The following is a 57,671-nucleotide window of genomic DNA, read 5'->3' on the forward strand; positions in this document are numbered from 1 at the left end:
GCATGCGGGGGGATGCCACGGGGTGGGCGCAACTGCTGAGGTCATCAGGTCGTGTCCAGTTCCGGGTGTCGCGACGGAAGGTCGGCCTCGTGGCCCTCGGCGGGGCCTGTCTGACGCTCGCCTCCGGCGCCATGTTCGTGTCGAAGCTGGGTGGCCCCGACGTGGGCGGCCTCGTCGTGGCGGGCTTCGCCTTCGTGTTCTTCGGCCTGTGCAGTGCCGTGGGCCTGCTGGCCCTCGTGCGGGGCGGCACCGCCTTCGCGGTCACGACCGAGGGGGTCGAGGCGGACCCCGCCCAGCCGGGTCGAGCAATCCCGTGGGACCAGGTCGTCACGGTCGAGGTGGTCCGCCAGGGGCGCGAGCGCATCGTCCAGCTGGGCCTCACCGACGGTGAGTTCGAGCGCCAGGCGGACGCCAACGCCATGAGCCGTGCGCTCTCCGGCGTCAGCGAACGCATCACCGGTGGTCCCGCGGCCTGGCTCCCGCGGACCACCGCCGCCGACCCGGAGGAGCTGGCGCAGTGGCTCCGGGAGGAGGCCGGCCACCGCAGCCGAGCCCTAGGCTGACCCCATGCACAGTCCGCTGTTCGACCAGGCGAACCTCGAGGTCCAGGCGCAGCAGCGCTTCGCCCTCCAGAACCCCCAGATGCTGCGCGTCCACCTCGGTGGCGACGTGCTGGCCGTCAAGGGCGCGATGGTGTCCTACCAGGGCAACATCCGCTTCGACCACGAGAAGGCCGGCAGCGTCGGCAAGCTCTTCAAGAAGGTCGTCACCGGCGAGGACGTGTCCCTCATGCGGGTGTCCGGCGAGGGTGATGTGTTCTTCGCCTCCGAGGCCGGCTTCGTCTTCCTCGTCGACCTCACCGGCGACGCGCTCAGCGTCAACGCCCGCAACCTGCTGGCCTTCGACTCCTCCGTGGCGTGGGACATCAAGCGCGTGCAGGGGGCCGGGGTGCTGAGCGGCGGGCTGTTCAACACCACGCTGCAGGGCACCGGCACGGTGGCGATCCACACGGTGGGCCAGCCGGTGATCCTCGACTGCAGCAGCCAGCCGACGTTCGTCGACGTGCAGGCCTGCGTCGGGTGGTCGGCCAACCTCGTGCCCCAGGTCGTCTCGAGCATGAACGTCCGCTCGATGCTGCGCGGCGGGTCCGGCGAGGCGTTCCAGTACGCGTTCCACGGGCAGGGTTTCGTCATCGTCCAGCCCAGCGAGTGGACGCCACCTCCGACGCAGGGCGGGGGCGGGGGCGGCGGGTTCAACCTCGGCGGCCTGCTCGACGGCTGACCCCACCGATGACCTCAGCCACGAACCCGGCCACGACCCCGGCCACGGCCTCGGCCACGGGACCCACCCCTCCTCCCGGCACCGACCCCGAGCTCGTCTCACGGCTGCGCGCGGACCTCGAGCAGGCGGGGTACACCCTCGACGGCGTCGACGCCCTCATCGGCCGGCTGGCGAACGCGGCCCTGGGACGCGAGCAGGCGCTCCCCGCCCAGCGGGCGACAGCCGACGCGGGCACCCCGGTGGCGACGCTCGTGCGCCTCTTCGTCCTCGGCGACGCGGTCGACGCCGGCGACGTGGCACTCGCCCTGCCGGCGCTGGGGCTGGAGGGCGCGCACCGCCTCGGGCTCGTCCGTGACCAGGGACCCGGCGTGGTCGCGTCGTGCGACCTGCGCCCGTACGGCGACGAGCGGCACCACTGGTGGGTGGCCTCCGACCTCACCGAGCTCGCGACGCGCGAGCCGCTGCGCGAGGACCACGTGCTCGGGCTGGGCGGCGCCTCGACGACCCTCGCGTCGTGGACGCCGCGGCCGCAGGTGAACCGCGCCCTGGACATCGGGACCGGGTGCGGGGTGCAGGCGCTGCACCTCGGCGCCCACGCCGAGCACGTCACCGTCACCGACATCTCCGAGCGCGCCCTGGCCTACGCGCGGTTCAACGCGGCGCTCAACGGGTGTGATTGGGAGGTCGTCGGTGGCTCGATGCTCGACCCGGTGGCGGGTCGCCGGTTCGAGCTCATCGTGAGCAACCCGCCGTTCGTCATCACCCCGCGCACGCCGGACATCCCGCTGTTCGAGTACCGCGACGGTGGCGCCGCCGGCGACGAGGTCGTCTCCGGCCTCGTGCGCTCCATCGGCGACCACCTCGAGCCCGGCGGCATCGCCCAGTTCCTCGGCAACTGGGAGGTCGTGGGCGACGCCGACTGGCGCGACCGCGTCCGCGGCTGGGTCGAGGGCACGGGGCTCGACGCCTGGGTGGTGCAGCGGGAGGTGCAGGACCCGGCGCAGTACGCCGAGACGTGGGCCCGCGACGGCGGCCACCACAGCGCCACGGCCGAGTTCGCCACGATGTATGCCGCCTGGCTGGACGACTTCGCCTCGCGCGACGTGACGGCGGTGGGCTTCGGTGTGGTGACGCTCCAGCGCCCCGCGACCGACAGGGCGCCGTTCCTCGAGCTCGACGAGGTCAGCGGCCCGGTCGCCTCACCCATGGGCCCGCACGTGCTCGCCGGCATCCGGGCGCGGACGTGGCTCGCCGAGCACGGCGACGACGAGCTGCTGGACGTCGCCTGGAGCTGCGCGCAGGACGTCACCGAGGAGCGGCACTCCCGCCCCGGCGACACCGACCCGAGCGTCATCCTGCTGCGGCAGGGGAGCGGGCTGCGCCGGGTGGTGCGGCTGGACACCGCCGGGGCTGCGTTGGTCAGCGTCTGTGACGGCACCCTGCCCGCCGGTGCCGCGGTCGACGCGATCGCCCAGCTGCTCGACGTCCCCGCCGCGGAGCTGCGGGCCGACCTCGTGCCGCTGCTGCGCGGGCTCGTCGCCGACGGCCTGCTCGTCTGACCTAGGGCGTTGTCGATGGTTCCCCACGTCGTGGTGCTCAACGGTGGCTCGAGCTCGGGCAAGTCGTCCCTGGCGGGCGAGCTGGTCCGCCTGCTGCCGGGCACCTGGCTGCGGTTGAACGTCGACACCCTCATCGACGCGCTGCCGCCGGCCTTCGACGAGGTGGAGGGTGGGTTGGTGCTCGGGCTGGACGGCAGCGTCTCGACGGGGCCCGAGTTCGCCCGGGTCGAGAGCGCGTGGATGCGGGGTGTCGCCACGATCGCGGCCGAGGTGCCGGTGGTGGTCGAGGACGGGTTCCTCAGCGGGCCGGTGGGGCAGGAGCGGTGGCGCGAGGCGCTCGCCGGCCTGGACGTCCTGTGGGTCGGCGTACGGTGCGCGGCCGACGTCGCCGAGGCGCGAGAGCGGGCCCGCGGCGACCGGATCGGGGGCATGGCCCGCGCCCAGGCCGAGGCCGTGCACGCAGGGATCGGGTACGACCTCGAGGTCGACACGGGTGCGCTGTCGCCGGACGCTGCGGCAGCCGTCGTCGCGTCGGCGGTCGTGGACCGGACCTGACCCTGCTCGAGTGAGCACGGAGGTCCCGTCCTTGCCCTGGGGCCGGCATCTGCGCACGTCAGGAAAGGTGTTGTGAGTGAGCGCTCACTCACTTACTCTGTCCATGTGACACCCCGCGCCCCCGCCATGGCCCCTGAGGACCGTCGTGCCGCCATCATCGCGGCGACGGTCCCCCTCCTGCGTGACAAGGGGTCTGCCGTGAGCACGCGCGAGATCGCCAAGGCCGCCGGTGTCGCGGAGGGGACGATCTTCCGCGTCTTCGAGTCCAAGGACGAGCTCGTCGCGGCGTGCGTCCACGAGACGTTCGGCACCGACGCCCTCCAGGCCGCGCTCGGGCGGGTCGACCGCGAGCTGCCGCTCCGGGAGCGCCTGGCGGTCGCCGTCGCCCTGATGCAGGACTACCTGCGCGACATCTTCACCCTGATGTCGGTCCTGCACGCCTCTGGCGAGCCCGTCCGGCGACCGGGTGGCCGGCACCAGCCCGGGCGGGAGCAGGCCGGCTCGGCGGTCGACGAGGCCTTCGTCGACCTCGTCGGGGACGACGCGGACCAGCTGCGGCTGCCGCCGCTGGAGGTCGTCACCTACCTGCGCATGCTCACGCTCTCCAGCGTGCACCCGATGCTCGGCCACCAGGGCGCCACCGCGCAGGAGCTGGTCGACGTCATCCTCGAGGGGACGCTCGCGCGTCAGGACACCGTGAACGCCAACAACCGCAAGGGCGCCCGGGGCGTCGTCAAGGGGGAGAAGTAGTGCTCATCAAGATCGTCCGCGACTACCTGCGGCCCTACCGCGGGCTGGTCGCCGTGCTCGTCGGGCTGCAGCTCGTGGGCACCATCGCCTCGCTCTACCTGCCCAGCCTCAACGGCCGCATCATCGACGAGGGTGTCGCCAAGGGCGACACCGGCTACATCCTGCGCACCGGCGGCTGGATGCTCGGCGTCTCCCTCGTCCAGATCGCCGCCACCATCAGCGCCACCTACCTCGGGGCCCGGTCGGCTGCCGGCCTGGGCCGTGACCTGCGCGCCGACGTCTTCGCCCGGGTCGGCGACTTCTCGGCGCAGGAGGTGTCGAGGTTCGGTGCCCCGACCCTGATCTCGCGCAACACCAACGACGTCACGCAGGTGCAGCAGGTCGTCTTCATGGGCGCGGCGATGATGGTGTCGGCGCCGATCATGATGGTCGGCGGCATCATCATGGCCCTGCGCGAGGATGTCGGGCTCTCGTGGCTGGTCGCCGTGGCCGTCCCGCTGCTCGCCCTGTCGGTCTCCCTGGTGATCCGCAAGATGATCCCGCAGTTCCGGCTCATGCAGGAGTCGGTCGACTGGGTCAACCGCGTCCTGCGCGAGCAGATCACCGGCATCCGTGTGGTGCGGGCCTTCGTGCGCGAGGACCACGAGCGCGCGCGCTTCGCCGAGGCCAACACGCAGTACACGGGCACCGCGCTCGCGGTCGGGCGGCTGATGGCGATCGTCTTCCCGGTCGTCATGCTCATCTTCAACTCCTCGACCGTGGCGGTGCTGTGGTTCGGCTCGCACCGGGTTGCGAGCGGGCAGATGCAGATCGGCGAGCTGACGGCCTTCATGAGCTACCTCATGCAGATCCTCATGTCGGTCATGATGGCGACCTTCATGTCGATGATGATCCCGCGCGCCACGGTGTCGGCCGGGCGCATCGGCGAGGTCCTCGCGACCGACTCCACCGTCGTCCCGCCGGCCGAGCCGGTGGCCCTCCCGCGCACCCGCGCGGGGGTCGAGCTGCGTGACGTGATGTTCACCTATCCGGGGGCGGACGTGCCTGTGCTGCAAGGCATCTCGCTGGTGGCCGAGCCGGGCCGCACGACCGCCATCATCGGCAGCACCGGTGCCGGCAAGTCGACCATGCTCTCCCTCATCCCGCGCCTCTACGACGTCACCGGGGGCGCGGTGCTGATCGGCGGGGTCGACGTGCGCGATGCCGCGCTGGAGGACGTCTGGGGGCGCATCGGCCTCGTGCCGCAGAAGCCCTACCTGTTCACCGGCACCGTCGCGTCCAACCTGCGCTACGGCGACGACCGGGCGACCGACCAGGACCTCTGGGAGGCGCTGCGCATCGCCCAGGCGGAGGACTTCGTCCGCGCGATGCCCGAGGGCCTGGACTCGCCGATCGTCCAGGGCGGCACCAACGTGTCCGGCGGCCAGCGCCAGCGCCTGGCGATCGCCCGGGCCCTGGTCGCCAAGCCCGACATCTACCTGTTCGACGACAGCTTCTCGGCTCTCGACCTGTCCACCGACGCGAGGCTGCGCTCGGCCCTGCGGCCCGTCACGCGGGACGCGACCGTCATCGTCGTGGCGCAGCGGGTGTCGACCATCGTCGACGCCGACCACATCGTCGTCGTCGACGACGGGCTGGTGGTGGGGACGGGTCGGCACGACGAGCTGCTGGAGACCTGTCCCACCTACGTCGAGATCGTCGAGTCCCAGCAGAGCATGGAGGAGGCAGCGTGAGCGGCGAGGGTGTGAAGACCGCCGAGGAGAAGGCGGCCGAGGCGCGCCGCGGACCGGCGGCCCGGGCGGGGCAGCGGCACGGGCCGATGATGGGCGCCGGCATGCCCGCGGAGAAGTCGCAGGACTTCGTGCCGTCGGCCAAGCGGCTGCTCGGCCTGCTGCGCCCCGAGCGGGTGCAGCTGTATGCCGTGCTGGCCCTGGCCGTGGTCAGCGTGGGTCTCACTGCGGTGGGCCCGAAGGTTCTCGGCCGCGCCACCGACTACATCTTCGCCGGGTTCGTCGGCTCCAAGCTGCCGGCGGGCGCCTCGCGCGAGCAGGTGGTCGACGGGCTCCGCGCCGGGGGTCAGGGCACCCTCGCCGACCTCGTCGCCGGCCTGCCGCACCTCGTGCCGGGGCAGGGGATCGACTTCGGCGCCGTCGGCCGGATCCTGCTCCTCGTGCTGGGCATCTACGTGGTCGCGAGCCTGCTGTCGTGGGCCCAGGCGTACGTCCTGACCGGAGCGGTCAACCGCACCATCTTCGCGCTGCGGCGCGACGTCGAGGACAAGCTCAACCGGCTGCCGCTGCCCTACTTCGACGGCCAGCCGCGCGGCGAGCTCCTCAGCCGCGTCACCAACGACATCGACAACGTCGCGCAGAGCCTGCAGCAGACCCTCAGCCAGCTGCTGACGTCACTGCTCACGGTCGTCGCGATGGTGGCCATGATGATCTACATCTCGCCGCTCCTGGCCGTCATCGCGCTGGTCACCATCCCGGTCTCCATGGCGGTCACCGCCACGATCGGCAAGCGCTCGCAGAAGCACTTCATCCAGCAGTGGAAGAGCACCGGTGAGCTCAACGCGGTGGTCGAGGAGTCGTTCACCGGCCACGAGCTCGTCAAGGTGTTCGGGCGCCAGGACGAGGTGCGGGCGGCGTTCCGCGCCAAGAACGACGACCTGTTCGACGCCGGCTTCGGCGCCCAGTTCATCAGCGGCATCATCATGCCGACGATGATGTTCATCGGGAACCTCAACTACGTGATCATCGCCGTGGTGGGTGGCCTTCGGGTCGCCAGTGGCACCATGACCCTCGGCGACGTGCAGGCGTTCATCCAGTACTCCCGCCAGTTCACCCAGCCGCTGACCCAGGTGGCCTCGATGGCCAACCTGCTGCAGTCGGGCGTCGCCTCGGCCGAGCGCGTGTTCGAGGTGCTCGACGCGCCGGAGCAGCGCCCCGACCCGGCTTCCGCGACGGTGCTCGAGAACCCCCGGGGGCGCGTGGAGTTCGACGACGTGTCGTTCTCCTACGACCCCGAGTCGCGGCTGATCGAGCACCTCGACCTCGTCGTGGAGCCGGGGCAGACCGTGGCCATCGTGGGCCCGACCGGTGCCGGGAAGACGACGCTGGTCAACCTCATCATGCGGTTCTACGAGCTCGACGGTGGCCGCATCACCCTCGACGGCATCGACATCACCGACCTGGCCAGGCACACGCTGCGCAGCGAGATCGGCATGGTGCTGCAGGACACCTGGCTGTTCGGCGGCACCATCCGCGACAACATCGCCTACGGCAAGCCCGGGGCCCCGGAGGAGGAGGTGCTCGCCGCGGCACGCGCCACCTACGTCGACCGGTTCGTGCACTCGCTGCCCGACGGGTACGACACCGAGCTCGACGCCGAGGGCGGCAACATCAGCGCGGGTGAGAAGCAGCTGCTGACCATCGCGCGCGCGTTCCTGTCCAACCCCGCGCTGCTGATCCTCGACGAGGCCACCAGCTCGGTCGACACCCGCACCGAGCTGCTCGTGCAGCAGGCGATGTCGGCGCTGCGCCAGGACCGCACGAGCTTCGTCATCGCCCACCGGCTCTCCACGATCCGGGACGCCGACGTCATCCTCGTGATGCGCGACGGTGCCATCGTCGAGAAGGGCCCCCACGAGGAGCTGCTCGCGCGCGACGGTGCCTACGCCGAGCTCTACGCCGCCCAGTTCAGCGGTGCGGCGGTCGACATCGACACCGGGGAGGCGCCCGCGGCCGAGCTGGCGCCGGCGCGCGCCTGACGGGCCGCTCCGTGTCCACACCTTCCCGCCCGGGGACGGGCTCGGTCCCCGAGGTCGAGCTCGTCGCCGACTGCTCGCGCTGCTTCGGGCTGTGTTGCGTCGTCCCGGCGTTCTCCGCGTCCGCCGACTTCGCGATCGACAAGCCGGCCGGGACCCCGTGTCCCAACCTCGGCGGGGGGTTCAGCTGCACCATCCACGCCGAGCTGCGGCCGCGCGGCTTCGCCGGCTGCACGGCGTACGACTGCTTCGGCGCAGGCCAGCGCATCTCCCAGGTGACGTTCGGGGGAGTGGACTGGCGCACGGACCCGGACCGCGCGCCGGCCATGTACGCCGCGTTCCGGGTGGTGCGCGAGCTGCACGAGCTGCGCAGCCACCTGGCGGAGGCGCGCCGCCTCGCCGTCGGCGCCGCACCGGGTACGGAGCTGGGCCGGGACGTCGAGGACCTCGACGCCGAGGTGGAACAGGCCGCGGCCGGGGTGCTGGAGGAGCTCGCGCGCGTCGACCTGCCCGCGCTGGGCGCGCGCACCGGTGCACTCCTTGCCCGCGTGAGCGCCACCGTACGGGGACCGGGCGGGACCGACCTCGCCCGCGGCGACCTCGTCGGTGCGGACCTGCGCGGCCGTGACCTGCGGGCGGCGACGCTGCGCGGTGCGCTGCTGCTGGGGGCGGACCTGCGCGGCTGCGTGCTCGACCGCACGGACCTGCTCGGCGCCGACCTGCGCGGCGCGAGGTTGCACGCCGCCGACCTGTCCCGGGCGCTGTTCCTGACCCGGCCGCAGGTGGGGGCGGCACTCGGCGACCTGGCGACGGTGCTGCCGCAGGACCTTCCGCGTCCGGGCCACTGGACGGACTGACCTCCCGAGACCGGTGCGGCGCTCGCCACCGGGTGCCTAAACGACGCACACGCCCTAGGTTTGATCCGCTGGTCTGTCGTCGTCTAGGAGCCGCTGATGTCTCACCTCGCCCTCGCGGTGCCCGCCGCCACCCCCCTGATCGACGCGACCTGGCTCGACTACCTCCTGGTCGTCATCTACTTCGGGTTCGTCCTGGGCATCGGCTTCCTGGCCCGCCGGTCGGTCTCCGACTCGATCGACTTCTTCCTCTCGGGCCGCTCGCTGCCGGCGTGGGTGACGGGTCTGGCGTTCATCTCCGCCAACCTCGGTGCCGTCGAGATCATGGGCATGTCCGCCAACGGTGCCGAGATCGGGCTGCCGACGGTGCACTACTTCTGGGTGGGTGCGATCCCCGCGATGCTGTTCCTCGGCGTCGTGATGATGCCGTTCTACTACGGCTCCAAGGTGCGGTCGGTCCCGGAGTTCATGTTCCGCCGATTCGGCACGGGCGCGCACCTGGTCAACGCGATCAGCTTCGCGGTGGCCCAGCTCCTCATCGCCGGAGTCAACCTCTACCTGCTCGGCTCGATCGTCCACGCGCTGCTCGGCTGGCCGCTGTGGGTGGCGCTCATCGTCGCCGCAGCGATCGTGCTGTCCTACATCACCCTCGGTGGCCTGTCGGCCGCGATCTACAACGAGGTGCTGCAGTTCTTCGTCATCGTCGCCTCGCTGCTGCCGCTCACGCTGATCGGCCTGCACCGGGTCGGTGGCTACGGCGGCCTCAAGGACAAGATCGCCGCGTTCGCCGACTCCGCCCCCGCCGCCGCGAAGGTTGCCCCCGCAGGCCAGCAGCTCGAGTCCTGGCCCGGTCAGGCGCTGTCCGGCTTCAGCTCCGGCACCCTGTCGGTCATCGGGATCGTCTTCGGCCTCGGGTTCGTGCTGTCCTTCGGCTACTGGACGACGAACTTCGTCGAGGTGCAGCGCGCGATGGCCTCCAAGTCGATCTCGGCGGCACGCAAGACGCCGATCATCGGGGCGTTCCCCAAGATGTTCGTGCCCTTCCTCGTCATCCTCCCCGGCATGGTCTCGGCCGTCCTGGTCAAGGAGATGGTCGACCTCAAGGGCGGTGGCCACCCGGCCGGCGGTGCCTCCGGCGAGGGCGTGAAGTACAACGACGCCCTGCTGCTCCTGATGCGCGACATCCTCCCCAACGGCTTGCTGGGCCTGGCCATCGCGGGCCTGCTCGCCGCGTTCATGGCCGGCATGGCGGCCAACATCTCGGCGTTCAACACCGTCTTCAGCTACGACCTGTGGCAGCGCTACATCCGCAAGGACCACAGCGACGACTACTACCTGCGCATCGGCCGGCTCGCGACGGTGGCGGCGACGATCATCGCGATCTTCACGGCCACGATCGCGTCGAGCTTCTCCAACGTCATGGACTACCTCCAGACGCTGTTCGGGTTCTTCAACGCACCGCTGTTCGCGACGTTCATCCTCGGCATGTTCTGGAAGCGCATGACCGCGACCGCGGGCTGGGTGGGCCTGTCGAGCGGCACCATCTCGGCCGTCATCGTGGCGTTCCTGTCCGAGGACGCGTTCGGGTCCGCCAGCCTCGGCGTCCTGCCGCTGTCCGGCCAGGGCGCGAGCTTCGTCGCCGCCTCCACCGCCTTCGTCGTCGACATCGTGGTCAGCGTCCTGGTGACCATGGTGACCGAGCCGAAGCCGGCCTCGGAGCTCAAGGGCCTGGTCTACTCCGAGACGCCCAAGGAGGACCTCGTCGACCCGGACGAGGCCAGCCAGCCGTGGTACCAGCGCACGATGCCGCTCGCCGGGATCGCGCTCGTCATGGTCCTCATCCTCAACTTCGCCTTCTAGGAGCCGCTGCCATGCCAGACCAGACGACCGGAGCCGGCAAGAAGACCGCTGGGGCCTTCGACATCCGCAACATCATCGGCCTGCTGCTCGGCACCTACGGCGTGATCCTGCTGCTCGCGGGGCTGTTCGGTGACAAGGCCCTGGACAAGACCGGTGGCGTCAACGCCAACCTGTGGACGGGGCTCGCGCTCGTCGTCGCGTCCGTGGTGTTCCTCGGCTGGGCGCGGCTCAAGCCGATCGTCGTCCCCGAGGAGGTCGCCAAGGCGGGAGACGACCCGACCCGACCGGCGCCCCGCCGACGCACCAGCGGCCACTGACCAGCCCCCGCCACTCGCGCTTCAACTCCCGCCCGCGCTCCTACCGAGCTCCTCCCGCTCCCAGCTTTGGGGGCAGGAGGGTGAGTCTGGGCTCACTCTCCCGCCCCCAAAGTCAACGCGTCGGCGTTCTTGCCTGCTGCGCTGAGCCCCAGGGTCGCCGCTGCCGCCAGGGCCAGGAACCCGCCGACCACCCACATCAGCCGCGGTGAGGCGCCGAACAGCGCCCCCGCCAACGGTGGGGCGATGACGGTGCCGCCGATGGAGGCCGCGCCGTAGAGGCTCTGGTAGCGGCCGTGCATGCCCTCGGGCGCGCGGTCCGCGGCATGGGCCGTCGCGGTCGGCTTGTAGAGCATCTCGCCCGCGGTGACGACCACCAGGGCGGTAAGGACGGTGGCGACCGCGGGGGACGGCGCCACGACGAGCCACCCGAGGCCGACCAGGGCGAACCCGGCGACGATGAGCGGCTCCGGGCTGCGGGCTCGCAGGCGGTGGGCCAGCCACGGCTCGAACAGCACGATGAGCACACAGTTGAGCGAGATGGTCGTGCCGTAGACCCAGGGGGCGGCGCCGAGCGTGTCGAGCTGCCACGGCACGGCCGAGTAGGCGAAGCGGTAGGCGGTGTCGGCGACCACGACCGTGAGGAGCAGCAGGACGAAGCGCGGATCGGCACGCAGGGCGGTCAGCACGCGGGTGGGCGTGCCCTCGGGGGCGGCGGCGCGGGCCGTGGCCGGAACCACCAGGAGCACGACGCCCAGCATGAGCAGGCTCGCCAGGGCGTCGATGACGAAGACCGCGCCGAAGTGGTGGACCGCGAGCAGACCGCCCAGTGGCGGCCCGAGCACCGTGCCGGCGTTGTTGACCGACCGCATCCACGCGCTCGCGCGACGGCGGTCCTCGCTGGGGAGGGCGCTGGTGACCAGGGCGAAGGACACCGGTCGTCCGATGCCGCCGAGCGCGCCCATGACGAACAGCACGACGGCCAGGCCACCGGTCGGGGTGAGCGGGACGACGGCGCACCCGAGGGCTGAGGCGAGCGAGGCGAAGGCCAGGGTCGGGCGCAGTCCCCACCGGTCGCCCACCGAGCCGCCGGCGAGGTTGCCCAGGATCGTGCCCACACCCCATACCGCGGCCACCGACCCGGCAGCAGCCTCGTCGAGGCCGCGGTCGGAGACGAGGTAGAGCGGGACGAACACCCAGGCCATGGACCCGAGCGCGTTGACGAACCGGCCGACCAGCAACCACCGCACCCACCCCGGGAGTTCGCCCACGCCCGGCATCCTGCCAGCCACCCCCGACGCCCTCTTGCCGGTCTTCCCACGTTTGGGGGCAACTTGGTGATCAGTACGTCACGCTGCTGCCCCCAAACCGCCGCCGGTGAGGGCCTGTATGCCGTGACCACCTGTCGCATGAACGCGGCGGTCTGCAGGCGGAGTCCGATGAGGTCGATCGTCAGGACGGTCTCGCCGTCGATGGCGAGCGCGTTGCGTCGCAGGTTGTCTGCACTCACTGCCAGCCCGAGCCGGTGCTGCGCCCCGTCGACCTCCACCACGAGGGGGCAGTCCCGCCACCGCACATCCAGGTAGATCCGTCCGGCGATCCCGCTGCGGACGACCTGACGTTCGGGTGTCGGCAGGTGGTGCAGACGACACAAGGCTGCGAAGTCGAGCTCACCGAGGGAGTGTGCGCCGTCCGCGATGTCCTCGACGACCTGCCGGACGAAGGCCGAGCGACCGTAGTGGGCGCCCGCCAGCGCAGCGGCACGAGGTCGCCGGCCCGGACCAGCCGCTGCTGGACGGCCAGACACAGGACGAGGGCGGCTTGGCGGTCCGACCGGGCCCACTGAGCGGCTCGGATGGCAGCGACCGCAGGCCTCACCCGTGGGACACCAGCGGCCCGGACGTCCGAGCTGCGCGTCGCACGGACCTGGTGGACGCAGACCCCGCTCACCCGCCGGCTCCCGTGCCCCTCGTGGTCGACGGACACGTGGACCGTCTCCTCGTCGAAACCGGTCAGTCCGGCGGCCTCCAGTGCGGACACGCCGTCGAGGGCGGCGGAGCGCCCCACCTCCCAGACCGCTCGCCACCGCAGCGCCTCTCGGGACAGGGCGGCGGTGTGCACTGCCACCGTGCGCAGGCCGTGCAGGGCCCATCGGTCCGCCCGCTCGCACCTCGGAGGCGACGGCCCAGCGGTCCACCTCGGCGTCGAGGAGCATGGCGCGCGAGACGACGCCGCCGTGCAGCTCTGCGATGGCCGACACGGTGCGTCGACGGTCCTGGCCACGCTGGGTCATCGCGACAGGCTGTCGCGGGAGTGCGGGACGCGCCGCGCACGTCGGTCGCGCCTGTGGAGAGAGGGCTCCGGAAGCCGGGGCTGTGGACGCCCCCTACTTGCTTTGGGGGCGACAGAGTGACGTATGGGTCACCCTCGTGCCCCCAAACGCGGGAAGGAGGAGAGGCGGGGCTCAGGTGAACTGCCAGGAGCGCTTGCTCAGGCCGAACCAGAAGCCGTCGATCACGCTCTCGTTCTCCAGCGAGCCCGACTCGTACGCTGCGCCGAGGCTGACGTAGAGCGGGGCCCAGTGCTCGGTGCGGGGGTGCGCCTCGCGAGCAGCAGGTGCCTGGTGGACGAAGTCGAGGATGGCGTCGATGTCCTGGCGCTCGAGGGCCTCGGCGGCCCAGTGGTCGAACTCCGACGACGCCGCCGGGGGCTGGCCATCAGGCCCGGCCGAGGGGTTGAACCACCGCAGGTTGTGCGTCGTGAACCCTGACCCGACGATCAGCGTGCCCTCGTCGCGCAGCGGAGCGAGCGTGCGCCCGATCTCGAACAGCGCCTTCGGGTCGAGGGTTGGCATCGACATCTGGAGGACGGGCACGTCGGCGTCGGGGTACATCTCCACCAGCGGGACGTAGGCGCCGTGGTCGAGACCGCGGGTCTCGTCGCGGTGGACGGGGTGGTCCGCGGTGTGCACGAGCCGCTCCACGGACGCCGCCAGCTCGGGGGCGCCCGGGGCGGCGTACGTGACGTCGTAGTAGCGCTGGGGGAAGCCCCAGAAGTCGTACACGAGCGGCACCTGGCCCGAGGTGGCGCTGAGCGACAGCGGCGCCTCCTCCCAGTGGGCCGAGACCATGAGCACGTTCGCCGGCTTGCCGAAGGTGCCGGACCAGTCGGCGAGCTGCCGGGTCCACACCGGGTCGTCGGCCAGCGGGGGCGCTCCGTGGCTGAGGTACAGCACGGGCTGGCGCGCGGACACGGTCGAGGGGCTCATGAGCTGAGCATACATCTACTTGAATCTTCAATCAATCACAGACGGCGGTCCTGTTGACGAGACCTCGCGCCGCGGACTTGACGCGACCGGCTACCGTCGTGCGCGTTGCCATGTCCACGCTGCGACGAATCCGCAGCACATGGGAGCAGGAACCGAGGAAGAGAACGTGAGCGAAGGGCGCAAGCTCGTCATCGTCGAGTCGCCGGCCAAGGCGAAGACGATCGGTGGCTACCTGGGCAAGGACTGGGACGTCGAGGCGTCCGTCGGCCACATCCGCGACATCCCGACCCCGTCGGAGATGCCCGCCGAGATCAAGAAGGGCCCGTTCGGCCGCTTCGGTGTCGACGTCGACAACGGCTTCGAGGCCTACTACGTCGTCGACAGCGACAAGAAGAAGAAGGTCGCCGAGCTCAAGCGTCTGCTCAAGAACGCCGACGAGCTCTACCTGGCCACTGATGAGGACCGCGAGGGCGAGGCGATCGCCTGGCACCTGCTCGAGGTGCTCAAGCCCAAGGTCCCGGTCAAGCGCATGGTGTTCCACGAGATCACCAAGGAGGCCATCCAGCGCGCCTCCACCAACACCCGTGACCTCGACGTCGCCCTCGTCGACGCCCAGGAGACCCGCCGCATCCTCGACCGCCTCTACGGCTACGAGGTCAGCCCGGTCCTGTGGCGCAAGGTCAAGGCCGGCCTGTCCGCAGGCCGCGTGCAGTCCGTCGCGACCCGCATCGTGGTCGAGCGTGAGCGCGAGCGGATGGCGTTCGTCCGCGCGTCCTACTGGGACGTCGAGGGCGACTTCACGCCCGACGGGGCCTCCAACCAGTTCACCGCGCGGCTGACCTCGGTCGACGGCAGCCGCGTCGCCATGGGCCGCGACTTCAACGACGACGGCACGCTCAAGGGCAAGTCCGTCGTCCATCTCGACGAGGCCACCGCGACCTCCATCGCCACCCAGGTGCTCACCTGCCAGGTCGGCGTCACGAGCGTCCAGGAGAAGCCGTACACCCGGCGCCCCAGCGCGCCCTTCACGACCAGCACCCTGCAGCAGGAGGCGTCGCGCAAGCTGCGCCTGTCCTCGAAGAACGCGATGCGCGTCGCGCAGCGCCTCTACGAGAACGGCTACATCACCTACATGCGCACCGACAGCACCACGCTGTCGGAGGCCGCCCTCACCGCGGCCCGCCAGCAGGCCCGTGACCTGTACGGCGCCGAGTACGTCCCGCAGTCGCCGCGCCTCTACGAGAAGAAGGTCAAGAACGCGCAGGAGGCCCACGAGGCCATCCGCCCCGCGGGTGACCGCTTCCGCACCCCGGCGCAGGTCGCCGGCGAGCTGCGCGGCGACGAGTTCGCCCTCTACGAGCTGATCTGGAAGCGCACCGTGGCCTCGCAGATGGCCGACGCGCGCGGCTCGACCGCGACGGTGAGGCTCGGCGGCACGCTCGAGGACGGGCGCGTCGTCGAGTTCAGCGCGTCCGGCACGGTCATCACCTTCCGCGGCTTCCTCGCGGCATATGAGGAGGGGCGCGACGAGGAGCGCGCGTCCAAGGCCGCCGAGGCCGAGGAGGAGCGCCGCCTGCCCAAACTGAGCGAGGGCGTCTCCCTCACCGTCGTGCGCGCCGAGGCCGACGGCCACGAGACCACGCCGCCCCCGCGCTACACCGAGGCGACGCTCGTGAAGGCCATGGAGGAGAAGGGAATCGGTCGCCCGTCGACCTATGCCTCCACCGTCGGCACCATCCAGGACCGTGGCTACGTCAACACCCGCGGGTCGGCGCTGATCCCGACCTGGCTGGCGTTCGCCGTGACGCGCCTGCTCGAGGAGCACTTCACCGAGCTCGTCGACTACGACTTCACCGCCTCCATGGAGGAGGACCTCGACCGCATCGCCGGTGGCGACGCCCAGCGCGCCGAGTGGCTCAAGCGGTTCTACTTCGGTGAAGGTGATGGCGGTGAGGGTGCTGGCGGCGAGGGAGGGGGCGCCGGTGTCGCCGCGAGCCGTGAGCCGGGCCTGCCGGACGCCAGTGGCGGCCACCTGGGCCTCAAGCAGCTCGTCGACGACCTCGGCGAGATCGACGCGCGCGAGATCTCGACCATCCCGATCGGCGAGGGCATCGTCGTGCGGGTCGGGCGCTACGGGCCCTACGTCGAGGAGACCGTGCCGCAGGGTGTGGACCTGTCGACCGGCGAGATGACCGACGACGCGTCCACCGCCCCGCGCCGAGCGACGATCAACGACGACGTCGCCCCCGACGAGATGACCCCGGCCAAGGCGCGCGAGCTGCTCGAGCAGTCCGCGGACGACGGCAAGGTCCTCGGCCAGGACCCGGAGAACGGTCGCGACATCGTGGCCAAGGCCGGCCGCTACGGCCCCTACGTCACCGAGGTCCTCGACGAGGAGACCGCGGCGCTCAAGGGCAAGAACAAGGTCAAGCCGCGGACGGCCTCGCTGTTCAAGGACATGGACCTCGCGACCATGGACCTCGAGACCGCGCTCAAGCTGCTCAGCCTGCCCCGCGTCGTCGGCGCGACGACCGAGGAGGACGGCACGACGGTCGAGATCACCGCGCAGAACGGCCGCTACGGGCCCTACCTCAAGAAGGGCACGGACTCCCGGTCGCTGACCACCGAGCAGCAGCTCTTCGACATCACGCTCGAGGAGGCGCTGGCGATCTACGCCCAGCCCAAGCAACGTGGTCGTGCCGCCTCGGCGCCGCTCAAGGAGCTCGGCAACGACCCGGTGTCCGGCCGGCCGATGGTGGTCAAGGACGGCCGGTTCGGCCCCTACGTCACCGACGGTGAGACCAACTCGACCCTGCGCAAGGGCGACGACCCCGAGTCGATCACGCCCGAACGCGGTGCCGAGCTGCTCGCGGAGAAGCGGGCGAAGGGCCCGACCACGCGCAAGCGCGCGGCCAAGAAGGCCCCGGCTCGCAAGACCGCCAAGAAGGCGGCCACCAAGAAGACCGCCACGAAGAAGACCGCGACCAAGAAGGCCTGACCCGGATGCCGTTGCAGCCCACCACCGCCGCCGCGCTCGAGCTGCGACTCGCGCAGGAGCAGTCGTCGTCGCGACTGCCCTCCGTCGCCGCGGGGCTCGTCCGCGGTGGCGAGCTGGTCTGGTCCGGCGCGGTCGGCACCCTCTCGGGGCGGACGGGTGGCGAGGCGGCAACGGCGGGCACGCAGTACCGCATCGGCTCGATCACCAAGACGTTCGTGGCAGTCGAGGTCATGCGGCTGCGCGACGCCGGAGCGCTTGACCTGTCCGACCGGCTCGACCAGCACCTGCCCGAGACGGCGGCCAGCGACTTCGGGCACGTCACCGTCGCCCAGCTGCTGTCGCACTCCTCGGGCCTGCAGGCCGAGACGAGCGGGCCCTGGTGGGAGCGGACGCAGGGCGGCGAGTGGTCCGACCTGCTGGCCAGCCGGCCGCAGCTGCGCTTCCGTCCCGGCGCGCGGTTCCACTACTCCAACGTCGGGTATGCCGCCCTCGGCGAGCTGGTCGCGCGGCTGCGGGGCGTCTCCTGGGACGAGGCGGTCCGCACCCAGCTGCTCGAGCCGCTCGGCATGACCCGCACCACCACCCGGCCGCAGGCGCCGAGCGCGCCGGGCTGGGGCGTGCACCCGCTGGCCGACCTCGTGCACGTGGAGCCCGAGCACGACGCCGTCTCCATGGCCCCGGCCGGCCAGCTGTGGTCGACCGCGGAGGACCTGTCCCGCTGGGCGGCCTTCCTCGCCGGCGAGACGGCCGGGCTGCTGTCCACCGAGACGCTGGACGAGATGTGCCTGCCCATCGCCGTCAACGACACCCCCGGTGCCGCCTGGACCGGCGCGCACGGACTCGGCTTCCAGGTGTGGAACGTCGACGGCCGCCGGTTCGCCGGTCACGGAGGCTCGATGCCGGGGTTCCTCGCGGGGTTGCGGGTCGACCTCGAGACCGGCGACGGCGTGGTCGTGTTCGCCAACGCCACCTCCGGGCTGGGACCGCTCCACGTCGACCTCCTGCAGCTGCTGGCCGAGCACGAGCCGCACCCGCCGACTCCCTGGACCGCCGACGCCGACCAGGTGGACGGGCTCGAGCTGGTCGGCGACTGGTACTGGGGCACGACGGCGTACACGCTCCGTCTGGCCTCCGACGGCGTCCTCGTGCTGGGCGAGCCCGGCCTCCACCGCGGGTCCCGCTTCCGCCCCGTGGGCGACGGCTGGGTCGGGCTCGACGGCTACCACGAGGGTGAGCCGCTCGTCGCGGTCCGCGACGCCGACGGGCGCGTCGGTCACCTCGACCTGGGCTCGTTCCGCTTCAGCCGTACGCCGTACGACCCCGCCTCCGACGTGCCGGGAGACGTGCACCCCGACCGCTGGCACTGAGCGAGGCCGCCACCCCGCTTCCGGTGCGTGACGCGAACCGCTGTCTGCGCCGGCGGGTCTGCGCGAGTGCGCAGGTTGTCCCGAATTGCCCTCCACGAGGGTCGGCTGGCCCCTATCCTTCGGCAGTCGCGTCGGTGGTGAGGGGGAGCGATGAGGCATCGGATCGCGGGGGTCCTGACGGTGGCGGCACTCGTCGCCGCGGCGTCGGTGGTCGCCGTCCCGGGCGGCCGGGTGAGCGGCGAGCTGCGCGTCGAGAGACGGGTGGTCGGCTCCGGGTGGGGCGGGCTGGGCACGCTCTTCTCCGCACGTGACGTCACCGGCGACGGCAAGGTCGACCTCGGCGTCGTGACGACCGGCGGCACCCTTCGCATCTACAAGGGCCGTGGCAACGGCACCTTCTCCAGCGCCGTCGCGGTCAGCTCCGGCTGGGCGCCCTACCCCTGAGGACACCGTCATGACCACCCCCACCCGTACCCCGCGCCTGCGCCGCTCCCTCGTGGCGGTCGTCGTCAGCGCGCTCGCCGCCGGGCTGCTGGCTCCCGGGTCGGCGCAGGCCGCCGACCCGGTGCCCCCCACCCTGGTCTCGCTGTGGACGACCCCCTCTGCGGTCACCGTGCCGGGCACGACGAGCATCCAGCTCCGGGTCGCCGGGCCGGACCGCCCCGCGTACGCCCAGGTCACGGTCGTCGAGCCGTCCGGGCGCCCCAGGACGGTCCAGCTCGCGATGGCGGACGATGGTCCCGGCCACTACACCGGTACCACCTCCTACGCGGTCAAGGACGGGTCCGAGAACGGGCACTGGAAGGTGCGGCAGGTCTACCTCCCTACGCCGTACCTGAGCACGATCATCTGCGACAGCAGAGTGCAGGAGAGCTACTGCACGGACCACCAGGACTTCTCCGCGGTCGGTCTCGACGTCTCCGGCTCGGTCTTCGACCCCGAGGCACCCGTTGTCTCGGCGGTTGCCGTCACGTCGCCGACCGTCCACGTCCCTGACCAGACGCTCGACCTCACCTTCGACGTCAGTGACGTCCACCCGGTCACGCGGCTCGAGCTCCAGTTCCGCCCCGACGCCCCGGAGGCGCAGGGCCGGTACCTCACGGCCGTCGTCGAGGACGCCGCCCAGCTCGCAGCGGGTCGGGCGTCGGTGGCGGTCCCGACCGCCTACGACTCCACCTACCGGCTGCGCTGGCTCGTCACCGTCGACTCGGTGGGCAACAAGGCCACCTACCGTCCGGACGGCTGGGTCAACCTGGAGGGCGGCGCCACGGGGCCGAGGAAGCACTCCCTCGACTTCTCCGCGCTGTCGTTCACCGCGAGCGGCTCGACCATGGACATCGACCCGCCACGGCTCGAGAGCGTCGTCCCCAGCGCGACGAAGGTCGTGCAGGGCGCAACGGCCGGCGTGCCGGTGGCCTACACCGCCACCGACGCGGCCGACGCCCTGTACGCGGCTTACCTCTGTTACACGGGTCCGTCCGCCGTCGAGGTCTGTCGTGCCGAGGACGTGACGGGCACCCCGCGCCTCTACCCCCTGGCCGGGTCGGCGGTCATCCCCACCCCGTCGGCAGGGGTGTACCGGCTGACGCGTGTGTCGCTCAGCGACAGGATGTCCAACCCCGTCGAGTACCGGCGGGACGGTTCGACCTACAGCTCGGTGACCAAGGCCAGCGGCACCCACACGTTGAGCTTCGCCGCCGCCGACATCCGCGTCGTGCCCGCCGCCCCCGAGGTCCGGATGCGTCCGCGCCCCCAGTCGGCCGAGGTGGTCTGGGCTGCATCGGAGGGCACGACCGGGGTGCGGGTCGACGTCACGTCCGGCAGCACCAACGTCACCACGGTGCGGGGAACGGGACCCAGCGGCAGGCTCGTCGTGCCCGGACTGCGCAACGGCACCACCTACCGCGTCTCGGTGACTCCTGAGAGCAGCGCGGGTGACGGCAAGGCAGTCGCCCTCACGGTGGCCCCGGCCCTCAGCGGCAACGTGTTCAGCGCCGGCGACGTGGACAACGACCGGCGTCCCGACCTGGTCGCACACCTGCCCGACGGGCTGGTCCGGGTCTACCGCGGCTCGGGACCTGCCACCTTCGGGGCCGGAAAGGCGGTGGTCGACGTCGGCGACCAGCGGCTGTTCCCCAACGGGCGCCTGGACGGACGCGCGACGTTCCTCTCCCTGTCCTCCGGCACCGACCTCCAGGCCATGCACCTCGCCTGGAACGTCACCTACGTCGGGGTCACGCCGATCGGCCCCGGGTGGGGCATGCGCTTCATCGACGGGAGCTCCGACTTCACCGGCGACGGCAAGGCCGACATCGTCGCGGTGACGCCGGGTGGGACGGCCTACCTCTACCGCGGCGACGGCAGCGGTGGCTACTCGCACGGCACCCGGATCGCCACCGGCTGGAGCACGATGCAGACGGTCTTCGCCTCGCCCGACGTCACCGGCGACCGGCGCGCGGACCTGCTGGGAGTCGACCAGGCGGGAGTGCTCTGGATCTTCCCCGGCACCGCCAAGGGCACCTTCACGCCCAAGCGCAAGGTCGGATCCGGGTGGGGCGGCCTCGGGGCGCTCTTCCACGCCGGCGACGTCACCGGGGACGGCCGGGGCGACCTCGGTGCGGTCACCATGGACGGCACGCTCCGGGTCTACAAGGGCTGGGGCAACGGCCAGTTCAGCAGCGCGGTGACCGTGAGCAAGGGCTGGGCCCCCTACCTCTGACGGGTGGCCCCCGCCCGGGGCACCAGACCCGCGACACACCCGCAACACGGCGGTTGCTGAGCGAAACGGGAACCATAGCTCCCGTTTCCCCGCGCAACCGCCGCTTTGCGTGGGAAGCACCGCCGTGCCCGGCCGACGGGCCGCCTATCCGTATGTGCCGTACGGACATGGTTGACCGGGACTCTGTGTCGAGGGCGGCCATGTCAGGGCGTTCTGCCCGGCCCTAGGGTTCTGCAGAACCGCGACGGCGCCCGCTGCCTCGCACCCAGCCGCACGAGGAGGTGCCGGTGCCCACCCAGGCCAGCCCCGAGGCGTCAGGTGCAGCAGGAGCGCTGCTCGAGACCCGTGACCTGACCAAGGAGTTCCGCGGCTTCCGTGCCGTCTCCGACGTCAACCTGCGCGTCGTCGAGGGCACCGTCCACGCCCTGGTGGGTCCCAACGGCGCAGGCAAGACGACGCTGTTCAACCTGCTCACCGGCTTCCTCGCGCCGACGTCGGGGGAGATCCGCCTCGGTGACCGTGAGATCACCGGTATGCAGCCCGAGCAGATCGCGCACCTCGGCATCGCCCGGTCGTTCCAGATCACCAGCCTGTTCGACCAGATGAGCGTCGTCGACCACGTCGAGCTCGCGCTGGCCTCCCCGACCGGGCTGGGCTACCGCTTCTGGCGCTCCTCCAAGCAGATGCGACAGTTCCGCGACCGCGCCACCGAGCTGCTCGACCAGGTGGGGCTGGCCGACCGCTCCGGCGCCGCTGCCGGTTCCCTGGCCTACGGCCAGAAGCGGGCGCTCGAGCTGGCGCTCGCGCTCGCCCTGGACCCCAAGCTGCTGCTGCTCGACGAGCCCACGGCCGGCATGGGGCTCGAGGACGTCGACCGCACCATCGCCCTCGTCAAGAAGGTGTCCGAGGGCCGCACCGTCGTGTTCGTCGACCACAACATGCACGTCGTCGGCTCGCTGGCCGACACCGTGACCGTCCTGCAGTCCGGTCAGGTCCTCGCCGAGGGCACCTACGACCAGGTGCGCAACGACGAGAAGGTCATCACCGCCTACCTCGGACAGGCCGGAGAACAGCATGTCTGACCACGTCGCCCAGGGCTCCCCGAACGCAAAGGGCTCCCAGCACGTCCTCGAGGTCGCCGGGCTCTCCGCCTGGTACGGCGAGGCGAAGGTGCTCAGCGATGTCGACCTTCGCGTCGAGCCCGGCGAGGTCGTGACCCTCGTGGGGCGCAACGGCGCGGGCAAGACCACGCTGCTGCGCTCGGTGATGGGCCTGCACCGGCACGTCGAGGGCACCGTGTCGTGGGGTGGCTCGGACCTCGGCAGGTCCTCGCCGGACAAGCGGGCGCGGGCCGGCCTCGGCTGGGTGCCCGACGACCGCGGCATCTACGCGACGCTGACCGTCGCCGAGAACCTCACCCTCCCACCGGTGACGAGCAAGGCCGACGCCTGGAGCCTCGAGCAGGTCTACGAGCAGTTCCCCGTCCTGCACGAGCGCCGCGACTTCCCGGGGACCAAGCTCTCCGGCGGCGAGCAGCAGATGCTGGCCATCGCCCGCGTGCTGCGCATGGGGTCCCGGCTGCTGCTGCTCGACGAGCCCAGCGAGGGCCTCGCGCCGGTCATCGTCCAGCGCATCGGGGAGATCATCCGCCAGATCAAGGCCCAGGGCGTCTCCGTGCTGCTCGTCGAGCAGAACGTCACCTTCGCCTCCACCGTCGCCGACCGCCACTACCTGCTGGCCCAGGGCCGCGTCGTGGAGTCGCTCGACAACGACAGCTTCCAGTCCCGCACCACCGAGCTCCTCGAGTACCTCGGCATGTGACACCGCCACCCGCACGACCCGGCACGACCAACACCCCAGGAGGGGACATGCAGCGCAAGAAGACCCTGGCCTTGATGGCCACTGCCGTCAGCGGCAGCCTCGTGCTCGCCGCCTGTGGCGGAGGCGGCGGACCCGCCTCGAGCGGCGGCAAGATCAGTGACGGCAAGGTCGTCCTCGGCCTGCTCAACGACCAGTCCGGTGTCTACAAGGACCTGTCCGGCCCCAACTCCAAGGTCGCCATCGAGATGGCCGTCGCGGACTACAAGGCCAAGTACGGCGACAAGGCGGTGGCCAAGGACATCGAGGTCGTCCAGGCCGACCACCAGAACAAGCCCGACATCGCCAACACCAAGGCGCAGGAGATGTACGACCGCGACAAGGCCGACATCATCCTCGACGTCCCCACGTCGTCCGCCGCGCTCGCGGTCGCGACCCAGGCCAAGGCGAAGAAGAAGCTCTTCATCGACATCGGTGCCGGCACCACCGCCCTGACCGGCGCCCAGTGCAACAAGTACACGTTCCACTGGGCCTACGACACCTACATGCTCGCCTCGGGCAACGGCGCGGCCACGGTGGAGTCCGGCGGCAAGAACTGGTCGATCGTCTACCCCGACTACGCCTTCGGCCAGGACATGACGAAGTCCTACAGCGCGGCCGTCGAGCGCGCCGGCGGCAAGGTCCAGCAGAAGATCGCCACGCCGTTCCCCAACGACAACTACGCCACGTTCATCACCAAGGCCGCCGCGTCCAAGCCCGACGTCATCGGCATCATGGCCGCCGGTGGCGACCTGGTGAACTTCATCAAGCAGTTCAACCAGTCGGGTGTGGCCAGCACGACCAAGCTCGCCGTCGGCCTCATGTTCATCACCGACGTGCACAGCCTGGGCGTCGACCAGTTCAAGGGCACCACCTTCACCGACGCGTGGTACTGGAACTTCGACGCGCAGAACCGCGCCTGGGCCGACAAGTTCATGGCCAAGACCAAGGTGCGCCCGTCGTTCGCCCACGCCGGCAACTACTCCGCCGCGATGAACTACCTCGAGGCGGTCCAGGCAGCCGGCACCGACAAGAGCGACGACGTCGTCAAGCAGCTCGAGGGCAAGAAGATCAACGACATGTTCCTGCGCAACGGCGAGGTCCGTGCGGCCGACCACAACGTCGTCCACGACGTCTACCAGGTCAAGGTCAAGAGCAAGGACCAGGTCAAGGAGGAGTGGGACCTCGAGCAGGTCGTCAAGACGATCCCCGCCAACGAGGCCTACGCGCCCGCGTCGCCCGACTGCAAGATGTGACGTCCCGGCCCCGGCGGGACATCCCTCCCGCCGGGGCCGGCGCCCGCCGACCTCCCCCGACGAACCGGAAGAGCAATGACGGCATTCATCCAGTACACCCTCCAGGGCCTCGCGCTCGGCGGGTTCTACGCGCTCGCCGCGCTCGGCCTGGCGGTCATCTTCGGCGTCCTCGGCGTGGTCAACTTCAGCCACGGCGCCTGCTACATGCTCGGCGCCGTCGGCGCGGCCGTCCTGCTCGACGCGACCGGGCTCGGCTTCTGGGCCGCCCTGCCGATCGTCACCGTGGCCATGTTCGTCTTCGGCGTCCTCATGGAGCGCCTGCTCGTGCGGTGGCTGCTGCGGCTCGACCCGCTCTACAACTTCCTGCTCACGTTCGGCATCACGCTCTTCCTCGTCGACCTGGTCAAGCGCCGCTACGGCGTCTCGTCGCTGGCCTACGAGCTGCCCGCCGGCCTCAAGGGCCGTGTCGACATCGGCAGCGTCTCGCTGTCGAGCTACCAGATCTTCGTGGCGGCGTTCTCGGTCGTCCTGTGCCTCGCCGTCTGGGTGCTGCTCACCCGCACCCGCATCGGCATGATCGTGCGGGCCGCCACCGAGGACGCCGAGCGCTCCCGCGCCCTGGGCATCAACGTCGGCCGCTGGGTCACCCCGGTGTTCGGCTTCGGTATCGCGCTCGCCGGCCTCGCGGGCGTGCTGCGGGCCCCGACGGGCTCGGTCAACGCCGACATGGGCAGCTTCTTCATCATCATCCTGTTCGCCGTCGTCGTGATCGGCGGCCTCGGGTCCATCCTCGGTGCGGTCGTGGCGGGCTTCCTCGTCGGGCTCGTCGAGGCCTACGGCCAGGGCTACGCGGGGTCGTTCAGCCAGGTGCTGATCTTCGTCCTCATGGCGGTGGTCATCCTGGTCCGGCCCTCGGGCCTGTTCGGTCGCGAGGAGGCCGCATCATGAGCCAGCAGCTGGTGTCCAAGGTCGATGTCGAGCTCCCCTCCGAGCCGTCGCTCACGGCGCGCCGCCCCTTCCTTCGCTGGGTGGGCCTCGCCGTGGGGCTGCTCGTGGTCCTCGCGCTGCCCTGGTACATCTACCCGCCCGTGGCCATGGACATCGCCGCGTGGGCGCTGTTCGCGATCTCGGTCGATCTCCTGCTCGGCTACACCGGCCTGCTGTCCTTCGGGCACGCCGCGTTCTGGGGCACGTCGGCATACACGACCGGGCTCATCGCCACCCACGTCGGCCTGCCCTTCCCGGTCGCGGTGCTCGGCGGTGCCATCGCCGCCATGCTCCTCGCGCTGCCGACCGGCTACCTCGCGGTGCGGCGCACCGGCATCTACTTCGCCATGGTGACCCTGGCGTTCGCGCAGATGGTCTACTTCATCGCCAACCAGTGGCGCGACGTCACCGGCGGCGAGAACGGCCTGCAGGGCATCCCCAAGAACCTCGGCGGGATGACGGACCTCATCAACAGCGACGCCTTCTACTTCTACTACGCCGCCATCCCGATCATCCTGCTCGGCGTCCTGCTCGCGTGGCGGATCGTCAACAGCCCGTTCGGCCGCGTGCTCGTCGCCATCCGCGACAACCCCGCCCGCGCGCGTGCCCTCGGCTACGACGTCGAGCGCTACAAGATCATGGTGTTCGTCCTGTCGGCAGGCCTCGCGGGCCTCGCGGGTGGCGTCTTCTCGGTCAGCCACGGGTTCGCGTCGCTGCAGGAGCTGGTCTGGACCACCTCCGGCAAGGTCGTGCTCGTCACCGTCCTCGGTGGCATCGGCACCCTGTGGGGCGGACCGGTCGGTGCTGCGCTCGTGGTCCTGCTCGAGGACCGGCTGGCCTCGTCCGGGTTCAACGGCATCGGCATCATCACCGGCGCGATCTTCGTCGTCATCGTCCTGGCGTTCCGCCACGGCATCTGGGGCACGGCCCGCAACGGCCTCGGCGCCTGGCTGCGCTCGCGCCGCCGCACCCGCGAGGACGTCTGACCGACCCGCGGCGCCGCCCCCGCCTTCGGCAGGCGGGGTCTTGACCCTCACGCCACGGGAGGGGCCACAGTGGTCGACATGACCGATGGCACGCAGCTGACCACGCTCACCGTGGGCCAGGTGGCCGACCAGCTCGACCTCACGGTGCGCACCCTGCACCACTACGACGAGATCGGGCTCCTCCGGCCGAGCGAGCGCTCGCCGGCCGGCTACCGGCTCTACACCGTCGACGACCTCGCGCGCCTGCAGCACGTCGTGGTCTACCGGCGGCTCGGGTTCACCCTGGACGAGGTCGCCCTCCTCCTCGAGCACCCCGAGAGCGTGGCCCAGCACCTGCGTCGCCAACGCGCAGCGGTCATGTCCCGGCTGGACGAGATGCGCGACCTCGTCGTGGCCATCGACCGAGCACTGGAGCGAGAGATGAACAACCAGCCAGCCACGCCCGACGACATGAAGGAGCTCTTCGGCGAGAAGTTCGAGGACGGCCAGCAGGAGGCCGAGCAGCGGTGGGGCGAGACCGAGCCGTGGAAGCAGTCGCAGGAGCGCACCAAGCACTACACCAAGGCCGACTGGGCCGAGGTGAAGGCTGAGACGGACGCCCTGCACAAGGCTTTCACCGATGCCATGGACTCGGGGGAGCCGTCCACGAGCGAGGCCGCGATGGACGCCGCCGAGATGCACCGGCAGCACATCACCAGCCGGTTCTACGACTGCTCGCCGGCGTTCCACCGCAACCTCGCCGACCTCTACACGAGCGACCCGCGCTACGAGGCGTCGTACGACGAGATCCGCCCCGGCATGTCCCGCTACGTGCGTGACGCGATCTACGCCAACGCGGACCGCCAGGAGGCCTGAGGCTTCCCTGGAACCCGCCACCGGCGGCAGGACGGGTACGGCGCCGGCGCCCCTTCGAGGGGTGTCGGCGCCTTCGCGTGCGCGCCACGAAGGCGACGCGGGCTCGGGCGCTGGCTCGGCTCGCCACCGCACTTGTTGCCAGCCGATGGTCACGAGGCCCCGGACAACGGCCTCTGGTGACGAGCTCCCGGCAACATGTCGATGGGTGTGGATGACGGTCGGGCGGGTCCTGGGGTGCGTGGGTGACGGACGGGCGGGGCGTGGGGTGCCCGAGGGTGGTCCGGGGTGTCCGGATGGTGAAGAAAGTGCGCGCTCGCCCTTCTCCGTTGACTGTATACAGGATACGATCCTGCGAATCCGGCCCACACCCCCTGGGAGCGAACCATGACCATCCGCACCGTCCTGCGCCGCCCGCTCGAGCCCCACCTGCACCCGAACCCACGCGTCCGCCCACGCCACCTGGCACTCGTGGTCGCGCTGTCCCTCACCGCCGCCGGGTGCAGCGCCGTCCAGCCGTCGTCCGGCTCGGGCTCCTCCGCCTCCTCGGCGGCCACCGGACAGGACTCGTTCGGCGACCCGGCCTCGGCCGACCAGGTCAAGGACGGTGGCACCCTCGTGATGGCGCTGTCGGCCGAGCCGGACCAGCTCGACCCGGCCCTGTCGCGAAGCCTCTACTCCCGCTATGTGTTCCACGCCATGTGCCAGAAGCTCTACGACGTGGACCAGAACGCAAAGGTCGTGCCCCAGCTCGCGACCGCGCTGCCCACCACGAGCGCCGACGGCAAGACCGTCACCATCCCGGTGCGCGACGACATCCAGTTCGCGGACGGGACCCCCTTCAACGCCGAGGCCGTCAAGGCCACGATCGACCGCGAGCTCACCATCGAGGGCTCGGGGCGCAAGAGCGAGCTCGGCCCGATCGCCGACGTCACCGCGAAGGACAGCAAGACGGTCGTCGTCACCCTGTCCAAGCCGTTCGCCCCCCTGACCGCGGCGCTGACCGACCGGGCCGGGATGATCGTCAGCCCCAAGGCGGCCAAGGCGCTCGGTGACAAGTTCGCGACCGCGCCGGTGTGCGTCGGTCCGTTCAAGTTCGCCAAGCGGGTCCCGCAGAACTCCATCGAGCTCGTCAAGGACCCCAAGTTCTACGACGCCGACAAGGTCCACTTCGACAAGGTGACCTACCGGATCATCACCGACGCCAGCATCCGGGCCGCCAACCTGCGCTCGGGTGACGTGCAGGTCGCCGACTCACTCTCGGCGCAGGACGTCCCGGCGCTGCAGAAGGAGAAGAACCTGCAGGTGCTGCAGTCGCAGTCCCTGGGCTACCAGGGCGTGACGTTCAACATCGCCAACTCCGCGGGCATCGGCAACCCGCTCAAGCAGCTCGACACCCCCGAGGCGAAGGACCCGCGCATCCGTCAGGCCTTCGAGCTCGCGATCGACCGGGCGGGGCTGGTCAAGGTCGTCTTCAACGACTTCAACACCGTGGCCTGCTCGCCGATCTCGCCCAAGAGCGAGTTCTCCACCGAGGCGGCGCAGAAGTGCACGCCGCACGACCCCGCCAAGGCGAAGCAGCTGCTCAAGGAGGCCGGCGTCACCACGCCGGTGAAGATCCCCATGATCACCTCCAACAACCCCGACAGCCTGCGCCTCGCCCAGGCGCTGCAGTCGATGGTCAAGGAGGGCGGCTTCGACCTGCAGATCAAGCCGGTGGAGTACGCGTCGCTGCTCGACCAGCAGGACCGTGGCGACTTCTCCCTGCTCCAGCTCGGCTGGTCGGGCCGCATCGACCCGGACGCCAACATCACCAACTTCGTCGGCACCGGTGGCAGCCAGAACGTCGCAGGGTTCAGCGACAAGGCCGTCGATGCCCTGCTGGACAAGGCCCGCGAGTCGAACGACCTGGCTGAGCGCAAGGACCTCTACGGCCAGGTCGTCGACAAGCTGCACCAGAGCGACCCGCTGATCTACCTCTACCGCCAGCGCAACCTCACCGGGGTCTCGACGTCGGTCAAGGGCGTCCAGGTCTTCCCCGACGGCGTCGTGCGTCTCGGGTTCGCCGGGATGGCCAAGTAGCCGCCGTGCGCAGCTACCTGCTCAACCGGGCCTGGCAGTCGCTGGTGACCCTGGTCCTGGCCACCGTGGTCGTCTTCCTGGGCGTGCGCGCCCTCCCGGGGGACCCGGCCCTCGCCCTCGCGGGCGAGGACCGGACCCCGGAGGCCCTGGCCGCGATCCGGGAGCGCTACGGCCTCGACCAGCCCCTGCCGCTGCAGTTCTGGCACTTCGTCAGCAACGCGGCGCACGGTGACCTCGGCACCTCGGTGCGCACCGGCCAGAGCGTCAACGACATGCTGCGGACGGCGCTGCCCGTGACCCTCGAGCTGTCCCTGCTCGCCATCGCGATCGCCGTGGTGCTCGGTGTGGGTGCCGGTGTGGTGGCAGCGGTACGGCGCGGCCGGCCGGCCGAGTGGGTCGCCAACGCGTTCGCGCTGCTGGGCCTGTCCGTGCCGCACTTCTGGCTCGGCCTCATCGCGATCCTCTACCTGTCGGTCGCCACCGGGCTGTTCCCGGCCTCGGGCTTCGTGCCGCTGGGGGAGGACCCGGTCTCCAACCTGCACCACGTCATCCTGCCGGCCCTGATCCTCGGCACCGGGCTCTCGGCGGTGATCATGCGGCAGACGAGGTCCTCGATGCTCGACTCGCTGTCCACGGACTACGTGCGCACCGCCGAGGCGAAGGGCCTGCGCCCCAGCGTCGTCGTCCGACGGCACGCCCTGCGCAACAGCCTGATCGTCGTCGTCACCATCGTCGGCCTGCAGCTGGGAGGGCTCATCTCGGGTGCGGTCGTCACCGAGCAGATCTTCGGCCTGCCGGGCTTCGGGAAGATGACGATCGACGCCGTCTTCCAGCGCGACTACCCCGTCATCCAGGCCGTCGTGCTGGTGACGGCCACCGCGTACATCGTCATCAACTTCGCGGTCGACCTGCTCTACTCGATCATCGACCCGCGGGTCCGCGTCACCGGAGAGGCCTCATGAGCGTCGACACCGCCCTGCCGCCCGCGGCCTCGCCGGCGGACCCCGACCCGACCTCGGCGCCGAGACCCGAGGCTTCGCAAGGGTCGCGCGTCCTGCGCCGCCTGCGCCGCAACCCGCTCGCGCTCGTGAGCTTCGCCGTCCTGGCGGTCGCCATCGTGGTCGCGGTCCTCGCACCGTGGATCGCGCCGTACGCCCCTGAGCAGACCGACTTCGCCAACACCCTGGCGCCGCCCGGTACGGCGGGTCACGTCCTGGGGACCGACGACCTCGGGCGCGATGTGCTGTCGCGGATCATCCTCGGCAGCCGCGCGTCGCTGGAGGTGGCCGCGCTCGCGGTCTTCACCGCGCTGGTCATCGGCGTGCCGCTCGGCCTCGTCGCGGGCTACTTCCGTGCAGCCGACGCGGTCATCTCCCGGCTCACCGACCTGCTGCTGGCGTTCCCGTTCCTCATCCTTGCGGTCGGCTTCGCCGCCATCCGCGGGGCCAGCCTCGGCAACGCGGCGGTCGCCATCGGCATCGCCCAGATCCCAGGCGTCATCCGTGTGGTGCGCTCGGATGCTTTGCGGCTCAAGGGACTCGACTTCGTCGCGGCCGCGGTCGTCGACGGTGCGAGCGACCTGTGGGTGCTGCGGCGGCACATCCTGCCCAACGCCACGTCCGTGGTCCTCGTGCAGGCGACCGTGGCCATCCCTGCCGCGATCCTCGGCGAGGCGGTCCTGTCCTTCCTCGGGCTCGGTATCCAACCGCCCTCGCCGAGCCTCGGGACCATGCTCGCCAACGCCCAGCAGTTCGCGGCACGTGCCCCCTGGGCAGCCGTCCTGCCCGGCGTCGCGATCATGGTGCTGGCCCTGGCGTTCAACGTGTTCGGCGACAGCCTGCGCGACGCCCTCGACCCGAAGGCGAGCCGCCGATGACCGCCACCGCCACCACCGCCACACCTGACACCGGGACGGCCCCCGTCCTGGAGGTCGCAGGTCTCGGGGTCAGGTTCGCCACCGAGTCGGGGACCCTCTCGGCCGTCGACGGCGTCGACCTGAGCCTCGCGCCGGGTGAGATCGTCGGGATCGTCGGCGAGTCCGGCTGCGGTAAGTCCGTCACGGCGATGAGCCTGGCCGGACTGCTGCCCCGCAGCGCGAAGATCGAGGGCTCCGTCCGGTTGCTCGGCACCGAGCTCGTCGGCGCGAAGCCGGGTGTCCTGCGGGCTGCTCGCGGGCAGGACATCGCCTACATCTTCCAGGAGCCGATGAGCTCCCTGAACCCGGTCCTCACCGTCGGGCGGCAGATCACGGAGGTGCTGCAGGTCCACGAGAAGCTCTCCCGCAAGGAGGCGCTCGAGCGGGCGGTCGAGCTGCTGGGGGTCGTGGGAATCCCGTCGCCGCGCGAGCGCGTCAAGCACTACCCGCACCAGCTGTCGGGCGGCATGCGCCAGCGCGTGATGATCGCGATGGCCGTCGCCTGCCAGCCCAGGGTGCTGGTCGCCGACGAGCCGACCACAGCCCTCGACGTCACCGTGCAGGCCGGCATCCTCGACGTGCTGCGCGGCCTGCGCGACCGGTTCGGCACGAGCATCCTGGTCATCACCCACGACCTCGGCGTGATCGCCGACGTCGCAGACCGCGTGGTGGTCATGTACGCCGGCCGCGTCGTCGAGCGGGCCGGCGTCGACGAGCTCTTCGCCAGGCCGCAGCACCACTACACCTCCGGCCTGCTGTCCGCGTCGCCGACGCCGGGCCGGCACGCCGGGACGCACCGGCTGCAGGAGATCCCCGGCCTCGTGCCGGTGCTGTCCGAGCAGCCCGACGCCTGCACCTTCGCCGACCGCTGTCCGGCCGCGACGGACCGGTGCACCACGTCCCGGCCGGTCCTGGAGCCCGCCCGGGTGTCCGCCCCGGAACCGGCGCAGGGTCGACCGATGGGGCAGGGCGGCCCGGACGGCCTCGGCCGCGAGCACCTGGTCGCCTGCTGGCACCCCCGCGGGGACACCCCCCGCCTGACCCCGGAGGACCGCGCATGAGCACCGTCCCGACCCAGGGCGCCCCGCGCCCCGACGCGCCGGAGCAGGTGCACGACCAGCCGGTCGTCCTCGAGCTCGAGGACCTGGCCATGCACTACGGCCCGGTGAGGGCGGTCGACGGCGTCAGCCTGCAGATCCGGCGCGGCCAGGTGACCGCGCTCGTGGGCGAGAGCGGGTCCGGTAAGTCCACCGTCGGCCGCTGCATCGTGCGGCTGGTGGAGCCCACCGCTGGGGCTGTGCGCCTGGCCGGCGCCGATGTGACCCACCTGTCCCGGGGACAGATGCGCCAGCACCGCCGCGACGTCTCCATCGTGTTCCAGGACCCGGCGGGCTCGCTCGACCCCCGCATGCTGGTCGGTGACGTCATCGCAGAGCCGTTGCGGCTGCAGGGGTCCCGGCTCTCACGCCAGGAGCGTTCCCAGCGGGTGAGCGACGGCCTGCGTCGCGTGGGGCTGCGGCCCGAGGTGGCCAAGCGCTACCCGCACGAGCTCTCCGGTGGCCAGCGCCAGCGGGTGAGCATCGCGCGGGCGCTCATGTCCGAGCCGACGCTGCTCGTGGCCGACGAGCCGACCAGTGCGCTCGACGTGTCGGTGCAGGCGTCGGTGCTCAACCTGCTCGCCGACCTGCAGCGCGACATCGGCTTCGCGTGCCTGTTCATCACCCACGACCTGTCGGCGGTGGAGTACCTCGCCGACGACATCGCGGTGATGTACCTCGGGCAGCTGGTCGAGCAGGGCACACGGGAGGAGATCTTCGCCCACCCGCGGCACCCGTACACCCAGGCCCTCCTCGCGGCCGCGCCGGTGGCCGACCCCGCGAAGCAGCGGGCTCGGACCCCGGTCCTGCTCGGCGACGACCTTCCGTCGGCGATGGACCCGCCGTCGGGGTGCCGCTTCCACACCCGGTGCCCCGTCGCCGTACCCCGCTGTGCCGAGGAGGTGCCCACGCTGAGGAAGGTGGGGGGCGCGACCGTGGCCTGCCACCTCGTCGAGGACGATGGGACCGGCCCCGACATCCGCAGCGCCGCCGGCACGGTCGAGGCCGCCGGCACGGCTGCCCCGGCAGCCACTGCTCCCGAAACCGCAACCACGACAGGACGTCCCGCATGAGCTTCACCACCCGGCCGACGCTCGAGGGCACGTTCGGCATGGTCTCCTCGACGCACTGGATCGCCTCGCAGGCGGCCATGCGCGAGCTCGAGCTCGGGGGCAACGCCTTCGATGCGGCGGTCTGCGCCGGCTTCGTGCTGCAGGTCGTCGAGCCGCACCTCAACGGTCCCGGCGGCGACATGCCGGCGGTCATCGCCACGGCCGACGACCCGACGCCTCGGGTGCTCTGCGGCCAGGGCCCGGCGCCTGCCGGAGCGACCATCGAGCACTACCGGTCGGAGGGGCTCGACCTGGTGCCCGGATCCGGTCCCCTCGCGGCAGCGGTGCCCGGGGCGGTCGATGCCTGGCTGCTCATGCTCCGCGACCACGGCACCCGCTCGCTCGAGGACGTTCTCGCACCGGCCATCGGTTACGCCCGCCACGGCCACCCGCTCCTGGGCAGGGTGAGCTCGACCGTCGAGACGGTGCGCGACCTCTTCGAGGAGGACTGGCACACCTCGGCCGACCTGTGGCTGAAGGACGGCAGGGCTCCCGAGCCCGGCGCCCTCTTCAAGAACCCGAGGTGGGCCGACACACTCGACCGGCTGGTCGCCGAAGGCCGTGCCGCCGGGTCCACCCGGGAGGCGCAGGTCGACGGCGCCCGCAGGGCCTGGAGCGAGGGATTCGTCGCCGAGGCGGTGGATGCGTTCTCCCGCAAGGCGTTCCGTGACTCCAGCGGTGAGGCGCACGGCGGCCTCATCACCGGTGCGGACATGGCTGCGTTCAGCGCGACCTGGGAGGAGCCGGCCACGATCGAGTGGCGCGGCCACACCATCGCCAAGACCCGCGCCTGGGGTCAGGGGCCTGCGCTGCTCCAGACCCTGCGCACCCTCGACGCGCTCGGCGACCCGGCGGCCCTCGACCCGTCGACGGCCGCCGGCATCCACGCCGCGGCCGAGGTGCTCAAGCTCTCCTTCGCCGACCGCGAGGCGTGGTACGGCGACGTCGACGTTCCGCTGGAAACCCTTCTCTCGCAGGAGTATGCGGCCGAGCGCGCCGGGCTCGTGGGCGACACCGCGTCGCTCGAGCTGCGCCCAGGCAGCCCCGACGGGCGCGAGCCCGCCGTCGCGGCATACGTCCGTGGGGTGGGGGCTCCGCAGGCTGAGGGTGACGCCACCACGGGGGAGCCGACGGTGGCGCCCACGGGGGTGACCCGTGGCGACACGTGCCACGTCGACGTGGTCGACCGGTGGGGCAACATGGTCTCGGCGACTCCGAGCGGCGGCTGGCTGCAGAGCTCACCCACCATCCCCGAGCTCGGGTTCTGCCTCGGCAGCCGGATGCAGATGTTCTGGCTGGAGGAGGGGCTGCCGTCGTCGTTGGCGCCCGGTCGCCGTCCGCGCACGACGCTGACCCCGACCCTCGTGCTGCGAGACGGGTTGCCCTACATGGCCTGCGGCTCACCCGGCGGGGACCAGCAGGACCAGTGGCAGCTGGTGTTCCTGCTTCGCCACCTCGTGGGCGGCCAAGAGCTCCAGGACGCCATCGACGCGCCGTCATGGCACACCACGAGCTTCCCCGGGTCGTTCTACCCGCGGCAGAGCGAGCCCGGCGTAGTCGTCGCCGAGGACCGCGTCGGGGCCGACGTCATCGCCGGTCTGGAGTCCCGCGGTCACACCGTGCGTGTCTCCGACCCTTGGAGCCTGGGGCGCCTGTGCGCGGTGACCCGCGACGCCGGGACCGGGCTGCTCCGCGCCGGCGCGAACCCGCGAGGGATGCAGGGCTATGCCGTGGGGCGCTGAGCCTCAGCCGGCGTCCTCGAGGTTGTCGACGGCCGCCTGCGCAGCCGCCGCGACGTGGGCGTGGGCGGCTGCCTCGGCCTCGTCGGGGTCGTGCGCCTCGATCGCATCGACGAGCCGGATGTGCTCCTGCCACGAGTGGGGTGCCCGGTGGGCCGCGCCGATGCGGAAGATCCAGTGCACGTGGAGGTACAGCGCGGCGGAGATCGAGGAGAGCCAACGGTTTCCGCTGATCTCGATCACCCGCAGGTGCAGGTCGCTGTTGAGCTGCGCGACGCGGGACAGGTCGTCCTCCTCGGTCGCCCGGCGCGCGTCGTCGAGCAGTGACCGCAGTGCCGCGACGTCCTGCGGGGTGGCGCGCTCGGCGGCCATCCGCGCCGCGACCGTCTCCAGGCTCGAGCGCACCGCGAAGAGGTCGGCCACGGTCGAGGCGTCCGGCGTCGCGACGACCGCGCCCTTGCGCGGCACCATCGTGACCAGCCCGTCGGCCTCGACCACCCGCAGGGCCTCCCGCACGGGGTTGCGCGACACCCCGAAGTCGGCCGCGAGGCGCTCCTCCGTGAGCCGCTGCCCCGGCGGGTAGTCCCCGTCCACGATCCGGCGGCGCAGCTCGGCGAGCACCTGCTCGCGCAGAGCCAGGTGCTGGCTGCCGATCGTGTGCCCCATCCCGGTGGCCATCGCCCCTCCCTCCGTCCGCGGCGGCGCGCTTGCCACGTCGTCCGTATACGAAAGACAATCTATGCCACTGTCCACGCTTTCCCTGGTAGCCGAGCCCGAGTCGCTCGCCGCCGTGCCGCCCCTGACGTGGGCCCTCGCGGTGAGCCCGGTCGTGCTGCTGCTCGCCCTCGTCCTCTGGGGGCGGTTCTCGACGATCGTCAACGCGTCGGTGACCGTGGCCTACAGCGTCGCGGTGGCCGTCCTCGCGTTCGGCGCCGGCGGGCTCACGGTGGGAGTCGGACTGGGGAAGGGCGCCTGGGTCGGCCTGTGGATCCTCTACGTGATCTGGCCGGCGCTGCTCATGCACCACCTGGCCACCCACGTGGGGATGAAGGCGCTCGGCCAGGCACTGTCGACGATGCTCCCGCGGCGCACCGAGAACGTGCTGCTCCTGGCTTGGGTGCTGCCGTCCTTCATCCAGGGGGTGTCCGGGTTCGGCACCCCGATCGCCGTCGCCGCGCCGCTGCTCGTGGCCCTCGGCATCGGCAAGGCGCGCGCCGTCGCCCTGCCCCTGGTCGGCTACCACTGGGCGGTCGGCTTCGGCTCGATGGGCTCGTCCTTCTACATGGGCGCGCTCACCGCGCACCTCGACAGCCCCGGACGTGCCGCGTATGCCGCCTCGGCGGCCGTGCTCCTCGGGGTCAACTGCGTGCTCTCGGGCGTCCTCGTGGCGCTCATGGACGGCGGGCTGGCGGGGCTGCGGAACGGGTGGCGCCTGCTGGCGACCGCAGGTCCGGTGATGGCGCTCGTGCAGGCCGGGACCGTCAGGCTCGAGCCGGGGATCGGCGCCCTCTGCGCGGGGGCGTCGGGTGTCGCGGTGGTCTTCGTGCTGCGCCGGTTCTCCGCCCGGGACGCCGCCGTCCCCGCTCGGTACGCCGCCGTCCCTGCTCGGTACGCCGCCGTTCCCACGGGTGAGGGCGCGACCGAGGAGGCCGAGGCCGAGGCGGAGTACACCCGCATGCGTGCCCGCGCCGCCGCGGTGCCCTATGCCCTGCTCGGCATCGTGGCGCTGGCCGTCTTCCTGCCGCCGCCGCTGCGTTCGTGGGCCAAGGGCCACCTGCTCATCGGCCCGTCGTTCCCGCAGACCAGCACCCACCAGGGGACCGTCAACGAGGCGGTGTCGGTCTACAACCCCATCGCCCTTCTGGGGCACCCGGGCACGTTCCTGCTCATCGCCTGTGCCGGGAGCGTGGCGGTCTGGGCCTCCCGCGGCATCTGGAAGGGCAGCGCCTGGGGCCCGGTGTGGCGCGGCGCGCTCAAGCAGGCGTGGAAGTCCTCGCCGTCGGTGGTGCTGCTCGCGTCCGTGGCAGGCGTCCTCGTCGACAGTGGCATGGTGCGCACTGTGGCGCAGGGCGCGGCGGTGGCGACGGGGAGCGCGTACCCGGCCATCGCGCCCCTCGTGGGGGCGCTGGGGTCGTTCATCACCGGCTCCACGACGAGCTCCAACGCGCTCTTCTCCTCCCTCCAGGCAGACGTCGCCCACCTCATCGGCGAGCCGCCGGCGGACCTGCTCGCCGGCCAGCTGGCCGGCGGCAACATCGGCAACTCGCTCGCCCCGGTGGTCATCCTGCTCGGCCTCAGCGCGGTGGGGGCGGCGCGGCGTACGGGTGAGGTGCTCCGGATGACGCTCGCGCCGGCGGTCGTGCTCCTGCTCTCGGCGGTGGGCTGCACCTGCCTGCTGGTGGCCATCCACCACTGACACCGGCTGACAGGGGGCTGGCCTAGGCTCACCTGCGTGACCGACGGACTCTTCATCGCCTTCGAGGGTGGCGACGGCGCCGGCAAGTCCACCCAGGTGACCCTGCTCCGCGAGGCGCTGGAGGCTGCGGGTCGCACGGTGACGGTCACTCGACAGCCGGGGGGCACCGAGCTCGGCCACCAGATCCGCGACCTCGTGCTCCACGGCGCCCACGTCGCGCCGCGCGCCGAGGCCCTGCTCTTCGCCGCCGACAAGGCCCACCACGTCGACCAGCTGATCCGTCCCGCGCTCGACCGCGGCGAGGTCGTGCTCACCGACCGCTACACCGACTCCTCCGTGGCCTACCAGGGCGCCGGACGCGACCTCGGCGCCCAGGAGATCCACGACCTCAACATGTGGGCCGTCGACGACCTCGTGCCCGACCTCACCGTGGTCGTCGACGTCTCCCCACAGGAGGGCCGGCGCCGGCGTGGCGAGGTGCACGACCGCCTCGAGGCCGAGGAGGACGCCTTCCACGAGGCCATCCGCGCCCACTACCTCGCCATGGCCCAGGGCAACCCGGAGCGCTACCTCGTCGTCGACGGCACCCTCCCGCCCGCGGACGTCCACGCCGCGGTCGCCGAACGGCTGCGCTCGATGGGGGTCCTCCCGTGACCGTCTGGCGGGACGTCATCGGCCAGGACACCGCGGTCGCCACGCTGCAGCGAGCCGTCTCCGACCCGGCCTCGATGACCCATGCCTGGCTGCTGACCGGGCCGCCGGGCTCGGGTCGTTCGGTGGCTGCGCGCGCGTTCGCCGCCGCCCTCCAGTGCCCCGACGGTGGCTGTGGTGAGTGCCGCGAGTGCCGCACCGCCCTGGACGGCACGCACGCCGACGTCGACGTGGTGGCCACGGAGGGCCTGTCCATCAAGGTGTCGGTCATCCGCGACCTCGTGCAGCTCGCCGCGCTGCGACCCTCGGTGGGGAAGTGGCGCATCATCATCGTCGAGGACGCCGACCGCCTCACGGCGTTCTCCGACGCGCCCGCCAATGCGCTGCTCAAGGCGCTCGAGGAGCCGACGCCCCGCACGGTGTGGATCCTGTGCGCCCCTTCGCTCGAGGACATCATCATCACGATCCGCTCCCGCTCGCGGCACGTCCGGCTGCGCACGCCTCCCGTCGAGGCGGTGGCCGACCTCCTGCACCGTCGCGACGGGGTCGAGATGCCCATGGCCATGTATGCCGCGCGCGCGGCGCAGAGCCACGTGGGCCTCGCCCGGCGGCTGGCACGCGACGAGGGCGCGCGCATCCGGCGCCGCGACGTCGTCGCGCTCACCGGGAAGATCCACGGGGTCGGCGACGCCGTCGGTGCCGCTGCCGACCTGGTCTCCATCGCCGACGAGGAGTCGTCGGCCGCGGCGACGGAGCGCGACGTCGCCGAGCGGCAGCGCCTGATGGAGCTGCTGGGGGCCGACCCGACGGCTCGCACCCAGCCGCCCCACATCCGCAGCCAGCTCTCGAGCCTGGAGAAGGAGCAGAAGGCCCGCGCCACCCGGCACTCCCGTGACGTGCTCGACCGCTCGCTCGTCGACCTGCTCTCGGTCTACCGCGACGCCCTGGTCGTGCACAGCGGCGCCGCCCTCGGGCTGGTCAACCAGGACAGCATGCGCGAGGTGCAGGCGCTCGCCCGGTCGATGAGCCCCGAGCAGCTCCTCGGTGCGATGGACGCCATCGGGACGGCCCGCGAGCGGATCGGCCTCAACGTCGCGCCACTGCTGGCGCTCGAGGCCATGGCGATCTCGCTGCGCGTGCCCCGCTGAGCCGGGATAGCGTTCAGGACATGACTCCTCGAGCACGGGTGCTGCTGGCGGCGGCCATGGTCACGACCGTCGGCCTGTCAGGGTGCTCGGTGCTCGACGGGGGTGGTTCCTCGTCGTCCGCGCCCACGACCGCCTCGACCGCGGCCCGGAAGCCGCCTCCCGGGTCGGAGGCGCTCGCGTCCTTCTACGGGCAGCGCCTCGCGTGGGAGAAGTGCCAGATCGGGGAGTGTGCCGGCCTCAAGGTGCCGCTCGACTACGCCAAGCCCGACGGCGGCTCCATCACCATCCAGGTCCTGCGGATGCGGGCGACCAAGCCGAAGCAGCGGATCGGCTCGCTCGTGGTCAACCCCGGTGGCCCGGGCGGCTCGGGCGTCGACTACGCGAGGGCGGCCGACTTCATCGTCGGCAAGCCCGTGCGCCAGCGGTTCGACATCGTCGGGTTCGACCCGCGCGGGGTGCAGCGCTCCCAGCCGGTCGACTGCCTGCCCGACCGGGAGATGGACGCGTTCCTCGGCCAGGACCCCACCCCCGACGACACCGCGGAGGAGGACGCCTTCGCCGCCTCGGGCAAGGCGTTCGCTCAGGGCTGCCTGCAGCGCACGGGCGCGCTGACCAGCCACCTGTCCACCGTCGACGCCGCGCGCGACATGGACGTCCTGCGGTCGGCGCTCGGCGACGAGAAGCTCAACTACCTCGGCAAGTCCTACGGCACCTACCTCGGCGCGACGTACGCCGACCTGTTCCCCAAGCTCGTCGGCCGGTTCGTGCTCGACGGGGTCCTGCCGCCCGACCTGACCTCCGCCGAGGTCTCCAAGGGGCAGGCCGAGGGCTTCGAGCGGGCGACCCGGGCCTGGGCCGCCGACTGCGTCGACCAGGGCGACTGCCCGCTCGGCGGGTCGGTCGACGAGGTCATGTCGGGCATGCGCGACCTGCTGGGGCGCCTCGACCAGCAGCCGGTCCCCATGAAGGACGGCAAGCTCAACCAGCTCACCGAGGGATGGGCGGCCACCGGCATCGCCCAGGCGATGTACGACCAGGGTTCCTGGGGTGCGCTCACCGACGCCCTCGCCGCGGTGGTGCGCAACGACGACGGCACCGAGCTGATGAAGATCGCCGACCAGTACGCCGAGCGCAACCAGAACGGCAGCTACGCCGGCAACCTGCTCGAGGCGTTCTACGCCATCTCCTGCCTCGACAACCCCGACAGCCCCGACCCCAAGGTGTACGAGCAGCGGGCCAAGGACAACGCCACCGTCGCCCCCACGTGGGGACCGTTCCTGGCGTGGGGCTCGATGGTGTGCGGGCAGTGGCCGGTCAAGGCCGCCGAGGGTGGGGGAGCGCCGCACACGGTCTCCGCGGCCGGCAGCGGGCCCATCGTCGTGGTCGGGACGACTCGCGACCCGGCGACGCCGTACGAGTGGTCGGTGCGCCTGCGCAAGCAGCTGTCCAACGCGTCCCTGCTGACGTTCGACGGCGACGGCCACACGGCCTACGCCCGCTCCAACAAGTGCATCGACAACGCCATCAACGACTACTACACCGACGCCAAGGTGCCCAAGGACGGCACGAAGTGCTGAGTGGCCGGAGGCCGGTTCGGAGTTTGGCGCCCCGATACGTATACTCATCGTCCGTGCCTCCGGGCGCCTGCCGCCTTAGCTCAGTCGGCCAGAGCGATTCACTCGTAATGAATAGGTCATCGGTTCGATTCCGATAGGCGGCTCGGACAACGCCCCCCAGACAACTGGGGGGCGTTTCTGCTGCTCAGAGCCGGTGTGAGCTGACACCGCGAGGGCGATCAACCACGCGGCCAAGGTTCCGATCAGGCGCCCCAGACGGGCGACGTGCGCGCAGTATGCGCACATGGCCACAGAGACTCGCGCCGTCACGCGCTCTCACCCCCGTTTGTGGCCGATCTGGTGAGACGGTCGAGGGCAGCCGCTACGACGTCCAGCTCCTCGTCGTACAGGTGCGCGTAGATGCGCGCCGTGGTCGTGATCGACTCGTGGCCCATCGCGCGCTGGATCCACCGCAGATCCGCACCTGCTGAGCGTGCCAAGGACCCGAAGGTGCGTCGAAGGTCATGCGGAGTGATGCCCTCGAGGCCCAGCTCCTTGGTGGCGGCCGCCCAACCGCTTCTTGCCCGCCAGTTCCCGTTTCGGAGGTAACCACCGTCGGGCGCCGGAAACACCAGTGCGTCAGCCGGCTTGTTGGCCACCCGCCGCTCGAGAACCGTCGACAGGACCGAGGGGATGGCAACGCTCCGCTGAGACGCTCGACTCTTGGGAGCTGCCACATCCATCCGGCCGCCGACCTCCGTGGCCCTCTCCACCACACGCACCCGCCGCCTGGTCAGGTCGACGTCGGACACCTTGAGAGCAGCCAGCTCCGACCAACGAAGACCGAGGTAGGTCATGGCCAGGACGAGGTCGCCCTGACTGCCCATCCGCTGGACCAGCGAGTGGACTTGGTCCACCGTCAGGATTCGCTCACGGGCTGGCGGACGACGAGGGAGTCGGACACCACGGGCCGGATTCGTGGTCAGGCGCCGCGTCTGGATCGCGTAGTCGATCACGAGGCACAGCACGCGGTGCGCTTGCCGAACCGTCTCGGCACCCTTCTGCCGACGCAGGGACTCGATCCAGTCAGCGACGTCCGCCTGCTCAAGCCGGTTGACCCGCCACCGGCCCAGGTAGGGGTCGACGTTGCGCCATGCGGCTCGGTAGTTCTGGCGCGTGGTCGCCCGAAGGTGGCCCGTGCCGGCGCGCTCGTACTCCTCCCAGACGGAAGCCAAGGTCACCTCGCCACGACGAGGGTCGAGCCAGTCGCCGCGCCGGAGCCGACTGCTGATCTCGTCCTCGTAAGCTTCAGCGTCTCGTCTCCGTGTGAAGGCCTTCGACCGCTGCCGACCTGTTGGGTCGCGATAGCGGACCGTCCAGGCGACGGTCTTGCCGTTCTTCCAGAGGCGGCGCTCGATCATGCGACGTCCTGCTGTTGCTTCGCGAGCCAAGCCGCGACCACCGCGGCGTCGAACCGCCGATGTTTCCCGACCTTGAAGGATGGCGGGCCCTCACCCCGCACCGCCCAGTGGTGCACCGTGGACAGTGGGACGCAGAGGATCTCTGCGACGTCCTCCACCGTCAGCAGGCGGGGAAAGACCTGACTCTGCTCGACTTCCATGGCTCAGCTCCTCTGCTCGGGTCGGTTTCTGCGCTGCTCTGCCTTCCACTGGTCGTACTCGCGGGCCCGGACAGCAGCCGCTCTAGCAAGGGCTGCGTCGCCGGCGGTCTGCCAACCGGTGCCCGCGAACCGCCAGTGGCCGATCACCAGGGTCGTGGTGTCCTCCTCGTCAGCCATGAGCTCTGCCTCTAGCGCTGCGAGGTGAAGGGAGCTTCCTGTTTCCTCTGCTTGGGCGAGGAGCTTCTTGGCTCGGTGCCGAGCTCGACGGAGGGCGCCGAGGGTGACCGAGTAGCGCCGGGATTTGGTGGCGAAGTGGCCTCGGAAGCCCAACATGTGCACCCAGTGAGACATCAGCTCGTAGGGGACCTGGTCGCACCCCTCGTCTGGGGTCACAGCCGCAGCCACGGCCTCGGCGACCGCCTTGATGCGCTCGAGGTGAGGGTTGGTGCCGCCGTCGACGCTCGTGGTGGCCGACTTAGTCGCGTATTTCGCCAGGTAGCCGGCAACCTGTTCCGGTCGGAGCGGTCGTTCGGGATCGTCCAGGCGCTGTGTGGCCCTGACCGGACGGGAGTCGAGCTGTCGTCCGAACCTCAGGTTCCTGGTCGCATTCTCGTCGAGGACAGGAGGCGCGTCGAAGTGCACTTCTCTGGCGGCCGCCGCAACGAGTTCCGCGAGCACCTGGCTGGTGATGGGAGCCGGTGCCTCCTCGAAACCGTCTCGACTGCGTGGACCGTCGCATCTGATCAGAGCGTGGAAGTGCACGACGCCCCGCAATTGGTACTCGGCCACCTTGGCGTACTGCACGGTTGCGACGTCGTTGAGGTCGCGCGGTTTTATCCCTAGGTGGCGGGCAACTGCTCGTCGAAGGGCGATCGTGAAGCGTCGCCACAGCTCCGGTGCCCACCACTGCCACACGACATGGGTGGCGTAGTCGTAGCACTCCCAACACAGAGGTTGGCCGAGTCTCGGATCCGCGTCATCGTGGAGTTCGAAACAGGCGGTGCGCCGGCCATGGGCGCACTCCGGCGACTTCGAGCGTGGATGACACCGCCCGGAGGCGGACGCGGCCGTGTGGACCGGACCGAACGACGGGGCCGTCATGGTTGCGAAGACCAAGGGGTTGTCGGCGACTCGGCCAGGTACCCCTTTCCCGCCGGCCACGCCGCATCGGATGAGGTGGAACATGTCGGAGGCGTAGAGCCGGGAACAGGAGGGGCACACATCGGCCCGTCGGTTTCCGCAGCGCAGGTGCAGCACGCCCAGAGGCTCGGAGTCGGTGCTGTACGAGCGGACTGGCTGTCCGGTCGACGCGTCGAAGGTCGTGCTGGCCCCGCGGACCCGGATGGGATTGGTGCAGTGTCCGACGCGGGCAGCTGCGGTGGCCCATTGCTCGAAGTGTCGCGACCTGAGCCGCAACATGACCTGACGCTCTTCGCTGGCTGAGAGCCCACCAAGGTCCAGGCCGGTTGCGTCCCCGTGGCCCCAGAAGGCCTCTGTTCCTGCGACTGAACGGGTCATCAGGCCACCTCGTCATGAGGCGAGCGGAGTGCGTCGTCCAGGACGGACGTCAGGTCGGCTCCAGCGGCGAGGCGGTTCAGTAGCCTTCTTCGGGCCGCTGCCGGCACTCCACCCCATACGCCGAACTCCTCGGCGTACAGCAGGGCGGTCGCAAGGCACGCGCGCCTCACGGGGCACTGGTGGCACGTCGCGACGGCCCGTCTGGTCAGCGGGCTGTTTGCGTCTGCGAACCACAGCCAGTCTCCGGCGCCGGTGCAGGCGGCGTCTGGATGCCAGCGAGTCGAATCCAGCTCTCGCGTGTTTGGCTCCCGACCGGTGTCGATCCAAGGCATCGGCCTGCCATAGCCGACGTCACGGTTTGAGCGTGGTGTGCGGCTCATTGGTCGTCCCCCTGGGCTGTCGCGGGAAGCGGCGCCGGGGTGAGCCGCGCGCCGCGAGCGACAAGCCGTGGAATCTCCTGATCTGAGACATAGGACGCTCGAACACGTCGGAGCGCGCGGGTGCCCTCGACCCGCACGTAACCCACGCCGGGAGTGAGCTCACTGATTCGGTCGGCACGCGCGCCCATGTCGCCTGCGCCGTCACCGAGCACCATGTCGACCTGGATCGGGTTGTCCAGCCGCAAGGCGATACGCGTGGGAAAGAGGTCTCGCCAGACGACCACGTCCTTGGCAGGGTCCTGCACCGCCGCGACGACGGTCAGTCCGCACGCGCGGCCTTGGGTCAGGAGGATGCCGAGGGCCTGCTCGATTCGCCGGACGACAGCACGTTCGGCGAAGGCCGTCAGGGTCGCGAGCTCGTCGACAACCAGCACGATGTGCGGCGACTCGGTGGTGGCGAGATGCGTCCGACTTCCCATCGCAGCCAAGGAGCGGGCCCTCTCGTCCTTGACCTGGACCAGCTCTTCGAGAAGGCGGCACATGGACTCTGGTGTGCCGTCCTCAAATCGGGAGAACAAGCGCACCCCGGGCCGGAGCTCCATCCCGCCCTTGGGGTCGATGGCCCAGATTTCGGTACGTCCTTCCCGAGTGGCTGGACCCAGCCCTTGGAACAGAGACCAAAGGACTGACCCCTTTCCCGCACCTGTGGCGCCGGCGATCAGCACGTGCGTGCCCGCCAGACGAAGTCGCCAAGAAGTCCCATCCTCGTGAAGGCCGAGCGGGATGGATGCGAAGTCGACCGGGGCCGGCGGAGTGATCGGGTCGATGACGGACGCCAGGACGTCCCTCCGATGGAGTTCCAGCCACAAGCGACCGGGTCGGTCCTCGAGGACACGGACGTCCTGGCATCGCATTGCATGCCCGATGGCGTCGGCCTTGTCGACGACCATCGATGGGGTGACCCCGTGAGGCAGCTGCAGGAGCAGCCGTCGCACCCCGGATGGTGTGACGCGCAGCCGCCTCAGGGAGGGGATCTCATCGTGCGATCTTTGGGACGGGCGTCGGCCGTGGGCGCTCGTGTGGTCGTGGGCGACGAGGCCGGTGCGCGAGGCCACTTTCGGCCACCGCGCCCGGTACCAAGGCGCCAGAGCCAGCTGCGTCAATCGCGGACGGCACCACCGGCCGTAGGAGTTCGGCAGCGCAACGCGCCAGGTCACGCCCCCTGTAAGCAGCCCGATAGCAACGCACAAAGTGACGTAGGGGCCGTAATGGTGAACCACGACCGCCGTCCCTGCCATGAGGGCTGTAAGCACAGGGTGACGGAAAGCCGCGAACGCGATGCCCCACATGCTCCCGACTGCGAGCCACGCCAGCCGCAGGACTCCCTCGGCCATGATCGCTATCGGGTCGTCACTTCCGAAGAGTGGCTGATCGACTCGCCGGTCCACGTCAGTACCTCACTCGGGCGCTGTCGACGCTGGCCTCACCCAACAAGACGGCTGCCCGGGCGATGTGTCGCTCGGCCTGCATCAGGCGTGAGTCCAGCTCGCGATCCGGACATGCGTGGAGCTGCTCCCGGATGCGGGCTTCGCGTGCGTACACGTCCTCCTGCTCCTGCCACAGTCCGCGGAGACGTCGGTGCAGCTCCTCGGGACTGGTCTCGAGAGCGGTCGCCCAGTCGATGACTCGGCCAGCGCGCATGTCAGTGCTCCCGCCGCACGTCGGACAACGCGTCGGTCAGGCGGTCTCCGGCCGCACCAAGTGCTCGGCTGGCGGAGCTGATCGACGCCAGCATGGCCTCGTCCGGAGCTTCCGCCATCCCAACACGTAGCTTGGTCAGCTCGGCATGGAGTTCCTCCACCAGCCGGACGCGCGAGGCGAGGGCCCAGGGCAGTTCACGTTCGCCGACCCCTAGGGCCTCCGCCCATGCCACGATGTCGAAGGGGCGCACGTCACGCCGCCTTGCCCTGACCGCCGACCGTCGCCGGCTTGGCGGACTGCATGGTCTCGGCCCGGAACGACCACGCCACGCGGGAGAAGGTCTGAGTGACCTGCTCGACGTAGGGCAGCGCGCTGAGCCCGACGAAGGTCACCGGCGTGAAGGGCGTGCCTGAGTCGTTCGTCGGGGGCACCGGCTGGACCTTCGCAGCCAGCTTGATGGTGACCGTCCGCTGCGCCTTGCTTGCCTCGGGGTCGGCGTCGAGTACCTCGACCTGCCAGAGCGGAAGGCCGCTGTCCTTGTCGATCTGCTGCACCTTGTTGTCCTGCGTGGACCGTTCGAAGTCGCCGACGGGGCTCACCGGCGAGACGAGGTAGGCGCCATGGGGGAACACCTCGTCGTGGGAGATCTTGAATCGCTTGGCGATGGCCATGGTGGTGTCCTTTCCGAGATTCCATTACGCCTTGTGGCGTGACTCCATGGGACCGTCATCCACAGGCACGGCGTCACCGCCCCACGTGACACTTCGGGACGTCCTAAAGTGGTCGAACCGTCCCAAAAGGGGGAACTAATGGGGTCAAACGAACGTCTGCGTGCGGCCATCGCGGAAGCCGGGCTGACCAGCGAGCTGCTCGGCGAGGATCTGAAGGTCGATCCCAAGACGATCGACCGGTGGATCGGCCTCGGGCGCATTCCGCATCGCCGCTCGCGCCAGGCGACGGCGCTGCGACTAGGCAAGGACGAGCACTACCTGTGGCCGGACGCATTGAGCCAATCCCGCGTCGAGGCAGCGAGTACCGCGGAAGTCGTGGCCGTGCACCCGAACCGGGGGAGTGTGCCAGCCGGCACTTGGGAGTCACTGCTCCACAGCGCCACTGACTGCATCGACGTCCTGGCTTTCGCGGCGACCTTCCTGCACGACACCATTGCCGACTTCGACGAGATCGTGGCTGCTCGATCGCGAGCGGGTACGCGAGTCCGATTGCTGTTCGGAGATCCCGAGTCGGAGGCCGTGGAACTTCGAGGACGAGAGGAAGGCCTTGGCGAAGGGCTGAGCGCCCGTTGCCGGCTCACCTGGCTGTACATGAAGCCACTGCTCGACCTGCCAGGCGTCGAGGCTCGAGCGCACGGCGCCACCCTCTACAGCTCCGTCTTCCGCTTCGACGACCAGCTGTTCGCCAACCACCACGCATTCGGCGCCCCGGCGAACCACTCACCAGTCATGCATCTGCATCGGATCGCCGGCGGCCGGATGTTCGACCACCAGATGAAGGCCTTCGAACGAGTCTGGGACGACGCTCAACCCATCAGCGGAGCATCATTCGCCTAGGCTCGCGTGATGGCTCGCATCGACTACATCGACGACCCTGACGCCCCAGGGGCAAACAGCGTGGTGCCGTCTGTGGTGGCCATCGTCCAGGACGACTTGGGCAGGGTGCTTATGATTCACAAGACCGACAACGACCTATGGGCCTTGCCCGGTGGTGGCCACGAGATCGGCGAGTCCATCGCTGACACGGTGGTCCGCGAGGTTGAAGAGGAGACCGGCTACAGGGTCGAGGTCGTCGGCATCAGCGGCACCTATACGAACCCTCGTCACGTCATGGCCTACGACGACGGTGAAGTACGCCAGCAGTTCTCGATCGCCTTCAGGGCCAAGCTGGTCGGCGGCGACGCCCGGACCAGTAGCGAGAGCCGCGAGGTGCAGTGGGTGCAGCCGGATGATCTTGCTGGTCTGGACATCCACCCTTCGATGCGCCTCCGGATCGAGCACGCGCTAAGCGGCGCTGAAGCCCCATTCATCGGGTGAGCCGGTCCTCACGGCGGCTCGAGCTGCGCAGGCCAAGAGGTAGGTCCTGGAGCGAATCACCGCCCGATGCACCGGATCCGATGGGGGGTAGCGATCAAGGATTTCTTCGATGCGTTCCTCGGGGTGCACCCGCAGACCAAGCGGCGAGACGGACAGGTCCGCCAGAATCAGCGAGTCCAGCAGGGACTGGTCAGGCCGGGGAAAAGCTTGTAGCTCCTGAGTGAGGCCGCGCTCCTCGGCCTCGAACTCGGCGCCGGTATGAAAGGCAACCAAGCCGACCACCTGCTCGGTGCAGTCGTGGTCAGACAAGAACCGTGCACCATCTAGCGGGTGAAAGCCAGTGCGATTCAGGTCGGGGGAGTATCCGATGTCGTGCAGCCAGGCGGCGTCGATCAGCGTCTTCGAGTCCCGTTCCCCCGCAGCAATCACCTCCGCGGCGGCCGCTACACCGCACACGTGGTGCCATCGCGTCTCGAAGGGACGCAACAGCCGCTCCGCGATGCACTCCGCCAACAGGTCTGTCACAGATCCAGCCTACAAACGGCAAACCTGCCTGGCGGCGGTACGCACAGGCCGTGGGTCTATGACGCGTCAGTCAACGCACGACCCTCATATCGCTCGACACGACAACACATCGAATGTACGTCAAATGAGTGGTCCGATGCACGTACCCGGGCGCCTAGGGTCGCAGATGTGCAACCGACCGGAATTAGTACCCCTGCCGACGTACGGGTGAGCGTCGTCCCCAAAGATTCTCTCGTTGAGCAATACGGGGGGAGTGTGCCTACCCCTGAGAGCTTAGGCGCGAGAGTCGACGAACTGGGGCGGTCAATCGAATGGCTGCGGAACTCTCTTCAACCGTACCTTGAGGACCTCTCAACGGAAGCTGCGTCGAAGGCCTGGCAACTCGATAGCGTAGAACTGACAGTCTCGGTGGATTTAGAGGCCGAGACCGGCGTCATCTTCGCTCGGGCCAAGGCAGCCGCCGGGTTTGAGGTGAAGATGACTTGGTCGAAGTCGTGACCTCGGTCGCAACACGCGGGGCCGCTGACGCATCCGACGTGAGGGTGCGCGTTTGTCGACTCCTGCTGCGAAAGGGGAAGGGCGAATCGCCTGTGGGGACCGGCGTCGCGTTGTCGCCTCGTCTACTTCTAACGGCGGGGCATGTGCTCGCTGGCCTGCAGGAAGGTGATGGAGCGGAGGTCGTGGCGCGATTCCCTCACGACGCCACTGCGAGGCGTGTGTCACCAATCGCAGGAAATGACCCCCAGATCGGGCTCCTGGAGTTGAGGCGCCCCCTTCCGCGGTCACTCTTTCCTTGGTTTCACCTCCCCTCAGGGAAGGATTCTGCACGCCCCGGTGCATGGTTCTCATTTGGATTTGGAGCAGCCTTTGATCATGAAGGCTTGAATATCTCTGGCACCGGCGAGCCAACTGCGGTGACGCTAGAGGGCGCCGACTATATGCAACTGAAATCGGCTTATGCAAACGAGGTGGACCTGGTGCACTTCAGCGGCAGCCCGGTATTAGCCAGTGCGGATGGGAGGCTCTTCCTTTATGGAATTGTCCAAGGTGGGCTTAATCCCTATGACCGTGCCGAGGGCAGGCGACGACGAGTTGGTATCGTGCTAGCTACCTCTTGGGAAGACATTCATAAAACCATCCTCACGAGTCCGGGTGGTTTCGATGCGGGTGGGTTGCGCGGCTTCGCCTTGGAGGGTCGGCGGTACCTCAAGCCGGACGTGGGGCGCCACCTAGAATTGATAGCGTATGAACTTTTGGGTTCGAAAGCGATTCCTAGGCGAATTCGTGAGGGTGCGTTACAGGAGATGATCATTCGCATTCACCTGGAGCATGAGAACTGGGTCGAGCCTGGGTCTGCAACGGAAGCGGTGCGCCCTCTTTATCGATGGGACCGGCAACTACGAAGGGATGCGTCCGATGGTAGATAAATTCGCGCACCTTGGCTCCGAAATTGAGAGGGTCGCGATCAAGGGTCTGGACGAATCAACCGGTGAACGATTCCGTTCTAAGGTCCCTCGATTACTCGCCGAACTTGGGGTCGATTCGGAGAGCAATGTCAACCCTGTATTTAGGTCTCGCGATTACTCCGTCTACCAGTTGGAGATCGACGACGGTCGCGGTCGCTATGATGTTACTTTGACTGAAGATCGCCACGGAATCCATTTGGAGACGCCCCTGGCTCAGATTCCTGAAGAATCGGGGCCAACGAATGCCTATAAATCTATATTAGAATACAATCATGACCTGGCCATTGGGCATTTGACTGTCGGTCCGGTAGCGGTCGAGGGTCAATCGCGCGAAGATGAGCGAGAAGGTATCTACTATGGCATGCACGTGCCGAAGGTCGGGGTGCCATACAGCGCGCTACGGGCAGAGCTCACCGCCTACGGAGACTCTGTACCTGACGTCGCTCGCCAGGTGATGAAGCGGAGCGCTGCCGATGACCTCGATTTATTGCCGCTTGTAGATCTAGAGCGGACGCACCAGCCGGTCGCATCTTCAGAGAAGGCATTTCTTCCGGCTATTGAGAAGCTCCGCACACGTCGGTAGATTTCACTTTCCAACCGCCGAGGGTCTATATGCGGCCTAGCTAGTCGGCACTGCGCGAAACGCTTCTTTGCCATACGCCAAAGGTCGACTTTCGGACCGCGGTGCGCACGTGGCCTCACGTGGTCGAGCGCGCGGTCGGGGTCGGCTGCGGCTCCGTCCCACAGGTCGCCACCTTGAGTCCCGGCGATGCCTTGAACTGGTGGTCGCTCACTACTCGACCCAGACGCGCGAAGCGAGTTCCCATCTCAAGGTCGGGTGAGGGGCTGCGGGGTAGTCATGTGCCCAGCCATACCAATCGCATTCGTCCAGGACGGTAATAGCTAGCTCGCCGCCGTTGGTCATTCGGACGGGACTCACAGCACGCATGTCGGCCTCCACACCATCCGAGGTGACGATGACGCGCCTTCCGACTGGATCCGGGTAGCCCTCCGCCGGCTGTAGGTGCCGCACTTCCGGGGTGTTGGGATCTCGGTTGAGGTTGTCGAGCCACGCATTTTGGGCTTCCTCGGGGGTTGGCGCGGGAGCAGATACGTGCTGCTCGACCCAAACGCGCGACAGACCGACGGCGAACCGATTCGTGGTGTCGCAGTCCCTGTAGTACTCCCGTTCTTCCTGGAGCCAAACCCCGGTTTCATCGAGCCCGGCGATGCCATCGCTCGGTTCGGAGACGATGCGCAAGCCGTCCTTCCACCCGTGCGCCAGCCAGTCCCCGCCGGGAGTGTGGCTGGTCATGAGGAAGCGGGCTCGCTTGCCTACAAGCGACTCGTGTACATCCCGAGCGCGGCGGATGAGGAGGGCCGGTGTGGCGACTGTGGCGCCGGCCCCCGGATCGCCCGGTGTGGTCGCGTGGCCGGTGTCCTCGGTCTCATGGTCCGACATGACGGGCTCCTGCCTGGGCGACGCCCGCTGAAGGCGCATCGGGGCGGGCGACGAGTGCCAGCTGCGACCGGAAGTACGGATCGGACAGGACGTCGTGGACGACTTCGACCGTCTTGCCGGTGCGCGGTGCGTGGACCATGCCGCCCTGCCCGTCATAGATGCCGACGTGGTGGAAGGCGCCGGGTGGATCGCCGGGGGAGCGGAAGAAGAGCAAGTCACCGGCCCGCAGTCTGGACCCCGCGGGGACCTTGGGCAGCGCAGCGGCCTGTGCGTCGGTGACTCGGGGGAGGCTCATGCCGGTCGCCTGGTGGTAGGCGTACTGGACGAGGGAGGAGCAGTCGAAGCCGACCGTGTCCCCGCCCGGCCCGAAGCCTCTGCCCGGACCGCCGATGCCGCCCCCGCCCCAGCTGTAGGGAGTGCCGAGGACCTGGAGAGCAGAAGCAACCGCGTTGGAACCCGGCGTGCCGTCTCCGGCGTAGTCGGCATCGGAGTAGCAGCTGGCGGAGAGGACGGTCGGGTCCGCCACGATCTGGCGGGCGAGCGGTTCCCAGCGGGCGTAGGCATCCGGCAGGGCGCTGGCCTGGACCGCCTGAGCAGCGTCCGTCACCGTCATGGCCTCGAACCCCTTGACCTTCAGCAGCCCCCGCTGGCTGCCCTTGCCGCCCTCGTAGAACATGCGCGCCGCGGTGGCCGGGTCCATCCGGTCCGCGGCTGCACCCCAGGCCGCTCGTTGCTGGAACAGCCCCACACTGTCGAGGTGGCCCGTGGGCACGTTGGTCAGGCTCGACTCCTGCAATGAGGTCGCGACTGCGACGACCCACCCGTACGCGGGGACGCCGAGCTGGCGACCCACGGCAACGATGGTCTGGGCGTTCGCCAGCTGTTCAGGTGTGAGACCGGCGGCTTGCGTGCGGTTCGTAGTGCCGGTGAGGGTCGTGCATGAGCTCTGAGGAGAGCTCGGACCCGAGTCCCCTCCACCGGTGACGACTAGCAGCATCAGCAACCCGACCGCCAGGCCACCGACCACCACGACCGGGAGAGCGATCAACGCTAAGCGGATCAGTCGACGGAGGACCACCTTGCGGGCGACTTGAAGGCCAGCGGCGACCAGCGGGGCGGGCACGTCAGCCTCCGGTCCCGGTCGTGGTCGGTTGTAGAGCGGGAGTGGAGGCTCCAGGTGGGGCATCGTCCGGAGCGAGGCTGTCCGCCTGCCACGTGCCTGCCTGCTGGACCACGCCGACGGCGATCCGGCCACCATCCGTGGGGACACTCACGGTGGCCCTGTCCGTGGCGATCGTCCTGATGGCTGCGTCACCGGTGACTCTGGTGGCAGGAACCTGGGTGGGGTCGGCGCCTTCCATGGACTTGGTGAGGCGAGTTGTGGCCCAGGGCTTCATGCCCTCGATCCACTGGCCCTCGCCACCAGCCGTGTGCGTCCACGCGGTCACGAACGCCGTGGCCACCTTGACCGGTGACCGGCCGGTCGATGCGGAGGTCGCAGGCGCCGTGGTCGAGGTGGAGCCGGGTGTGGTGGAGGTGGTTGCCGGCGACGGGTCAGGGACGGTCGCGGACACCGTGGGTTCGCCGCCCGCGAGGTTTGAGGCGGCCGATCTGGACGCGGGTGTTCTGTTGTCGGACGCCGGACCAGAGCCGCCGGTGAGTCGTCCGAGAGCAGCAAAGACGACGAGTACGGCAACCGTGGTGATGGCCAGGTTGCGCCACGACCACAGAGGCCACCTCATCGCCCGGCCCACGTCGCTGCCGGTCATCCCTCGGGCCGTTCCTGAAGCGCCAGCACAGTGCGCTTGGTGTCAGGGTCGTACACGCGAGGACCAACGCCGTCAGGTCGGATCTCGGTGTGTGAGTCGTGGGCGTAGGTGGGCAGCTCGCGGGCGTCGGCGGGTATCTCGTCCACGAGCACTCCCGAGAGTGCCCGGCCGGGGCTGTTCGCGGGTGGGGTGAGGTCGGGGTTGGCCTCCCGAGCGCTTGCGGCCAAGGCGTAGGCCGGGTCCTTGGACGGATGCCGGTGATCGGCGCCCACCGAGACCGCGCGGTCCTCGTGTGCGTGGGAGCGGCTCGAGTCGATGCGGGGCGCTTCCACCGCGGCCAGGCTGGGGCGCTGCGCATATGGCGAAGAGAGTTGCCGCTCGCGGATCGGCGAGTGGTCCGGCCGCCCGAAGGCCTCGGAGGGGAGGTGGGACATGCGATACCGGAATCCAGTCGTGGCCATGGCCGGCAGGGGCCCGGCGCCGTGGTCTGGTGCCTGACGTTCCTCGGCGAGCTCGTGGTCAGCGTCCTTCATGGCGTTCTTGGTCGCCAATCGACTGGAGGTGTAACGCCAGACCTCACTCCCACCGCGCTTGAGCCACCGTGGACCACCGGACTGGCCGAGGATGCTAGTGAAGCTCAGCAGCGGGTACAGCACGATGAATGCGACCACGGTCGTGACCAGGCACAGGACGATGCCCAGGACGCCCATGCCGGTCGTGGTGGAGCGGGTCAGGACCGCGGAGATGATGGTGGCGTGCACGGCTGAGCCTGCGGAGAAGGCGATGACGTTGACGACGGCTGCCCCACCCATGGCGAAGACGCGACGGACGATGGAGGCCATCGGCGCCATGACGCCCACGACGGCGATGGCCGGGAACATCATCACGAGCAGTCGCAGCATCACGAGTCCGGCGAACAGGAAGATGTCGGCGACGAGCCGGAAGAGGAGGGTGAAGGTCGACCCCAGGGCCACCATGACGCCGGTGCCGGCCCTGCCTCCGGACTTGCCTTGGAGGTATCCGTAGGCGACGGGGTCCTTGTCCTGGATCTCGGCGGCGGTCTTCTTCCAGGTCTCCTGCTTCTTCTCGGCGATCCGTTTGCCGGCCTCGGGGTCCTGCTCCGCCTGCTTGGCTTCGGCCCAGGTGAAGGCGCTGGCCTTGAACAGCGCCGGCCCCCATCTCTTGGCAGCAGGGGAGTCCGTGGCTCCGAGCTCGCCACGCAGCCAGTTGTCGTAGAGCACGCGGTCCACCACGAGTGCGCCCTGTGCCCGTGCGGGATCACTCGTCGCTGGGAGGTTCGTCAGCCCGCTGACGCCCGCACTGATGGAGGAGACGCTGGTGGACACCGTGTCGTCGAAGAAGCTGGCGACGCGGCTGGGGTACTGACCGATGCCGGCGACGATCGCCAGGACCAGCAGGGCCCATGCCCCGGCAGACGCTGCGGACGAAAGGCGGCCCTGCATGGAGTAGAGCAGGAGCAGAACGCCCACTCCGACCAGGGCGGTCGCGCCCCAAGGGCTCCAGATCGAGTCGTGGAGGCGCTGGGTCACGGCCGTGACCACGTCGTCGAGGGGTGCCATGTACTGGTCGGGGTGGGCGACCTTGTTGTGCAGCCCGTTTGACGCGGCAGCACCCCAGGTGGCGGCCGAGATCAGGAAGTTGCCGGTCGCGGTGTCGATGCTCGCGTCGATGTCCCGGACACCGCCACCACAGCCGAGGTCGTAGCTGTGCCACCCCAGTCCCGCGTAGCCGTACTGCTCGTACACGCTGGTCTGCGGGTTGTCGACGAACGGATCCCTCGGCTCAGGTGCAGTGGTCGGTCCCGGGTCGAGGAACCCCGTGATCCCACCACCGGGGAGCTGCGCCGTGGGCGCGTCCTTGCAGTCGGGCACCCCCGGTATCGACGGAGCCGCACTGGCCGCACCCGCCATACCCGCGGTGAGGCCGACGAGGATCGCAACGATGGCAAGCGCTCGGCGGGCGGTGGCTCGCACGGTGCCGGCCATGTCAGGCGCTCTCTCGCTCGTCAGCCCCCGACTCGTCTGCACCCTCGCGCTGTTCGTCGGAGGCGCTGGAACGGGTCACCCGGTTGAGAGCCTTCTCCGGCTGCGCCGTGGTGTTGAGCGCCTCAAGCAGTCGGGGGTGGGCGGACAGATCCATCCGGATGCGCTCGATGCCTCCGGTGCCGTCGCTGAAGATGAACTCGCGAGACCCACGCCGACCTTCACGCGTCGGTCGCGACAGGGTGCCGAAGATGGACTCGTAGCCCATCCCCTCGCGGATGCCTGGGAGGAACCGCAGCGCATCGCGTTGGGCGTCCTCCCCGGTGAGCCGTCCGATGAAGGCCGCGGAGATGAGGTTGGCCAGGTCCAGCTTGAGCAGGTCGGCGGGGTTCTGCGACGCCATGAGCACGCGGGTGTTGTGCTTCCGAGAGTCCCTCGCCGCTCGGTCGATGAACCGGCGACCGGTGCTGAACGTCGACAGCGCCCAGGCCTCGTCGATGAAGATTCCCTTGCGGGCGTTGACGTCGCCGAGGTACATGCCTCGCTGGGTGAGCCACGCCGCCAGGTAGAGCACGCACATGGACAGGCGCTCGTCGAGGTCCTCGCTGTTGGCAGTCGCCTCGTCGGGCAAGGCAAGCCCGCGCAGGCTGTAGACCGTCAGCAGCGGCTCGGTCCGCTCGTAGTCCTGCATGTACCCGCTGGGGAAGATCAGACGACCGTGGCTGGTCTTGGCAGCCTCGGTGAGGAAGTCGGCCATGTACCCGGCGTGCCGGGCAAGGTCGGGGTCGCCCTCGAGGTGACGCAGATGGTTGACGACGTCGTGCGTCGAGGAGGTGGAGGATGCGCGGACCGCTCCAACAGCACGCATGAGCGCGACCTCGGTCAGGACGTGGTCCTGCAGCTGCCGCGGCAGCATGGCGCGCAGAACGCTCGACGTGAGCAGCCGCCTGGTGTCCTCGGCCTGGTTCTGGGCGGCCTTCCAGTCGAGCTCGGAGTCGTAGTGCTCTCGCTTCGGGTTCGCGATGACCCGGTAGGTGCACAGCGAGCCGGCCGGGGCGTCGAGCAGGTCGATGGCCTGTGACACGTCCGCAAGCTCGGGGAGGCGGCACAACGCGGTGAGCCGGCCGGAGGGGTCCAGCACCGTCCAGGGCACGCCCTGCAGCACGGTGCGGTAGATAATGTTGCCGCCGGCGGTCGACTTGCCGCCACCCAGTCCGGCGCAGAGCACGGCGAGTCCCGACTCCTCTCGGGTCTCTGTGGTTTCCCACGGCTCCCAGGTGACGACGCGGGCACTGGTCCCGGAGGTCTCACCGAGGTGGATCCCGACCCGGTCACCGACCTTCGCAGTGGCTGCGGGCACGGCGGCCGCAAGCGTCGTCACAGGCATTCGCCGCTTGTATGCCGTCGAGGCGAGCTTCTCGCCGGGGATGAACTCCCGGGCCACCGCGTACTGGTCGGCCGGCCGGGCGATCGTGACCTGCGGGGCGAACAGCTTGCGAAGCAGGCTGGCGCGTTCGAGCGCTTCCTCCTCAGTGGTGCCGGAGACGGCGAGGCGGTACCAGCCCGTGGTCCGGGTCGACAGACCCGAGAGGCCCATGGAGATCTCGTCCTCGACATTGAGGGCCTTGTCGGCCTGGCGGTCAAGAGCTCCCGGGGCCGGCTCGTGGTGCTCGAGCTCGTAGTGGTCCTTCTGCGCCCTGATCTTCTGGATGTTGCGGCGCATGGCCATGCCGACCTTGGCGGAGTCCTCGATGGTCACCCGTGCCGACCACTCGACGGGGAAGCCGAGCTGGTCCGTGCGCTGCATCCACGGGATGCCCGACGGGATCTCGAGGTCGGTCATCCGTCCCACCGACAGGACGCACACGTGGCGCTCGACCCGGAGGTTCTCGTTCTCGCCGAGGACTCGGATGGTGCGCCCGTAGGGCTCAGCGATCCACTGCACGTGGTCGGTGAACTCGTGCAGGTCCTCCAACTCCCAGCTGCCGTCGTCGACTGCCCCCAGGGTGAGGGGTGCAGGCAGTCCGAGCGAGCAGGACCGGTGCAGGAGCCACTCGAGCTGACGTGGAGTCACCGGCACGCCGTCCATGCCCGGAGAAGCCATGATCTCGTCCGTGGCCCGGATCTGCTTCGAGAGGGCCGCGACCTCCCGGTCGGAGAACGTCCCGGCCAGGCCGCCCAGCGCCTTATGCAACCCCTTGCGGGCAGGGATCTCAACGCCGGCGTAGACCTC

The 57,671-nt window shown here is 70.0% G+C and carries 51 protein-coding genes and 1 tRNA gene (1 of these 52 cut by a window edge); 36 read left to right on the plus strand and 16 right to left on the minus strand.

Annotation, left to right across the window (positions count from 1 at the left end; all coding sequences use genetic code 11):
- The first annotated feature begins 65 nt into the window (after positions 1 to 65).
- The 10 genes from ASG70_RS07035 (at position 66) to ASG70_RS07080 (ending at position 10,942) form a co-directional block, all read left to right on the plus strand.
- Positions 66 to 563, plus strand: coding sequence for a hypothetical protein (locus ASG70_RS07035; protein ID WP_056883102.1), 498 nt, complete (start codon positions 66 to 68; stop codon positions 561 to 563).
- Positions 564 to 567: 4 nt separating this feature from the next.
- Positions 568 to 1,281 (plus strand): AIM24 family protein, encoded by a 714-nt coding sequence (locus ASG70_RS07040; RefSeq protein ID WP_056883103.1) that lies wholly within the window; start codon positions 568 to 570, stop codon positions 1,279 to 1,281.
- A gap of 8 nt (positions 1,282 to 1,289) precedes the next feature.
- Positions 1,290 to 2,840, plus strand: coding sequence for a PqqD family peptide modification chaperone (locus tag ASG70_RS07045; RefSeq protein WP_082590237.1), 1,551 nt, complete (start codon positions 1,290 to 1,292; stop codon positions 2,838 to 2,840).
- 15 nt (positions 2,841 to 2,855) lie between these two features.
- The gene (locus tag ASG70_RS07050; protein WP_056883104.1) at positions 2,856 to 3,395 is read left to right on the plus strand and encodes an AAA family ATPase; all 540 of its coding nucleotides are present in this window, start codon (positions 2,856 to 2,858) and stop codon (positions 3,393 to 3,395) included.
- A 105-nt stretch (positions 3,396 to 3,500) separates the two neighbouring features.
- Positions 3,501 to 4,145, plus strand: a complete 645-nt coding sequence (locus ASG70_RS07055; RefSeq protein WP_156399861.1) for a TetR/AcrR family transcriptional regulator — start codon at positions 3,501 to 3,503, stop codon at positions 4,143 to 4,145.
- A complete protein-coding gene (locus tag ASG70_RS07060) occupies positions 4,145 to 5,878 on the plus strand; it encodes an ABC transporter ATP-binding protein (RefSeq protein ID WP_056883106.1) in 1,734 nt (577 codons plus the stop codon). The genes ASG70_RS07055 and ASG70_RS07060 overlap by 1 nt, the downstream gene beginning before the upstream one ends.
- Before the next feature lie 86 nt (positions 5,879 to 5,964).
- A complete protein-coding gene (locus tag ASG70_RS07065; RefSeq protein ID WP_200949228.1) occupies positions 5,965 to 7,914 on the plus strand; it encodes an ABC transporter ATP-binding protein in 1,950 nt (649 codons plus the stop codon).
- Positions 7,915 to 7,925: 11 nt separating this feature from the next.
- Positions 7,926 to 8,768, plus strand: coding sequence for a pentapeptide repeat-containing protein (locus ASG70_RS07070; protein ID WP_056883108.1), 843 nt, complete (start codon positions 7,926 to 7,928; stop codon positions 8,766 to 8,768).
- Between the two features lie 96 nt (positions 8,769 to 8,864).
- Positions 8,865 to 10,625: a sodium:solute symporter family protein gene (locus ASG70_RS07075; protein ID WP_056883109.1), complete on the plus strand. Its 1,761-nt coding sequence runs from the start codon at positions 8,865 to 8,867 to the stop codon at positions 10,623 to 10,625.
- Between the two features lie 11 nt (positions 10,626 to 10,636).
- The gene (locus tag ASG70_RS07080) at positions 10,637 to 10,942 is read left to right on the plus strand and encodes a hypothetical protein (RefSeq protein WP_056883110.1); all 306 of its coding nucleotides are present in this window, start codon (positions 10,637 to 10,639) and stop codon (positions 10,940 to 10,942) included.
- 92 nt (positions 10,943 to 11,034) lie between these two features.
- Here the strand turns inward: ASG70_RS07080 and ASG70_RS07085 are convergent, their stop codons facing one another.
- Positions 11,035 to 12,210: an MFS transporter gene (locus ASG70_RS07085; protein ID WP_056883111.1), complete on the minus strand. Its 1,176-nt coding sequence runs from the start codon at positions 12,208 to 12,210 to the stop codon at positions 11,035 to 11,037.
- 1,193 nt (positions 12,211 to 13,403) lie between these two features.
- A complete protein-coding gene (locus tag ASG70_RS07095) occupies positions 13,404 to 14,207 on the minus strand; it encodes a dioxygenase (RefSeq protein ID WP_056883271.1) in 804 nt (267 codons plus the stop codon).
- 166 nt (positions 14,208 to 14,373) lie between these two features.
- Between ASG70_RS07095 and topA the strand changes: the two genes are divergently transcribed.
- From topA to ASG70_RS07175, 16 genes are all read left to right on the plus strand, one after another.
- Positions 14,374 to 17,205, plus strand: coding sequence for a type I DNA topoisomerase (gene topA, locus ASG70_RS07100; RefSeq protein WP_369818878.1), 2,832 nt, complete (start codon positions 14,374 to 14,376; stop codon positions 17,203 to 17,205).
- Positions 17,206 to 17,210: 5 nt separating this feature from the next.
- Positions 17,211 to 18,572 (plus strand): serine hydrolase, encoded by a 1,362-nt coding sequence (locus tag ASG70_RS07105; RefSeq protein ID WP_056883114.1) that lies wholly within the window; start codon positions 17,211 to 17,213, stop codon positions 18,570 to 18,572.
- A gap of 150 nt (positions 18,573 to 18,722) precedes the next feature.
- Entirely contained in the window at positions 18,723 to 19,016 is a 294-nt protein-coding gene (locus ASG70_RS07110) for an FG-GAP-like repeat-containing protein (protein ID WP_056883115.1), read from the plus strand.
- A gap of 10 nt (positions 19,017 to 19,026) precedes the next feature.
- Complete coding sequence (locus tag ASG70_RS07115; protein ID WP_056883116.1) at positions 19,027 to 21,291, plus strand: FG-GAP-like repeat-containing protein; 2,265 nt, start codon at positions 19,027 to 19,029, stop codon at positions 21,289 to 21,291.
- 287 nt (positions 21,292 to 21,578) lie between these two features.
- The gene (locus ASG70_RS07120; RefSeq protein ID WP_082590241.1) at positions 21,579 to 22,373 is read left to right on the plus strand and encodes an ABC transporter ATP-binding protein; all 795 of its coding nucleotides are present in this window, start codon (positions 21,579 to 21,581) and stop codon (positions 22,371 to 22,373) included.
- Entirely contained in the window at positions 22,366 to 23,112 is a 747-nt protein-coding gene (locus tag ASG70_RS07125; RefSeq protein WP_056883117.1) for an ABC transporter ATP-binding protein, read from the plus strand. The genes ASG70_RS07120 and ASG70_RS07125 overlap by 8 nt, the downstream gene beginning before the upstream one ends.
- Before the next feature lie 47 nt (positions 23,113 to 23,159).
- Positions 23,160 to 24,404, plus strand: a complete 1,245-nt coding sequence (locus ASG70_RS07130) for an ABC transporter substrate-binding protein (protein ID WP_056883118.1) — start codon at positions 23,160 to 23,162, stop codon at positions 24,402 to 24,404.
- A 75-nt stretch (positions 24,405 to 24,479) separates the two neighbouring features.
- Positions 24,480 to 25,352 carry a branched-chain amino acid ABC transporter permease gene (locus tag ASG70_RS07135; RefSeq protein WP_056883119.1) on the plus strand — a complete coding sequence of 291 codons (873 nt, stop codon included), beginning with the start codon at positions 24,480 to 24,482 and terminating at the stop codon, positions 25,350 to 25,352.
- Positions 25,349 to 26,377, plus strand: coding sequence for a branched-chain amino acid ABC transporter permease (locus tag ASG70_RS07140; protein ID WP_056883120.1), 1,029 nt, complete (start codon positions 25,349 to 25,351; stop codon positions 26,375 to 26,377). Before ASG70_RS07135 ends, ASG70_RS07140 begins: the two co-directional genes overlap by 4 nt.
- 78 nt (positions 26,378 to 26,455) lie before the next feature.
- A complete protein-coding gene (locus tag ASG70_RS07145; protein WP_056883273.1) occupies positions 26,456 to 27,232 on the plus strand; it encodes a MerR family transcriptional regulator in 777 nt (258 codons plus the stop codon).
- Positions 27,233 to 27,616: 384 nt separating this feature from the next.
- The gene (locus ASG70_RS07150; RefSeq protein WP_082590243.1) at positions 27,617 to 29,311 is read left to right on the plus strand and encodes an ABC transporter substrate-binding protein; all 1,695 of its coding nucleotides are present in this window, start codon (positions 27,617 to 27,619) and stop codon (positions 29,309 to 29,311) included.
- 5 nt (positions 29,312 to 29,316) lie between these two features.
- Positions 29,317 to 30,273, plus strand: a complete 957-nt coding sequence (locus ASG70_RS07155; RefSeq protein ID WP_056883121.1) for an ABC transporter permease — start codon at positions 29,317 to 29,319, stop codon at positions 30,271 to 30,273.
- Positions 30,270 to 31,187: an ABC transporter permease gene (locus ASG70_RS07160; protein WP_082590245.1), complete on the plus strand. Its 918-nt coding sequence runs from the start codon at positions 30,270 to 30,272 to the stop codon at positions 31,185 to 31,187. The genes ASG70_RS07155 and ASG70_RS07160 overlap by 4 nt, the downstream gene beginning before the upstream one ends.
- Positions 31,184 to 32,287 carry an ABC transporter ATP-binding protein gene (locus ASG70_RS07165; RefSeq protein WP_082590247.1) on the plus strand — a complete coding sequence of 368 codons (1,104 nt, stop codon included), beginning with the start codon at positions 31,184 to 31,186 and terminating at the stop codon, positions 32,285 to 32,287. Before ASG70_RS07160 ends, ASG70_RS07165 begins: the two co-directional genes overlap by 4 nt.
- The gene (locus ASG70_RS07170) at positions 32,284 to 33,396 is read left to right on the plus strand and encodes an ABC transporter ATP-binding protein (RefSeq protein ID WP_082590249.1); all 1,113 of its coding nucleotides are present in this window, start codon (positions 32,284 to 32,286) and stop codon (positions 33,394 to 33,396) included. The genes ASG70_RS07165 and ASG70_RS07170 overlap by 4 nt, the downstream gene beginning before the upstream one ends.
- Positions 33,393 to 35,177: a gamma-glutamyltransferase family protein gene (locus ASG70_RS07175; protein WP_056883122.1), complete on the plus strand. Its 1,785-nt coding sequence runs from the start codon at positions 33,393 to 33,395 to the stop codon at positions 35,175 to 35,177. The genes ASG70_RS07170 and ASG70_RS07175 overlap by 4 nt, the downstream gene beginning before the upstream one ends.
- A 3-nt stretch (positions 35,178 to 35,180) precedes the next feature.
- On the opposite strand, the gene ASG70_RS07180 is transcribed toward ASG70_RS07175, so the two are convergent.
- A complete protein-coding gene (locus ASG70_RS07180; protein ID WP_056883123.1) occupies positions 35,181 to 35,852 on the minus strand; it encodes a GntR family transcriptional regulator in 672 nt (223 codons plus the stop codon).
- 61 nt (positions 35,853 to 35,913) lie between these two features.
- On the opposite strand from ASG70_RS07180, the gene ASG70_RS07185 reads away from it, so the two are divergent.
- From ASG70_RS07185 to ASG70_RS07205, 5 genes are all read left to right on the plus strand, one after another.
- Complete coding sequence (locus ASG70_RS07185) at positions 35,914 to 37,590, plus strand: L-lactate permease (RefSeq protein WP_056883124.1); 1,677 nt, start codon at positions 35,914 to 35,916, stop codon at positions 37,588 to 37,590.
- A 36-nt stretch (positions 37,591 to 37,626) separates the two neighbouring features.
- Complete coding sequence (gene tmk / locus ASG70_RS07190) at positions 37,627 to 38,244, plus strand: dTMP kinase (RefSeq protein WP_056883125.1); 618 nt, start codon at positions 37,627 to 37,629, stop codon at positions 38,242 to 38,244.
- Positions 38,241 to 39,389 (plus strand): DNA polymerase III subunit delta', encoded by a 1,149-nt coding sequence (locus tag ASG70_RS07195; RefSeq protein WP_056883126.1) that lies wholly within the window; start codon positions 38,241 to 38,243, stop codon positions 39,387 to 39,389. Before tmk ends, ASG70_RS07195 begins: the two co-directional genes overlap by 4 nt.
- Positions 39,390 to 39,409: 20 nt before the next feature.
- The gene (locus tag ASG70_RS07200; protein WP_056883127.1) at positions 39,410 to 40,966 is read left to right on the plus strand and encodes an alpha/beta hydrolase; all 1,557 of its coding nucleotides are present in this window, start codon (positions 39,410 to 39,412) and stop codon (positions 40,964 to 40,966) included.
- Positions 40,967 to 41,035: 69 nt separating this feature from the next.
- Positions 41,036 to 41,109, plus strand: a tRNA-Thr gene (locus ASG70_RS07205).
- 162 nt (positions 41,110 to 41,271) lie between these two features.
- Here the strand turns inward: ASG70_RS07205 and ASG70_RS07210 are convergent.
- The 8 genes from ASG70_RS07210 to ASG70_RS07240 all read right to left on the minus strand — a co-directional run bounded on the left by ASG70_RS07210 (position 41,272) and on the right by ASG70_RS07240 (position 46,836).
- Entirely contained in the window at positions 41,272 to 42,366 is a 1,095-nt protein-coding gene (locus ASG70_RS07210; protein WP_056883128.1) for a site-specific integrase, read from the minus strand.
- Positions 42,363 to 42,566, minus strand: a complete 204-nt coding sequence (locus ASG70_RS07215; RefSeq protein WP_056883129.1) for a helix-turn-helix domain-containing protein — start codon at positions 42,564 to 42,566, stop codon at positions 42,363 to 42,365. Before ASG70_RS07215 ends, ASG70_RS07210 begins: the two co-directional genes overlap by 4 nt.
- A gap of 3 nt (positions 42,567 to 42,569) precedes the next feature.
- Positions 42,570 to 44,084 carry a replication initiator gene (locus ASG70_RS07220; protein ID WP_369818879.1) on the minus strand — a complete coding sequence of 505 codons (1,515 nt, stop codon included), beginning with the start codon at positions 44,082 to 44,084 and terminating at the stop codon, positions 42,570 to 42,572.
- A complete protein-coding gene (locus tag ASG70_RS18820) occupies positions 44,084 to 44,464 on the minus strand; it encodes a WhiB family transcriptional regulator (protein WP_369818880.1) in 381 nt (126 codons plus the stop codon). Before ASG70_RS18820 ends, ASG70_RS07220 begins: the two co-directional genes overlap by 1 nt.
- Positions 44,461 to 45,414 carry an FtsK/SpoIIIE domain-containing protein gene (locus ASG70_RS07225; protein ID WP_162253894.1) on the minus strand — a complete coding sequence of 318 codons (954 nt, stop codon included), beginning with the start codon at positions 45,412 to 45,414 and terminating at the stop codon, positions 44,461 to 44,463. The genes ASG70_RS18820 and ASG70_RS07225 overlap by 4 nt, the downstream gene beginning before the upstream one ends.
- Positions 45,415 to 45,913: 499 nt before the next feature.
- Entirely contained in the window at positions 45,914 to 46,165 is a 252-nt protein-coding gene (locus ASG70_RS07230; protein WP_056883132.1) for a hypothetical protein, read from the minus strand.
- A gap of 1 nt (position 46,166) precedes the next feature.
- Positions 46,167 to 46,415, minus strand: a complete 249-nt coding sequence (locus ASG70_RS07235) for a hypothetical protein (protein WP_056883133.1) — start codon at positions 46,413 to 46,415, stop codon at positions 46,167 to 46,169.
- A gap of 1 nt (position 46,416) precedes the next feature.
- Positions 46,417 to 46,836 carry a hypothetical protein gene (locus tag ASG70_RS07240; RefSeq protein WP_056883134.1) on the minus strand — a complete coding sequence of 140 codons (420 nt, stop codon included), beginning with the start codon at positions 46,834 to 46,836 and terminating at the stop codon, positions 46,417 to 46,419.
- A 138-nt stretch (positions 46,837 to 46,974) separates the two neighbouring features.
- Between ASG70_RS07240 and ASG70_RS07245 the strand changes: the two genes are divergently transcribed.
- Positions 46,975 to 47,733, plus strand: coding sequence for a hypothetical protein (locus tag ASG70_RS07245; RefSeq protein ID WP_056883135.1), 759 nt, complete (start codon positions 46,975 to 46,977; stop codon positions 47,731 to 47,733).
- A gap of 9 nt (positions 47,734 to 47,742) precedes the next feature.
- Positions 47,743 to 48,213 (plus strand): NUDIX hydrolase, encoded by a 471-nt coding sequence (locus ASG70_RS07250; protein WP_056883276.1) that lies wholly within the window; start codon positions 47,743 to 47,745, stop codon positions 48,211 to 48,213.
- Here ASG70_RS07250 and ASG70_RS07255 read toward each other — a convergent pair.
- A complete protein-coding gene (locus tag ASG70_RS07255) occupies positions 48,181 to 48,738 on the minus strand; it encodes an HD domain-containing protein (RefSeq protein WP_056883136.1) in 558 nt (185 codons plus the stop codon). The two genes, ASG70_RS07250 and ASG70_RS07255, sit on opposite strands and share 33 nt — an antisense overlap.
- Positions 48,739 to 48,993: 255 nt before the next feature.
- Here ASG70_RS07255 and ASG70_RS20325 point away from each other — a divergent pair, with 255 nt between their 5' ends.
- From ASG70_RS20325 to ASG70_RS19225, 3 genes are all read left to right on the plus strand, one after another.
- The gene (locus tag ASG70_RS20325) at positions 48,994 to 49,236 is read left to right on the plus strand and encodes a CU044_2847 family protein (protein WP_369818886.1); all 243 of its coding nucleotides are present in this window, start codon (positions 48,994 to 48,996) and stop codon (positions 49,234 to 49,236) included.
- Between the two features lie 92 nt (positions 49,237 to 49,328).
- Positions 49,329 to 50,165 carry a serine protease gene (locus ASG70_RS20330; protein WP_369818881.1) on the plus strand — a complete coding sequence of 279 codons (837 nt, stop codon included), beginning with the start codon at positions 49,329 to 49,331 and terminating at the stop codon, positions 50,163 to 50,165.
- Complete coding sequence (locus ASG70_RS19225; RefSeq protein WP_156399865.1) at positions 50,155 to 50,787, plus strand: hypothetical protein; 633 nt, start codon at positions 50,155 to 50,157, stop codon at positions 50,785 to 50,787. Before ASG70_RS20330 ends, ASG70_RS19225 begins: the two co-directional genes overlap by 11 nt.
- 210 nt (positions 50,788 to 50,997) lie before the next feature.
- Here the strand turns inward: ASG70_RS19225 and ASG70_RS07260 are convergent, their stop codons facing one another.
- The 4 genes from ASG70_RS07260 to ASG70_RS07280 all read right to left on the minus strand — a co-directional run.
- Complete coding sequence (locus tag ASG70_RS07260) at positions 50,998 to 51,666, minus strand: hypothetical protein (protein ID WP_056883137.1); 669 nt, start codon at positions 51,664 to 51,666, stop codon at positions 50,998 to 51,000.
- A complete protein-coding gene (locus ASG70_RS07265) occupies positions 51,653 to 52,519 on the minus strand; it encodes a C40 family peptidase (protein WP_162253895.1) in 867 nt (288 codons plus the stop codon). Before ASG70_RS07265 ends, ASG70_RS07260 begins: the two co-directional genes overlap by 14 nt.
- A 912-nt stretch (positions 52,520 to 53,431) precedes the next feature.
- On the minus strand, positions 53,432 to 55,441 hold the full coding sequence (locus tag ASG70_RS07275) for a hypothetical protein (RefSeq protein WP_056883140.1): 2,010 nt from the start codon (positions 55,439 to 55,441) through the stop codon (positions 53,432 to 53,434).
- Position 55,442: 1 nt separating this feature from the next.
- A protein-coding gene (locus tag ASG70_RS07280) for an ATP-binding protein (RefSeq protein ID WP_056883141.1) crosses the window boundary here: on the minus strand, positions 55,443 to 57,671 show its 3' portion. The gene runs 327 nt beyond the window's last position; only the last 2,229 of its 2,556 coding nucleotides appear in the window; its start codon lies beyond the right edge, outside the window; it ends in the stop codon at positions 55,443 to 55,445.

This window comes from Phycicoccus sp. Soil748 (assembly GCF_001428025.1).
Taxonomy (GTDB): Bacteria; Actinomycetota; Actinomycetes; order Actinomycetales; family Dermatophilaceae; genus Pedococcus.

Coding starts and splice junctions, on each gene's coding strand:
- ASG70_RS07130 (WP_056883118.1), top strand. CDS start 23,160: ATGCAGCGCAAGAAGACCCTGGCCTTGATGGCCACTGCCGTCAGCGGC.
- ASG70_RS19225 (WP_156399865.1), top strand. CDS start 50,155: ATGGTAGATAAATTCGCGCACCTTGGCTCCGAAATTGAGAGGGTCGCG.
- ASG70_RS07165 (WP_082590247.1), top strand. CDS start 31,184: ATGACCGCCACCGCCACCACCGCCACACCTGACACCGGGACGGCCCCC.
- ASG70_RS07245 (WP_056883135.1), top strand. CDS start 46,975: ATGGGGTCAAACGAACGTCTGCGTGCGGCCATCGCGGAAGCCGGGCTG.
- ASG70_RS07105 (WP_056883114.1), top strand. CDS start 17,211: ATGCCGTTGCAGCCCACCACCGCCGCCGCGCTCGAGCTGCGACTCGCG.
- ASG70_RS07185 (WP_056883124.1), top strand. CDS start 35,914: ATGCCACTGTCCACGCTTTCCCTGGTAGCCGAGCCCGAGTCGCTCGCC.
- ASG70_RS07225 (WP_162253894.1), bottom strand. CDS start 45,414: ATGGTCGTCGACAAGGCCGACGCCATCGGGCATGCAATGCGATGCCAG.
- ASG70_RS07135 (WP_056883119.1), top strand. CDS start 24,480: ATGACGGCATTCATCCAGTACACCCTCCAGGGCCTCGCGCTCGGCGGG.
- ASG70_RS07045 (WP_082590237.1), top strand. CDS start 1,290: ATGACCTCAGCCACGAACCCGGCCACGACCCCGGCCACGGCCTCGGCC.
- ASG70_RS07150 (WP_082590243.1), top strand. CDS start 27,617: ATGACCATCCGCACCGTCCTGCGCCGCCCGCTCGAGCCCCACCTGCAC.
- ASG70_RS07080 (WP_056883110.1), top strand. CDS start 10,637: ATGCCAGACCAGACGACCGGAGCCGGCAAGAAGACCGCTGGGGCCTTC.
- ASG70_RS07200 (WP_056883127.1), top strand. CDS start 39,410: ATGACTCCTCGAGCACGGGTGCTGCTGGCGGCGGCCATGGTCACGACC.
- ASG70_RS07125 (WP_056883117.1), top strand. CDS start 22,366: ATGTCTGACCACGTCGCCCAGGGCTCCCCGAACGCAAAGGGCTCCCAG.
- ASG70_RS07170 (WP_082590249.1), top strand. CDS start 32,284: ATGAGCACCGTCCCGACCCAGGGCGCCCCGCGCCCCGACGCGCCGGAG.
- ASG70_RS07160 (WP_082590245.1), top strand. CDS start 30,270: ATGAGCGTCGACACCGCCCTGCCGCCCGCGGCCTCGCCGGCGGACCCC.
- ASG70_RS07220 (WP_369818879.1), bottom strand. CDS start 44,084: ATGACCCGTTCAGTCGCAGGAACAGAGGCCTTCTGGGGCCACGGGGAC.
- ASG70_RS07075 (WP_056883109.1), top strand. CDS start 8,865: ATGTCTCACCTCGCCCTCGCGGTGCCCGCCGCCACCCCCCTGATCGAC.
- ASG70_RS18820 (WP_369818880.1), bottom strand. CDS start 44,464: ATGAGCCGCACACCACGCTCAAACCGTGACGTCGGCTATGGCAGGCCG.
- ASG70_RS07210 (WP_056883128.1), bottom strand. CDS start 42,366: ATGATCGAGCGCCGCCTCTGGAAGAACGGCAAGACCGTCGCCTGGACG.
- ASG70_RS07140 (WP_056883120.1), top strand. CDS start 25,349: ATGAGCCAGCAGCTGGTGTCCAAGGTCGATGTCGAGCTCCCCTCCGAG.
- ASG70_RS07215 (WP_056883129.1), bottom strand. CDS start 42,566: ATGGAAGTCGAGCAGAGTCAGGTCTTTCCCCGCCTGCTGACGGTGGAG.
- ASG70_RS07260 (WP_056883137.1), bottom strand. CDS start 51,666: ATGTCGGACCATGAGACCGAGGACACCGGCCACGCGACCACACCGGGC.
- ASG70_RS07110 (WP_056883115.1), top strand. CDS start 18,723: ATGAGGCATCGGATCGCGGGGGTCCTGACGGTGGCGGCACTCGTCGCC.
- ASG70_RS07275 (WP_056883140.1), bottom strand. CDS start 55,441: ATGGCCGGCACCGTGCGAGCCACCGCCCGCCGAGCGCTTGCCATCGTT.
- ASG70_RS07040 (WP_056883103.1), top strand. CDS start 568: ATGCACAGTCCGCTGTTCGACCAGGCGAACCTCGAGGTCCAGGCGCAG.
- ASG70_RS07065 (WP_200949228.1), top strand. CDS start 5,965: ATGATGGGCGCCGGCATGCCCGCGGAGAAGTCGCAGGACTTCGTGCCG.
- ASG70_RS07095 (WP_056883271.1), bottom strand. CDS start 14,207: ATGAGCCCCTCGACCGTGTCCGCGCGCCAGCCCGTGCTGTACCTCAGC.
- ASG70_RS07240 (WP_056883134.1), bottom strand. CDS start 46,836: ATGGCCATCGCCAAGCGATTCAAGATCTCCCACGACGAGGTGTTCCCC.
- ASG70_RS07115 (WP_056883116.1), top strand. CDS start 19,027: ATGACCACCCCCACCCGTACCCCGCGCCTGCGCCGCTCCCTCGTGGCG.
- ASG70_RS07250 (WP_056883276.1), top strand. CDS start 47,743: ATGGCTCGCATCGACTACATCGACGACCCTGACGCCCCAGGGGCAAAC.
- ASG70_RS07175 (WP_056883122.1), top strand. CDS start 33,393: ATGAGCTTCACCACCCGGCCGACGCTCGAGGGCACGTTCGGCATGGTC.
- ASG70_RS07145 (WP_056883273.1), top strand. CDS start 26,456: ATGACCGATGGCACGCAGCTGACCACGCTCACCGTGGGCCAGGTGGCC.
- ASG70_RS07050 (WP_056883104.1), top strand. CDS start 2,856: ATGGTTCCCCACGTCGTGGTGCTCAACGGTGGCTCGAGCTCGGGCAAG.
- ASG70_RS07230 (WP_056883132.1), bottom strand. CDS start 46,165: ATGCGCGCTGGCCGAGTCATCGACTGGGCGACCGCTCTCGAGACCAGT.
- ASG70_RS07180 (WP_056883123.1), bottom strand. CDS start 35,852: ATGGCCACCGGGATGGGGCACACGATCGGCAGCCAGCACCTGGCTCTG.